This window comes from Modestobacter sp. VKM Ac-2986 (assembly GCF_026967795.1).
Classification (GTDB): domain Bacteria; phylum Actinomycetota; class Actinomycetes; order Mycobacteriales; family Geodermatophilaceae; genus Modestobacter.
Map to the genome: position 1 here is coordinate 114,673 of NZ_JAPVBH010000003.1, position 56,286 is coordinate 170,958.

Here is a 56,286-nt window from a genome sequence, read left to right on the forward strand (position 1 = left end):
CGACCTCGGCCAGGCCCTGGCCGGCGTCCATGCGCACGTGCAGCTCCTCGTGCGTGATGCCCAGCACCGCGTCGAGGACGTCCTCGACCGGCTGGTGGCCGCGGTGCAGGTCCAGGGCGGGGTCGCCGTAGGCGTCCTGGACCAGCGCGACGAGCTCCTCCTCGGTGGTCACGGAGGAGACGTCGACCGAGCCGCCGGGCCCGCCCGTGCCGCCACCGGGCCGGCCGCCGCCGAACTCGGAGGTCTCCGTGGTCGCCGTCGCGGAGTCGGCGGCGCTGCTGGAACTCGCGGCACTGCTGGTGGAACCGGCGGCGGCGGAGCTGTCGGTCGTCCCGCAGGCGGCGAGAGGGAGTGCGAGGGAGAAGGAGAGGGCGAGGGTGGCCACGGCCTTGCGGATCTTCACGGTGGTCCTGTCGGTCGGGGTCGCCGGGGCGACTCGATGTGTGGGGACCACCGTCCGGCCCGGACCTCGGTGGAGGGCCTGTGCTCCCTGTGCGCCGGCTGGGCATCGACTGGACGGCAAGGCACACCTGGTCCTCAGCGAGGGCACAGGGTGCGCGGCCACGGTCGTCCCCATGACGACCCGACGCAGCCGTGCCCTGGCCGGCTCCGCCCTCACCGCTGCCCTCGCCGGTCCGCTCACCCTGCTCACCGCCGGCGCGGCCCGGGCGCACAGCCTGCAGAGCAGCACGCTGGCCGTGCGGGTCGGCGAGGAGCAGGTCGAGGCCACCGTCTCCGTCGCCGCCGACACCCTGGACGGGGTGGTCGGGGAGGCCGCGACCGACGCCGACATGACCGCCTACCTCGCCGACCACCTCACCGTCACCGGCACCGACGGCACGGCGTGGGCCGAGACCTGGTCGGCCGTGACCCGCGAGACGGTGGAGGGGATCGACTCCTACAGCGTCGACGTCGTGCTGGACACCGGGGGTGCGGACCCCTCGTCGTTCACCCTCGCCCATGACGGTGTCATCGAGGCCGATGCCTCCCACGAGGCGGTGGTCGTGCTGACCGACGCGGCTGGTGACATCTCCACCCCGGGTGTGCTCACCGCCGCCGACGACACGCTCACCATCGGGGACACCGCCGCGACCGGGGCGGCCGACAGCGGCCTGCTGGACATGGTCGGGTACGGGCTGCACCACGTGCTCGAGGGCGCGGACCACCTGCTGTTCCTCCTCACCCTGCTGCTGGTCGCCCCGGTGGCCGCGGCCGGCGGCCGGTGGGTGCGCCGCGAGGGCCTGCGGCCCACGCTGAGCTCGGTGCTGGCGATGGTCACCGCCTTCACCGTCGGGCACTCGCTGACCCTGCTGGCCTCCGCGCTGGGCTGGGTCACCGCCCCCGGCACGCCGGTGGAGGTGCTCATCGCCGTCTCCGTCGGCGTCGCCGCCGTGCACGCGCTGCGCCCGCTGGCCCGCCGCGGCGAGGTGCTGGTGGCCGGTGGGTTCGGCCTGGTGCACGGGCTGGCGTTCGCCGGCACCCTCACCGACCTGGGCCTGGCCGGGACGACGTCGGTGCCGGCGCTGCTGGCGTTCAACGTGGGCGTCGAACTCGCCCAGCTGCTCACCGTCGCGCTGGTGTTCCCCTCCCTGTACCTGTTGTCCCGCACCCGCTGGTACCCGCGGGTGCGGGTCGCCGGTGCGGTGGTCGCCCTGGTCGCCGCGACCACCTGGGCGCTGGACCGGCTGGGTTGGCTGGCCGACCCGCTGGCCGGGGTGGAGGAGGCGCTGGTGGCCCACCCCTGGTGGGTCGTCCTCGGCATGGCCGTGCTCGCCCTGACCGCCCTGGCCGTGAGTGGTCGTGCGGTCGACCGGTCGGTCGGTGCTGACGCCGACCGCGCCGGCCGGCGCGTGGCGGCACTCCGGTGAGCCAGGCCGGCGTCCGGCGGGCCGTTGCCGCTCCGGGCGGCGCGGGGGTCCCGCAGCCAGGCCCGCTCGGGCCGGTGCTGGTCGTCATCGCCGGGCTGCCCGGCAGCGGCAAGACGACACTGCTGCGCCGGCTGCTCGAGCGGGCCGGCAACCTGCCTGCGTCCCCGACCGGACTGGACGCCGAGGAGGTCGCGGCCCGGCTGCGGGAGTCCGGCCTGACCGTTCCGTACCGGGTGCTGCGCCCGGTCGTGCACGTCGCCCACCGCTGGCGGGTGCTGCGCGTCCTCGCCGGGCCGGCGCCGGTGGTCCTGCTCAGCGATCCGTGGACCAGCGGGCCGTGGCGGCGGGCCGTGCTGGCTGCCGGGCGATGCGCCGGGCGGTCGGTACGACTGGTGGTGCTCGACGTGCCGGCGGAGACAGCCGTCGCAGGGCAGCGCGTTCGTGGGCGGACCATCCCGGCGCGGCGGATGCGCAGGCACACGGCCCGCTGGACGCGGGGGCTCACCGAGCTGCCAGCCGACGCCGTCCTGGTCAGCCGATCGCAGGCCGACCGGCTCACGCTGGACGCCGTGGTCGGCGGAGCACCGGCGGCCTGACGAGCCCCTGGCTCGCGCCACCGGTCCACGGCCGCGCGGTTGCGAGGGCGGTTCCCTCGACCACCGCCTCGTAGCGGCGGACGTCGGGAGACCCGCCGTCCAGGTCGGTGGGACACCGTTGCCAGAGGTGAGGTGGCCCGTGCGGACAGTCGGCAGGTGCTGGACGCGGCACCCGCCCCCGACCCACGACGCGGGAGTCGGGTGGTCGCAGCACCGCGACGCCGTCGTGCAGACCGCCGGTGGGACGTCCTGGACCCGGCTGTCGCGGCCGGTGGGCGGCGGCGACCTGACGGCCGAGCCTGCCGCTGCCGCTGCCGCGGTGGTCGGCCGCCAGCATCCGCAGGCAGCCGGCCACTCACCGGCGCAGCGGCTGGTCGTGGTCGTCGTGCGCGGGCGGCGTCGCCGAGAGCGCTGCGGTCTCGAGGTCGCTGCCCTCCTCGACGGTCTCGGGGCCGGGGCCGGTGAGGACGGCGTGGGGCAGTCGGACGGTGAACGTCGTCTCGCCCGGTCGGCTGGTCGCCGTGACGGTGCCGCCGTGCGCGGCGACGACGGCGTGCACGATGGCCAGACCCAGCCCGGTGGACCCCGCCACGCGGGAGCGGGAGGCGTCGCCGCGGGCGAAGCGCTCGAAGACGTGACCCAGCAGTCCCGGTGGGATGCCGGGACCGTCGTCCACCACCTGGAGCACCGCCTGCTCGTCGACGACGGACAGCCGCGCGGTCGCGGTGGTGCCGGGGGGAGTGTGCGTGCGGGTGTTGGCCAGCAGGTTGGCGATCACCTGGTGCAGCCGCGGCTCGTCACCGGGTACGACGACGGCGCCGTCGGGCAGGTCGAAGCGCCAGTGGTGCTGCGGTCCAGCGGCGTGTGCGTCGCTGACGGTGTCGACGAGCAGCGCCGTCAGGTCGACCTCACCGGCAGGGACGTCGCGGCCGGCGTCCAGGCGGGCCAGCAGGAGCAGGTCGTCCACCAGACCGGACATGCGGAGGGCCTCGGACTCCACCCGGCCGAGCGCGTGCCCGACCTCGGGTGGCACGTCGGTGTGCTTGCGGCGCACCAGCTCGGCGTACCCCCGGATCGAGGCCAGCGGGGTCCGCAGCTCGTGGCTGGCGTCGGCGACGAACTGGCGCACCTGCGTCTCCGATGACTGTCGGGCGGCCAGTGAGCTCTCCACGTGGTCCAGCATCCGGTTCAGCGCCGACCCGACCTGACCGACCTCGGTGTGCACGTCGGTGTCTGCCGGGGGGACGCGCTCGGCGAGCCGCACCTCGCCACTGGCCAGGGGCAGCTCGGCGACCCGGGTGGCCGTGGCGGCCACCCGCTGCAAGGGGCGGAGGGTGCGGCCGATGGTCAGCCAGCCGATCAGTCCAGCCACGGCCAGGCCGGCCAGCCCGGCTCCCAGCTCGACGGTGATCAGCCTGCCCAGGGCGGTGTCGGCCTCGGCCAGGGGGCGCCCGCTGACGAGGACGTCCCCGACCGGGCCCGTGGTCGCTGCCACGCGGTAGTCGCCGAGATCGGTGCCCAGGTCGACGGTGCGCGGCCGGCTGTCGCGGGGGACGGAGGTGACCAGCTCCACCTGGGCGTCGGTGAGCTCACGCAGCTGTCCCTGGTCGCCGATCACGCCGGCGACGGTGTCGCCGCTGGTCTCGATGCGGACGCCGAGCGTGCCCTCGCCCTGACCCGGCGCGTACAGGAAGTCCGGCCGGTCGTCGTCGTCCGGCGGTGGGCCAGGGTCCGTCGGTGTCCCCCACTCGGGGGGTGTCTGCCCGTCGAGGGGTGGTCGGTCCGCTCGCGAGGCGCGGTCGGCGGTCGCGGAGAGCTGGGCGTCCACCTGGCTGATCAGTTGCTGGCGTTGTGACGCCGTGGCCACGAAGCCCACGAGGACCAGGATCAGCGCGAGCGGGACGAGGAGGGCCAGCAACAGCTTCGTGCGGAGGGACACCCGTCTGCTCGGGCGCAGCAGGGGCATCAGGGTGCGGGCTTGATCACGTACCCGGCGCCGCGGAGGGTGTGGATCATCGGCGTGCGGCCGGCGTCGATCTTGCGGCGGAGGTAGGAGATGTAGAGCTCGACGATGTTGCCCTGGCCGCCGAAGTCGTACTGCCACACCCGGTCGAGGATCTGGGCCTTGGACAGCACGCGCTTGGGGTTGCGCATCAGGTAGCGCAGCAGCTCGAACTCGGTCGCGGTGAGCCGGATGTCGTCACCTCCGCGGGTGACCTCGTGGCTCTCCTCGTCCAGGGTCAGGTCGCCCACGACGAGGAGGCTGTCCGCGCTGACCGCGCGGTTGGTCCGCCGCAGCAGCCCGCGCAGGCGCGCCGCGACCTCCTCCAGGCTGAACGGCTTGGTGACGTAGTCGTCCCCGCCGGCGGTGAGGCCGGCGATCCGGTCCTCGACCGCATCGCGGGCGGTGAGGAACACGACCGGCACCAGGGGCGCGTCGGCGCGCATCCGGCGCAGCACCTCCAGGCCGTCCATGTCCGGCAGCATGACGTCCAGCACCACCGCGTCGGGACGGAACTCACGAGCGGTCGTGACCGCGGCGGCGCCGTCACCCGCGGTGCGCACCTCCCAGCCCTCGTACCGCAGGGCCATGGACAGCAGGTCCGACAGCATCGGCTCGTCGTCGACCACGAGCACTCGTACCGGGGTGCCATCGGCTCGGCGCAGCTCCTGCCGGGACGGGGCCGTGCTGGAGGACGTCATGGGAGGAGCCTGACGGGGGAGGGTGTGCCGCGTCCATGTGGATCCTGTGCGCGACCTGTGAACAGCTGAGGTGACCACCGCACGCCGTCGGGAGCGGGGACCTCGGCGCCGACCGGTGTCGCCCCTCGGCTCCTCGCCGGACGCGGGCCGCGACGGGCCGGTGGGTGCCCGGAGCGGTCACCGGAGGTCGTGCGCGCGGGCACGACGGAGCCGGGCGACCAGCACCCCGGCCGCGGTGGCCCCCAGGGCGTTGAGTGCCGCGTCCATCGGGGAGACCACTCGTCCCACCGGGAGTGCGTACTGCAGCAGCTCGATCCCGGCACCTGTGGCGAGCATGGTGGCCAGGAGCGGGCGGAACCGCCCCAGAGCGGGGTGGAGGACGACCAGCAGGACGGCGGGCACGACCAGCAGGACGAGGTTGCCCACCAGCTGCAGCAACGTGGCGCCGGAGTCGAGGCCGGTCGCGTACCAGCGCAGCTCGACGAGCGGCGAGCCCCACGCCCACCCCGTGCCCTCCGGGGACAGGGTGGCGACCGCCACGACGGCCAGGGCGGCCGCCAGCGACACCCGCAGGGCCGCGCGGGGGAGAGCCGGGCGGGTGCGCCCGGTCCCCGGGGCGACCGTCGCGAGGTCGGCGGGCGGGCGGGGCAGTGTTCCGGTGACCATGCCGTCACCCTGGTGCGACGTCCTGCCGCCTGCCTGTACCGCAGCTGCGACCCGGCTGTGCGGTCAGCCAGGGCGGGCCGGCGACGTGCCCTCCGATGGTCGGCCGTGGTGGGGGGTGCGGTGCAGCGCGACCAGGGACCTGCCGGGCCGCGACCCCGGGCATGAGGGCAGCCCCCGGGGTCGGCCTGGCCTGCGCTCCGGTCAGGGGATGATGCGGGCCGCGCGGTAGCGCTCGACGTAGCCGAAGAAGCTGTCCCGGCTGTCCCGGCTGTCGGTGAACCCGGCCTTGCGCGACTTGTTCATGTCGGTCAGCACCTCGATCTCCCGGCCCAGGTCGCTGTCGGTGTGCCACCACGAGGCGATCCGGCCCAGGTCGGGCTCGACCAGCCCGTGCTCGGCGGCGATCTCGGCCCAGACGGCCTCGGTGCCGGCCATGCTCTCGGCCAGCGGCCGGATCCGGCCGGAGTACCCCTCCCACTCCAGCCCGAAGTGCGCGGCGATCTGCGGCCACAGCCAGCGCCAGCGGAAGACGTCGCCGTTGGCGGTGTTGAACGCCTGGTCGTGCCCGGCCTCCGACGTCGCGGCCCAGATGATCTGGTCGGCGAGCAGGTCGGCGTCGGTCACGTCGGTGACGCCGTTCCACTGGGTCGCCGAGCCGGGGAAGACGAAGGGGCGTCCGGTCTCCTTGCAGATGGCCGCGTACGCCGAGAGCGTGAGCACCATGTTCATCGCGTTGCCGACGGCGAACCCGAAGACGGTGTGCGAGCGGTGCACGCTCCAGGTGAACCCCGCGCGGGCGGCGGCGGCGAACAGCTCGTCCTCCTGCGCGTAGTAGAAGTTCGGTGCGTCCAGCCGCGGCTCCTCCTCCCGGAACGGGGTGTCGCCCATCTGGCCCTGGGCGTAGGCCTCGAAGGGGCCGAGGTAGTGCTTGAGCCCGGTCATCAACGCCACGTGCCGGACCGACCCGGCCGGCTCCAGCGCGGCGAGCAGGTCGCGGACGGCGGCACCGTTGACGGCGATGTTCTCGGCCTCGGTGGCCTGCCGGGTCCAGGCGGTGATCGCGACCAGCTCCGGCGCCAGCCCGTCGAGGGCGGCGGTCAGCCCGGCGGGGTCCGCGAGGTCGGCCTGCACCGGGTGGATGCCGGGCCCGGGGGCGCGGCCGCTGCGGGACAGGCCGTGGACCTCCCAGCCGGCGGCGACCAGCCGGGCGCCCAGGTTCTGCCCGACGATGCCGGTGGCGCCGACGACCAGGGCCCTGCGTGGGGTGGGGGTGCTCATGTCCTGCTCCTCTTCTGCTCGTGCCGCTGTCGCGGCGGGGCACCCGGCCGGCGCTGCGGTCACGGCCGCGTGCTGGTGTGCCGCGCCGTCGGGTGCTCGTGATGCTCTCTCCTGCCCCCGGTCGCGTCCCGGTGACCGTGACCTCACGCACCTCGGGGCGCGGGCGGTGACGGCGGCGCGGAGGAGAGCGACGACGTCACCCCAGCGTCGGGTGACGGTCCCTCCCGTGACGCCGGGCGCCCGGTCGGGCCGTGTCCTCGGCGCACGGCCGGGGTCAGCTGGCGGAGCCCCGCCGGTAGGCGCCGTACCAGTGGTTCGCGGCCAGTTCCTGGGCCACGGCGTGGTCCGCGGCCGCCTCGCCGTCGACCAGCTGCTCCTGCAGGACCTGGAAGCCGCCACGGACGACGATGCCGGCCGCCCGGTCCACGTCGAGGTCCGCCGCCGTCCGGCCTGCGGCCTGCTCGGCGCGCAGCTGGTCCCGGACGACGTCGAGGAAGCGGTCGCGCTGCCCGTTCCACCAGGCGCGCAGCCCGGCGTCGTACGCGGCGGTCTCGACGATGGCGCTGAACAGCGCGCGCTGGGCGCGGTAGTGCGTCAGGTAGGCGAGGTAGGCCTGGGTCAGGCCTGCGACCCCGCCGTCGGGGCCCGTCGGTTCCCAGGCGCGGCCGTCGCTGTAGACGTCGGCGACCATGGCGGCCCCGAGCCGTTGGAGCAGGTCGGACTTGTCGCGGAAGTAGAGGTAGAAGGTCGACCGCGAGATGCCGGCCGCCCCGGCCAGCCGCTCCACGCCCAGCTCGGTGAAGGTCGACCCCTCCGCCAGCAGCTCGGCCACGCCCCGGGCGACCTTCTGCTCCACCTCGGCCCTGCGGTCGACCCCGCCGGAGGGCCGCCTCGTGGTCGATGCCATGCCGGGAGCCTAGGCGTCGGATGCCCCGGACCAGCGCTCGGGCAGCCTGTCGGACACTGTGTCCGACAACATGTTGGACACAGTGTCCGATCCACCTACCGTCGAGGGGAGCAGGCGCCTCCCCGGTGCCGCGACGACGGACGGAGACCCGCCATGTACGACGAACGCCCCACGGTGCTGCTGGTGCACGGTGCCTGGCACGGCCCGTGGGTCTGGGCGCGGCTGCAGCCGGCACTGGACGCCCTCGGCTGGCAGACCCGGACCGTGCAGCTGCCCAGCAGCTCGGGCACCGCGGACACGGCCGGCGTCGGCCCCGGTCTCGCCGAGGACACCGCGGCCGTCCGCCGGGCCCTCAGCTACATCGACGGGCCGGCCGTCGTCCTGGCCCACTCCTACGGCGGCATCCCGGTCAGCCAGGCCACCGCCGGCCGGACCGACGTGGCGCACCTGGTCTACCTGGCCGCCTACCAGCTCGACGTGGGGGAGAGCATGTTCTCCTTCCATGGCGTCCCGGTGCCCGCGTCCTCCGCGGGGCTGATGCCCCTCACCGGTGACCCGCGGGCGATGTTCTTCCAGGACGTGCCCGACGACCTGGCCGAGGAGTCCCTGGCCCGGCTGGGGCCGCAGTCGCTGCGCTCCTGCACCGACGCGCTCACCGCGGCCGGCTGGCACACCATCCCGGCCACGTACCTGGTCTGCGAGCGGGACGGCGCCCTGCCGGTCGAGCTGCAGGAGCAGCTGGCGCTGCGCAGCGGGACCGTCCGCCGGCTCCCCAGCGGCCACTCGCCCCACCTGTCCATGCCCGGCGAGCTGGCCGCCGTGCTCACCGAGGCCGTCCGCGCCGTCCCGGCCTGAGCAGGGGACGGGCGGCGGGCCGGCGGCGCCCACCAGGGCGAGACATCCGTGTCCGCACGGATGTCCGCACCCCTGCGGCTGACCAGCATGGAAGGGACTGCCCCCGCGGCGGTCTCGGCCGACCGCGCCCCCCAGCTGCGGGCGAGCCCCCCGTGCAGCGGAGTCCGCGCACCCGGAGAACAGGAGGACGACCATGACCTCGCACGCCCACCCTGAGGACCAGCCGCACCCGGGTCCCGACGCCGGGGACCAGCTGCCGGGCGGCACCGGTGCCACCGAGGCCGCCCCCGGTCTGCTCGACGGGCCTGCGGCCCGGGCCGAGCGGATCGAGGCGGTCGGGCTGCACGCCTTCGTCACCGGCCTCTCGGCGGAGGCCCGGCGGGGACTCGGCATGAGCGCGACCCGGCTCGGCGGCGCCGAGGTGCTCGCACTGGCCGACGACCCGACCCACTACTGGAGCAAGGCACTCGGCTTCGGGGTGACCGAGCCGGTCACCCCGGAGCTGATCACCGAGGTCGTGCGCTTCTACGAGCGCAGCGGCGCCCAGCAGGCCACGATCCAGATCGCTCCCGCGGCCCTGCCGGAGGACTGGCCGGCCATCGCCGGGGAGCTCGGGCTGGAGCAGCGGCCCAGCTGGGTGAAGCTGCAGCGCGACCTCGCCGCCGCCCCGGCCGGCCTCCCCGCGCCCACCGCCGGACTGCGCGTCGCGCCGGTGGCCGAGGCCGACCTCGCCGCCTGGGCCCGGGTGCTGTTCTCCGGTTTCGGCATGCCACCGGCCTACGACTCGATGGGCACCGGCGTGGACCCCACCGTCTGCCACCGCTGGGCGGCCTGGGACGGCGACCGGATCGTGGCCGGCGCGACCGTCGTCATCGACGGCGACGCCGCCGGGATGTTCGGGGCGGCCACCCTGCCCGGGGACCGCCGTCGGGGCGCCCAGTCCGCGCTGCTCGCCGCGCGGCTGTACGACGCGGCCGGGGCGGGTGTCCGCTGGGTCAGTGCCGAGACGGGCGCGGAGGCCGCCGGGCAGCGCAACCCCTCGCTGCACAACCTGCGGCGCGCGGGCCTGGTCGACCTGTACGAGCGGCCGAACTGGCTCTGGCGGGCGCGGTGACCGCCCGGCCGGCCGTCGCGCCGTCCCGCACGCGCGGTCAGCGGCCCGGGGCACGGCGGGCCGCCGGCACCGACGGCACGTCGACGCGGTGGCGGTGCAGACAGACGCGGTGGCGGTGCAGACCGTGACCTTCCAGATCGGCGCGCACACCTCCGGGGAGATCACCAGCGACCCCCGGACCGGCCGGCTGCCGTCCGCGCAGCAGCGCATGCGCGACACCATCGAGCAGGGGGTGGTGGCCGAGCAGGTGGGCCTGGACGTGTTCGGCGTGGGGGAGCGCCACCGCGGCGACTTCCTCACCTCCTCCCCGGCGGTGCTGCTGTCCGCCGTCGCCGCACGGACGTCGACCATCCGGCTGACCAGCGCGGTGACCGTGCTCGCCGCCCTGGACCCGGTCCGGCTGTTCCAGGACTTCGCCACGCTGGACCTGGTTTCCGGGGGCAGGGCCGAGATCATCGCCGGGACGGGCTCCCCGCAGGACTCCTTCCCGCTGTTCGGTCCGTACCTCGACGACCACGCGGCCCTGTTCGCCGAGGAGCTCGACCTGCTGCTGGCACTGCGGGAGGAGGACCCGATCACCTGGTGCGGCCGGTTCCGCACGCCGCTGCACGAGGCCGACGTCGCGCCCCGGCCGGTGCAGGACCTGTTGCCGGTCCACGTCGGTGTCGGCGTCACCCCGTCCGCCGGCGCCCGGGCCGGTCGGCTGGGTCCGCCGCTGGCCCAGGGGGTGCTGCTGGGCCGCGTCGACACCGGGCTGGGGGTCCTCGAGGCCTACCGCGCAGCGGCGGCAGAGGCCGGGCACGACCCGGCCGGTCTGCACACGACCGTCCTCGGGCACGGGTACCCCGCCTCCACCAGTCAGCAGACGCGCCAGGCGATGCACACGCACCTGGCGCACGGTCTGCAGGAGAACGGCCCGGTCCGAGGCGGGACCGGCGCGTCCGGCAGCGCGGTGGAGCGCTCCTGCCTAGACGTCCAGGCGTCGGCCGCCGGCGCGCTGGTCGTCGGCAGCCCGCAGCAGGTCATCGACGAGGTGATGGCCCAGCACGAGCTGTACGGACACGACCGCCTGCTGGTCCACCTGGGCCTGGGCGGCCTGCCGCAGCGGGAACACCTGGCGGCCATCGAGCTGTTGGGGGCCGAGGTCGCACCGGTGCTGAGCCCCGAGCTCTCCGTCGCAGGTGCCCTCGCCGGCTGACCCCGCAGGCGCGGAGCGCGCACGACCGGATCGAACCGACGTCAGGACGGACGAGACATGGGCGAGAGCCCGCAGACCGCGCACGTGCTCACCTTCCTGGGACCGGTGCGCGCCCGACTGCACGGCCGGGACGTGGCGCTCGGAAGCCCTCAGCAGCGGGCGGTCTGGTCCGCGCTGGTGCTCGGCGACCGGCTGATCACGGCCGCCGAGCTCATCGACGCGCTGTGGGGGGAGTCGCCGCCGCGGGGCGCGCAGGCCACCGTCCGGACCTACGTGTCGAGGCTGCGGGCTGCGCTGGCCGCCGCCGACCCGGCCGGGGAGGTGGCGCAGCTGACCACCGGCGACGGCGGCTACCAGGTCCGGGTGCCCGACGACGCCGTCGACGTGCGGCTGGCCGAGCTCGGGGTCTCCCGGGCACGGGAACTGGTGCACGGCGGGGACCGGGCCGCTGCCCGGTCGGTGCTGCGGGACGTGACCGGGCTGTGGGCCGGCAGCCCGCTCACCGGCGCCGTCGGCCCCTGGGTGGAGACCCACGAGCGGGTCCTCACCGCCCGGCGCGCCGAGCTGCTCGAGGAGCTGTGGGAGCTCGAGGCCGACCTGGACCCCGCCGGGGGAGTCGCCGCCGAGCTCACCGAAGGGGTGCGGGCGGAGCCGCTGCGCGAGCGCCGGCACGAGCTGCTCATGCTCGTGCAGTACCGCACCGGCCGGCGGGCAGCGGCCCTGGCCACCTACCGCGCCGCACGCGACCTGCTCGCCGACGAGCTGGGGATCGAGCCCGGGCCGGCGTTGGTGGCCCTGCACCAGCGGGTGCTGCGGGACGACCCTGCGCTACGGCCGCGCACCGCCGGCCCGGCTCGCGCCGTGCGGCCCGCCCAGCTGCCGCCACCGGCCGGTGCCCTGGTCGGCCGGGACGAGCTGGTCGCCGAGCTCGTGGCCGCGCTCACCGCCGGCAGCGGCTCCCCGCGGCTGGCGCTCACCGGCCTGGGCGGCACGGGCAGCAGCGCCGTCGCCGTGGAGGCCGCCCGCCGCGTGGCCGCGACCTACCCGGACGGCCAGCTCTACGTCGACCTCCGGGCCGCGGGCACCGGGACGGCGGAGGTCCTCGCCGGGCTGCTCCGGTCACTCGGCACCGCAGCAGCCGACGTGCCCGCCGACCCCGCCGAACGGCTCGCCGCCTGGCGCACCGCCTCCAGCACGCGCCGTCTGCTCGTGGTGCTCGACCACGTCGGCGACCCCGCCCAGCTGCAGGAGCTGGCCCCCGCCGGCCCGGCCAGCGCGCTGGTCGTCACCGCGGCCCGGCGGCTGCTCACGCCGTGCGGTCTGCGCTGGTGGACCGTCGGGCCGCTGACGCCCGAGTCCTCCCTGCGGCTGCTGGCCGAGCTGGCCGGGCACGACCGCGTGCGCGCCGAACGGGCGGTGTCCGCGGCGCTCGTCGCGGCCTGCTCCCACCAGCCGCTCGCCGTCGTAGTCGCCGCGGCCCGGCTGACCGACCGGCCGCACTGGACGGTCGCGCAGATCGCCGCGCAGCTCGACGAGGACCTGCGCGAGCCGGTGGTGATGGCCGCCGACTGCGCCGTGGTGGACGCCCCCCTCGCCCGGTCCCAGGCGCAGCTCCCGGCGGCGGTGGACGACGCCTTCTGCCTGCTCGCCGTCCCCGACTCCGACCACCTCGACGCCGCGGCCGCCGGCGCCCTCCTCGACCTCCCGCCCGCCCGGGCCCGCGCGGTCCTCGAGGCGCTCGTGGACGCCCACCTGCTGGTCGCCGAGGCCGGCGGCCGCTACCGGTTCCTGGGGCTGCTGCGGGCCTTCGCGCGTCGGCAGGCCCGGCCCCGGCACGGCACCCGCGCCGTCCAGGCGGCGCTGCGCCGGCTGGCCGACCACCTGGCCGAGCGGGAGCAGGTGCCCACCATCGTCAGCGGCCGCCGTCAGCCCGCGGACCCGGCGCTGGTCGCCGTCCTGGCGCAGCTGGAGGCCGGACGCCGGCCGGAGGGGGCGCGCACCAGCGCCTGATCGCCGGCGCCGGGTCGACACGGTGTGGACGTCGACGCCCGGTCGCGTCGACGGATCGTCCACGCCGGCCCGGTGGACTGCCGTCATGACGATGACCGACCGACCTCCCGCGCCCGACCCGCTCGCCCTCGCCGACCTGGCCGGGGCCGTGACCGGGGTGGTGCTCACCCCCGGCCAGCCCGGCTACGACGAGGAGCGCGCCCCCTTCAACCTCGCCCTCGAGTCCCACCCGGCCGTGGTGGTCGGGGCAGTGGACGCCGCCGACGTGCAGGCCGCGGTCCGCTTCGCCCGCGCCCACGACCTGCCGGTGGCCGTGATGACCACCGGCCACCAGGCGTCGGTACCCGTGGACGCCGCCGTCCTGGTCACCACCCGCCGGATGTCCGACGTCCGGGTCGACCCGCTGGCCGCGACTGTGACGGTCGGGGCGGGGGTCGTCTGGCAGCAGGTCGTGGACGCCACGACGGCCTACGGGCTGGCTCCGCTGAACGGCTCCTCACCGCTGGTGGGTGTCGTCGGCTACACCCTCGGTGGCGGGCTCAGCCCGATGCTGGGCCGGGCCTTCGGCTGGGCGGCCGACGCGCTGCGCTCGATGACCGTGGTCACCGCCGACGGCGAGCTGCACGAGGTCTCCGCCCACGCCCCGGACCCCCTGGACGCCGACCTCTTCTGGGGCCTGCCGGGCGCCAAGAGCAACCTGGGCATCGTCACCTCGATGACCTTCGGGCTGTTCCCGGTGACGCACCTGCACGCCGGCGGCCTGTTCTTCGCCGGAGCCGACCTCGCGGCGGTGCTGACCGCCTACGCCGCGCTGACCGCCGCCGCACCCGACGAGCTGACCACGTCGATCGCGCTGCTCCGGATGCCGCCGGTGCCCTTCGTCCCGGAGTTCCTGCGTGGCACGTTCATGGTGCACGTCCGGGTCTCACTGCTCGGGACGGCGGAGCAGGCCGGGGAGCTGCTGCGGCCGCTGCGCGCGGCGGCCCCCGCCCTCCTCGACACCGTGGCCGACATGCCCTACGCGGACTTCGCCAGCATCCACGCCGACCCGTCCTCGCCCGCCCCCTGGCGGGAGCACTCCGCGCTGCTCGGTCCGCTGACGCCCGGGGCGATCGACACCCTGGTCGAGGTCGCCGGGCCCGACGCCGACGTCCCGGTGCAGATGTTGCAGCTGCGGCACCTGGGCGGCGCGCTGGCCCGGGGGGAGGCCACGACCAACGCGGCCGCCCGCCGGCACGCCGAGTTCGTCCTCGACGCGATAGCCATCGGCCCGGTGGAGGTGACCGGCGGGGCCATGTCCTGGACCAGGGGGCTGGTCGACCGGCTGGCGGACGTCAGGGTGCCCGGCACGAACCTCAACTTCCTGGGCGCGGAGGACGCGAGCCCGGCGGAGGTGGCCGCGGCCCACGACCCCGCCGTCCTGGCCCGGCTCCGGCAGGTCAAGCGGGCCGTCGACCCGCACAACACGTTCCGGATCAACCACAACATCACCCCCGCGGAGGACCCCCGATGACCATCCCTGCACAGCCCACCGACCTGGCGGCCCTGGTCGACCACCACGACATCGTCGACACACTGCTCCGCTACACCGGCGGCCTGGACCTCGCCGACGCCGAGCTGATGACCTCCGCCCTCACCGAGGACGCCGTGGTCGACCTGACCCCGGCGACGACGAAGATCGGCCTGGACTTCCCGGTGCTCGCGCCGCGGGACACCGTCGTCGGGGCCCTCGTGGGCGCCGTCGGGCCGCTGGACACCAGCCACTCGGTGACCAACGCCCGCACCACGGTGGACGGCGACGAGGCCACCCTCATCGCCTACGCCCACGCGATGCACTTCCTGCCCGGCACCGGCCCGGACCACCGCCGAACCGAGCACGCCGAGATGATGAACCGGTACACCACCCAGCTCGTCCGCCAGGACGGCACCTGGCGCATCCGGCACCTGAGCATCGACAACCTCTGGTTCGACGGCGACCCGCAGATCCTGGTCTCCCAGGTCTGAGGACACCGGCGGTGCCCGGAGGAGGGCAGGACCCGGCGTCCTGCCCTCCTCCCGTCCGGTCGGCCGGCGGGTCCCTGCTCCTGACCGGTCAGCTGCCGGGCGGTGCCGGGTCCCCGGCCAGCAGGCCCAGCAGCCGGCCACGGGCCTCGCGGGCCCACCCGAGCTCACCCGCGGGGTCCAGGCGGTCGATCGCACGGACGGCCTCGGCCCACGCCGACCTCGCACCGAGCTCGTCCCCGGAGGCCGTGAGCGCGTGCCCGACCCCCGCGGTGGCCTCGACCAGGACGCGTGCGTCCTGGTCGGGGGCTAACCGGGCCACCTCGCGGTAGCGGGCGAGCGCCTCGGTGACCCGGCCCTGGGCGAGGGCGGCGTGCGCGAGCTTCACCTCGACGTCGAGCATCCACCGGTCGTCCCCGACGGCACGGAACAGCTCCCTGCTCCGGGACCACTCCTGCTCGGCACCCACGGCGTCGCCCGCCGACAGCAGCCGCGAGCCCGCGTCGACCCGGAACATGGCCTCCAGTTGCCGGTCGCCGAGCTCCTGGATGAGGGCGAGCGCCGCCGCGAGGTGTTCCCGCACCTCCGCGTCGCGGTGCTGGTCGAGCGGGCCGGCGACCTCGCTGAGGGTCTCGGCGAGCTGGGCGTGCGCCTCGGCCTCACCTCGACGGACCCCGGCCACCTGATAGGCGGCGATGGCGGACCGGAGGTGGTCCACGCTGAGCGTCCCGTCCCCGAGGCTGTCGTACGCGCTGGCGAGGCCGTGGTGGACGCGGCCCACCCACGACCGGTCGTCCGCACTCTCGGCGGCGGCGAGCGCCAGGTGCTGGCAGACGACGGCGTCGGCCGGGCGCCCCAGTCTGTCCTGCAGCGGCAGGAGCAGCGCGGCCAGCTGCAGCACGTCCTGGTCCAGTCCCGCCGCGGCGGCCTGCTGCACGACCGAGACCAGGCTCGCGGCCTCGGTCGCGAACCAGCCGACGACGGCGGCCGCGTCGGGGAAGACCTCGGGCGACACGCCGGCCGGGAGGGGAGGCAGGTCGAGCGGCACGCGCTGGGGGAAGTGGACCTGACGCGCGGCGGCCGTCGTGTGCAGGTGGTGCGCGGTGGTGCGCACGACGAACTCGGCGCGCTCCGGTCCGTCGGTCACCTCACCGGCGTAGGCCAGCAGCAGGTCGTGCATCCGCCAGCGGTCCGGGCGCGGCCGCGTGACCAGGGCCGAGTCCGCGAACTGCCGCAGCAGCCGGCCGACCGAGGTGCGGTCGAGGCCACTGGCACTCGCGACGGCGGCCGTGCCGGTGTCCCCGCCCGGCTGGACCGCCAGCGCCCGGAACACCAGCGCTGCGTCCGGTGCCAGCGCCCGGTAGGACGGGGCGAGCACGGCCCGCAGGTCACTGACCTGGTCGGTGGTCGCCATGGCGTCCAGGGGACCTGCGCCCAGCTCCTCGGCCAGGGCGGCGAGCGACATCGCCGGGGAGATGGCGGCGCGGGCGGCCACCACGGCCAGGGCCAGGGGCAGCCCCCCGGTCCGCTCGGCCAGCCGGTCGACGGCAGCCGGCTCGTCGTCGACCCGCCGGTCGCCCAGCCGCTGGCGGAGGAACCGCCGCGCGTCCGCGGGGTCGAGGACGGCGAGGGCGACCGGCCGCGCGCCGGCGGTCACGACGAGGCCGGTGAGTGGGTCCCGGCTGGTGACGACGACCAGCGTGCCCGGGTCACCGGGCAGCAGCGGGCGCACCTGCCCGGCGTCCCGGGCGTTGTCGAGCAGGACGAGCACCCGGCGTCCGTGCAGGAGGGTCCGGTACCGGGCCGCGCGGCCCGGGAGATCGGTCGGCACGTCCTGCGGAGGGACGCCCAGGGCCTCGAGGAAGCCGCGCAGCGCCTCGGCGGGGTCGACCGGCGGGTGCACGGGGTCGAAGCCGCGGAGGTCGACGTACAGCTGCCCGTCGGGGTGGTCGACGGCGCGCGACCGGGCGAAGTGCACGGCCAGCGTCGTCTTGCCCACGCCGCCCATCCCCGAGACGACGACCACCCCGGCGGCGGTACCGGTGTCGGACGCGGCCTCGCCCAGCCGGGCCAGGTCCTGCTCACGGCCGGTGACCCGGGCGACCTCGCCGGGCAGCTGGGCCGGCACCGCAGGCGCGCGGACGAGGGGTGCGGCCACCGGGGGCGTGCCGGTGAGCACCTGTTCCTGCAAGGCCTGCAGGGCCGGGCCGGGGTCGACGCCGAGTTCCTCGGCCAGGACGGTGCGGGCCTGGGCGTAGGCCGAGAGCGCCTCGGCCTGCCGGCCGAGGCGCCACAGGGCGAGGACCTGGAGTTCGCGCAGGCTCTCGCGGAGCGGCTGCTGGGCGATGAGGACGGTGAGCTCGCCGAGGGCCTCGGTCAGCTGCCCCAGCTCGATCCGCGCGGCGAGGAGCTCCTCGACGACGGAGTCGTGGAGCTGGGTGAGGCGTTCCCGCTGCGACTCGGCGTAGGGGCCGGGCAGCCCGGACAGCGGTGTGCCCCGCCAGGGCGCGAGCGCTGCGCGCAGGTGCTCCACCGCCGCCGCGGTGTCACCCCGCCGGAACGCCTCCGCTGCGTGGTCGCGTTGCGTCGTGACGGTGGTGAGGTCGAGGTCGTAGCCGGCGCGGTCCAGTCGGTAGCCACCACCGGTCGCGCTGAGCAGCGCACTCGCGGGCCCGAGCGCCCGGCGCAGCCGCGAGAGGTAGGTGCGCACCGTTCCGGCCGCGCTGACGGGCGGGTCCTCGCCCCAGAGCCCCGTGATCAGGGCCGGGAGCTCGACGTGCGCCACCTCGTGCATCGCCAGGGCGGCCAGCACGGCCTGCTGCTGGGGCGAGCCCAGCGCGAGCTCGGACCCGCCGGCCCGGGCCTCCAGCGGCCCCAGCACCGACAGCTGCAGCAGTGGCGCCTCCGGGACGGCGCTGAGCCGGCTGCCCGAGGACGTCGCCCGGCTGCTCGAGGACGTCCCCGGGTGGCTCGAGGACACGGCCCTCCCTCGGTCGTCGTCGGCGCGCGGCCGCCGGGGGAGAGCGCTCCGGCGTCCCGGGGCCGGTCCAGGACGTGTGCGGACCCGCCCCCGGGGAGGGGGAGGGCGGCACCGGCCCGGACCCTACGCGAACGGGACGCGGGGGACCGTGCCGAGTCCAGGCAGTTCACGGGCGCAGCGGGGGCCCGACGATCTGGATGCCGTGGTCGGCCGCGATGCGGGTCAGCTCGCCCGGGTCGGGTGGGCCGCCGGCGGGCGCACCGGTCGGCAGGCCGACCTCGGTGACGAAGCGGTCGAACCCGCCGGGGCGCCCTCGTCGTCCCCCAGGCCGAGGTCAGCACCCGCGACCGCGGACTCGAGTCCGCCGCCACGGTGATCGACACGGCCACGGGCCTGGGTGCGCTGGTCCGGCAGCTGGCCGTGTCGCTGCACGGGGAGCGGCACGCCCTGGACCAGCGGGCCTTCGACGCCTCGTGCGACGGGCTGCTGGACCTCGCCGCGCTCGCCGCCGCGGGTGCCGACCGTGCACCGGAGGCCCAGCGCGCCTCGGTGGCCGACGCCGTCCGCGGCTACGTCCGCGCCCACGCCCACGAGCCCGACCTCGACGTCCACGCCATCGCCCGCGCCCTGGGCTGGTCCTCCCGGCACGTCCAGGGGGTGCTGCAGGCGTCGGGCACCACGGCCCGGGACCTGATCCGCAGCCAGCGGCTGGAACTGGCCCGCACCCGGCTGGCCAGCCGGCGGTGGGCCGACGTGACCGTCGCCGACATCGCCGCGGCCAGCGGCTTCAGTACACACTCCGCCTTCTCCACGGCCTTCCGCGCGGAGTTCGGGACCACCCCCTCCGCCGTCCGCGGCCGGCACGGCCGTCCGGTCGACACCCCGGCGGCACCGCTGCCCGTGGTCGACAGGGACGCGCTGGGCTGAGGACAGCTCCCGCACAGGTGCACGCCGGACGGTCGTCGTACGGGCCGTGACCGACGGCCCCGGACGAGGAGTGCACATGCGCAGGAAGCTGATCGTCGCCACGACCGCAGGCGTGCTGGCCCTGGGGGGCGTGGCCGTCGCCGTCCCGGCGCTGGCCGACACCGGGACCAGCGGCCAGTCCGCCGTCGGACGCATCGCCGAGGCGCTGTCCGGCCTGGTGTCCGACGGGTCGCTGACCCAGGAGCAGGCCGACGAGGTCGCCACCACGCTGACCGAGGCGGGCATCGGGGGCCACGGGAGCCATGGCGGCCACGGTGGTCCCGGGGGCGGCCGGCCCGACCTCGGCGCGGCCGCCTCCGCGCTGGGCATGACCGAGGAGGAGCTGCGCACCGCCCTGGACGTCGAGGGCACCAGCCTGGCCGACGTCGCCGGGCAGCAGGGCGTCGCCGTCGACACGGTCGTCGACGCGCTGGTGGCCGCCGTGCAGGCCGACGTCGCCGAGCACGTCCAGGACGGCGACCTGACCCAGGCGCAGGCCGACGAGCGGCTCGCCGACCTGGAGGCCCGGGTGACCGAGCGCGTCGAGAGCGACAGCTGGGGCCCCGGCCGTGGTCGTGGGGGCCCTGACCGCGACGCCGACGGGACCACCGAGGACGACTGACCCGGGCCCTCACCGGCGCGACCGGTCACGTCGGCGACGTGGCCGGTCGCGCGGGGTGGCCGCACGTGCCGCCGGAGGAAATGCAGCGGTCACAGACCGCACCTAGCGTGCGGCCCATGAGACGCCCCCTCGTCGCCACCGCCGTCGCGATGGCCCTGACCGTCCCCCTCCTCGCCGCCCCGCCGGCCCTCGCCGACCGGTACGACCCCGGCAGCACCAGCGGCGGGGACCCCTACTTCCCGGCCGCCGGCAACGGCGGGTACGACGTGTCGCATTACGACCTCGGCCTGTCCTACGACCCGGCGACCGGCCGGCTGGACGGGACTGCGGTCATCAGCCTCACCGCGACCGCGGACCTGGACAGCTTCAGCCTCGACCTGCGCCGCCTGACCGCGACCTCCGTGCTGGTCGACGGCAAGCGCGCCACGTTCGAGCAGCTGCCCCCGGACGGGTCCGGGCTCGGTGGCGAGCTGGTCGTCCGGACCCGGCCCAAGCTGAAGGCCGGCAGCACCCACACGGTCACCGTCGTCTACGGGGGCGTCCCCGGCCGCCCGGTGGACAGCGGCGGCGAGCTGTACGGCTTCGTGAGCACCCCCGACGGGGCGCTGGTCGCCAGCGAGCCCGAGGGTGCCGCCACCTGGTTCCCGGTCAACGACGTGCCCACCGACAAGGCCACCTACGACTTCCGCATCACCGTGCCGGAGGGCAAGACGGCGATCGCCAACGGCGAGCCGGTCGGCACCCCGACGACCACCGGCGGGCGGACGACGTTCGTGTGGCGGGCGAGCGACCCGATGGCCAGCTACCTGGCGACGGCGTCCATCGGCGACTACACGACGACCACCTCGACCGGTCCGCACGGCCTGCCGATCATCGACTTCGTCGAGCGCGACCTCACCGCCGCCGCCCGCGCGCAGACGCTGGCGAGCCTGGCGCTCCAGCCCCGGATGATCACCTTCTTCGAGGGGATCTACGGCCCGTACCCCTTCACCTCCTACGGCTCGATCGTCGACGACGACGGCGTCGGCTACGCCCTGGAGACCCAGACCCGGCCGGTGTACTCCCGGACCGCGTCGGAGACCACGGTCGCCCACGAACTGGCCCACCAGTGGGTCGGCAACAGCGTGACCCTCGAGCAGTGGCGCGACATCTGGCTCAACGAGGGGTTCGCCACCTACTCGCAGTGGCTGTGGACCGAGTCCCGGGGCGGCGCGACCGTGCAGCAGCGGTTCGACACCGTCTACCGCACCGCCGCGACCAGCACGCTGTGGAGCGTCCCGCCGGGTGACCCGGGGGCCGCGGACCTCTTCGCCCGCTCGACCTACGACCGTGGCGCCGCCGCGCTGCAGGCGCTGCGGGTGGAGATCGGCGACCCGGCCTTCTTCGCCGTGCTCCGGGCGTGGACGACGGAGAACGCCGACGGCAACGTCACGACCGCCGACTTCGTCGCGCTGTCCGAGCGGATCAGCGGACAGCAGCTGGACGCGTTCTTCCAGGCCTGGATCTACGCGCCGGTCAAGCCCACCAGCTGGTGACCCGGTCGCCGGCCGTCGCACCGGGGACCCGGGACGACGGCCGGCGCGCATCGTCGGTCGCGCCCCCGACCACCGCCGTGCCAGCGGCGCTCGGGGGGACCGGTCCTCAGGACGGCCCCGCGGGGAGTGCGGCGAAGCTGCGCTGCACGTCGCGGTACCAGTGCAGCGACTGCCGGGGTCGCCGCCAGCGGGCCTTCATCGCCTCGCGGGCCGGCTGGTGCGTGGCGTCACCGGACTGCTCGGCCTCCGCCAGGTGCCGGTCCTGGGCCTGGATGACCTCGTCGGCGGTCTCGCCGCGGTGCTGGCGGTCGCACGGACCCCCGAGATCGCGGCACGTCATGGTCTTCACGGTCGGTTCCTCCTCCTGTGGTCGGCCGGCCGCCTCGAGCGACCCACCCGTGCCCCTCTGACGCGGGCCGCCCCGGGTGTGTGACCGGCGGTCGCCTCAGGCGGTGCCGGCGTGCCCGTCCCGGCGCACCACACCGGCCAGCACGTCCGGGTCGGCGCGGAAGGTGATCCGCTGGACCAGGCCGCCGGCGAGGGTGAAGTCGAACAGCACCATCGGCCGGCCGCGGGACCACCAGGCCGCGGCCGGCCGGTCGCCGACCAGCACGGGCAGCGCGGCGGTGGCGCTGCCGTCGAAGAAGGCGGCCACGTCCTCGCGGCCGCGGATCCGCGCCGGGGTGCCCAGCAGCACCGCGGCGTCGTCAGCCCCGACCTCGGCGTCCGGGGCGAGCAGGGCCAGCAGCCGGCCCAGGTCCCCGCCGCGGGCGGCCGCCATGAACGCGTCCACCACCGCCCGGTCGGCCGGGTGCCCCTCGGGCCCGTGGTCCCCGGCGTCGCGCTCGGCCGGGTCCGGCCGCCCGATCCGCCCGCGGGCCCGGGAGGCGAGCTTGCGCGCTGCGGCCGGCGTCGTGTCCAGGACGGCGGCGATCGTGGGGAAGTCGACGGCGAAGCTGTCGTGCAGCACGAACGCCACCCGCTCCCGGGGGGACAGGCGCTGGAGCACCACCTGCAGCGCGACGCCCACGGTGTCGGCGAGCGCGACCTCCTCGGCGGGGTCGGGCGCGGCCGCCCCGGTGAGGTCCTCCTGCGGCACCGGGGTGCGGGCGCGCAGCCGGTCCAGGCACAGCCGGGTGGTCACCGTGGTCAGCCAGGCCGGCAGGTCCTCGACCTCGGTGCCGGTGGTGTGCAGCCGCAGCCAGGCCTGCTGCACGACGTCCTCGGCCTCGGTCCGGTCGGCCAGCACCCTCGCGGCGATCCGCAGCAGCCGCGGGCGCTCCGCCTCGAACTCCTCGGTCGCCTCCACGGTGGTCCTCCCTCGTCCGCCCCGGTCCTCGTGCTGACGGCCGGCGCCCGCGGGGTGTGACCGGGACGCCGTTCCGCTGCCCTGGCGGCGCCGGGTGGACGACGGGGCGAGGATGAGCCCATGACTGCCCTCAGCGCGTTCGAGCACCGGCTCGTGGTGGTCTCCTCCTCCGGCGACCGCCAGGTCGTGACCAGCCTGCCCCGGGGGAAGGAGCGCGGGCACCAGTTGCACTGCGGCAGCTGCGATGGGGTCGTGGCCTTCGACCGCGTCCCGATGACCGCGCCGGCCCCCGTCGTGCGGTGCGGGTCGTGCCGGTCGCTGAGCGACCTCACGCAGGAGCACCCGGCGCAGTCCTGAGGCCGGGACGCACGGACCCCCGGACGTCGGCAGCCGGCGGGCGACGGCGTCCACGGGCCGAGGGTCGGTCACGGGTCGCGGTGTGGCCACGCGCCCGCCGGTCGGCCCGGTCGGGGAGGCCGGGTGGCGCGGGGTGTCGGTGCGGGGTGGTGCGGCGGTGGTCCCCGGTGCCGGGGACCACCGCCGCGGGGTCAGGCGACGATCTTGGTGGTCATCTCGGCCAGCCGGCGGCCCTGGTAGCGGGCGGCCTCCAGCTCCTCGGCGGACGCGGTGGCCGACTGGCCACCGGAGGCGGTGGAGGAGCCGTAGGGGTTGCCACCGGCGGCGAACAGCAGCGGGTCGGTGTAGCCGGGCGGCACGATGACGGCCCCGAAGTGGCTGAAGATGTTGAAGAAGGTCAGCAGCGTGGACTCGTTGCCGCCGTGCACGTTCTGCGCGCTGGTGAAGGCCGTGGCCCCCTTGTTCGCCAGCTTCCCGGTGAACCACAGCCCGCCCAGGGTGTCGATGAACTGCTTCATCTGGGCGGCGGGCGTGCCGAACCGGGTGGGGGAGCCCAGGGCGTAGCCGTCGGCCCACTCCATGTCGGCCGGGGTGGCCTCCTGCACCTCGCCGGCGGTGGCGTCGACGTGGGCCTGCCACAGCGGGTTGGACGCGATGGCCCCGGCGGGGGCGGTCTCGGGCACCCGGCGCAGCCGGACCTCCGCGCCGGTGGAGGCGGCGCCCTCGGCGACGGCGGCGGCGAGCTGGTGCACGTTGCCGGTGGACGAGTAGTAGATGACTGCGATCTTGGTGGGCACGCGCGTCTCCTCGAGGAGGTGGGGCAGGGGTGTCGCCGGACGGTTGGTCAACCGTTCAACCAACTCCGACGCTAGGCCCGGACCCCGCTCCCGGCAAGCGGGACCGGGCCGGGGAGGCCGCCACCGGCGCGCCGTCCCACCCGGCCTGCCGCGCGCCCCGGGCCGGGTGGGACGCCCCGGGGCGCGCGGGCACTAACCTGACCGGCGGTGGCGACGGCGAGGGTGGGGATCCGATGACGAGGGCGGACGGTCGGCCTGCCGACCTCCCGGGGCAGGCCGGGAACCCGGCGCGGACCCCGGTGAGCACCCCGGCGGTGGCGGACCGGGACGCCCTCAGCGACCGCGTCCTGACCCTGCCCAACCTGCTGTCGGTGGTCCGGCTGCTGGGTGTGCCGCTGTTCCTGTGGCTGCTGCTGGGCCCGCAGGCCGACGGGTGGGCGATCCTCGTCCTGGCGCTGTCGGGGGTCACCGACTGGGCCGACGGCGCGCTCGCCCGCGCGCTGGGCCAGTCCAGCCGGCTCGGTGCGCTGCTGGACCCGGCCGCCGACCGGCTCTACATCGTCGCCACGCTCGTCGCCTTCGTCCTCCGCGACGTCGTCCCGCTGTGGGTGGTGGTGGTGCTGCTGGGCCGCGAGCTCGTGCTCGGCATCACCCTGCTCGTGCTGCGCCGCGACGGCTGGCCGCCCCTGCAGGTGCACTACCTGGGCAAGGCGGCCACCTTCCTGCTGCTCTACGCCTTCCCGCTGCTGCTCCTGGCCGACGGCACCGGCACCGCTGCCGCGATCGCCCGGCCGATCGCCTACGCGCTCACCGTCTGGGGTGCGGCCCTCTACGTGCTGGCCGGGGCGTTCTACGTCGTCCAGGCCGCCGGCCTGCTCGCCGCCGGGCGCCGGGCGTCCGCGTGAGCGCTCCGGCACCGGGCCGGCAGCGGTCGCTGGGGGCCTCGCTGCTGGACCAGGTCCTCGCCGAGACGCTCGACCCCGCCTACGCCCAGGCCGCCGCCGCCCGCGCCGAGCGGGCCGCCGCACCCGGCACCGGTGCCGCCCGGCCGTCCTGGCTGCTGCGCCACCGCGGGCAGCTGCTGGTCGCCCTCACCCTGCTGCTGGCCGGCCTGCTCGCCTCGGTGACCTACCAGGAGGCAGCCGTCGGTGCCCAAGGCCGTGAGCAGACCCGGGAGGCCCTCCGCGACGACATCCGCGAGGAGTCGGAGGTGACCGACGACCTGGTCGCCGAGCTCGAGGCGCTCACCGCCGAGGTCGGCCGCACCCGCGACCAGGCGCTGGCCACCACCGGCACCGGCCAGCGCGCGCTGGCCCGGCTGACCGCCGTGGAGCAGGCCGCCGCCGTCCTGGCCGTCTCCGGCCCGGGCCTGCGGGTCACCCTGGACGACGCCCCGCCGCCGGCCGACAGCGACCCGGTCGGCGGCACCACCCCGCAGAACGCGGCCGGCCTGGTCCAGGACGCCGACGTGCAGCTGGCGGTCAACGGGCTGTGGGCCGCCGGCGCGGAGGCGATCAGCATCAACGGCCAGCGCATCGGCGCCACCACCGCCATCCGCCAGGCCGGGGGTGCGGTGCTGGTCAACTTCCGGCCGGTCGCCCCGCCCTACGACATCGAGGCGATCGGGGACTCCGAGGCCCTGCCCCGGGCCTTCCTCGCCAGCCCCGAGGCGGACACCCTGGCCCGGCTCACCCTCGACTACGGTGTCGTGTTCGACTTCGCCCGGGTCGGCGACCTGGACCTGCCCGCCGGGTCCAGCGCCGAGCTGCGGCACGCCCGCCCGCTGGACCCCGCCCTGGACCCGAGCACGGCCGCGCGCACCGACCCGACCACCGACGGAGGCTGACCTGTGATCCCGATCCTCGGACTCGCGGTCGGCGTGGTCCTGGGCCTGCTCCTGGACCCCAGCGTGCCGCTGTGGCTGCAGCCCTACCTGCCGATCGCGGTCGTCGCCGCCCTGGACGCCGTCTTCGGTGGTGTCCGGGCCCGCTTCGACCGCATCTTCGACGCCAAGGTCTTCGTCGTGTCCTTCGTGTCCAACGTGGTGGTCGCCGCGCTGATCGTCTTCCTCGGCGACCAGCTCGGCGTCGGTGCCCAGCTGTCGACCGCCGTCGTCGTGGTCCTGGGCATCCGCATCTTCGGCAACGCCGCGGCCATCCGCCGGCACCTGTTCCGGGCATGAGCGGGCCGCTGCCGACGGGGCCGCAGCCGGCCGGCGAGCCCGGGGCCGACCTGCCGTCCGCGCCGGTGCCCACCGCCGACGCCGTCCCGGCCCCGCCGGTCGAGGGCCCGCCGGCCGGACCGGGGGAGGGCCCGGCCCCCGCGCCCGGCCCGCCGGCCCGGCCGCGCCGCCGCCGCGACCCGCTGGCCGCCTCGCTGATCGGGGTGCTCACCCTGCTGCTCGGCTTCGCCTTCGCCGTCCAGGTCCGCAGCACCGACACCGACCAGCAGCTGGCCGGGGCACGCGAGGAGGACCTGGTCCGCATCCTCGACGACGTCACCGCACAGGAGGACCGGCTGCGGCAGGAGATCGCCGACCAGCGGGTGGCCCTGGACTCCCTCGGCGACTCCGACACCGTCGCCGCGGCCGCCCTGCAGGAGGCCCAGGAGCGCGCCGAGACCCTCGGCATCCTCAACGGCACCGTCGCCGCCCGCGGTCCCGGCCTCGAGCTCACCATCCGCGACCCGCTCGGCAGGGTCGACGTCGAGGTCCTGCTCAACGCCGTCCAGGAGCTGCGCGGCGCCGGCGCGGAGACCATGCAGATCGACGGCGTCCGGATCGGGGTCAGCAGCGCCGTCACCGGCACCGCCGGGCAGCTGGCCGTCGACGGCCAGCCGCTGGAGGCGCCCTACACGGTGCGCGTCATCGGCTCCCCGCAGGACATGGCGACCGCGCTGAACATCCCCGGCGGGGTCGCCACCCGGGTCAGCACGGCCGAGGGCAGCCTGGACGTCGTCCAGTCCACCGACGTCGTGGTGGACGCGTTGCGACCGCTGGACGAGCCTCAATACGCTGAACCCGCCGACTGACGAAGGACCTCGGTGCTCCCCACCTCACGCTCCGCGCGAGGCGGGACCCTGCACCGAGGCCGGACGACCGACTGCCACCCCTGACACCTGGAGACGCCGCACATGGCCACGCCCGACGATCGCCGTTACACCGACCAGCACGAGTGGGCGCTGGTCCAGGGCACCGGGGGTGCCGCGACGGTGGTCCGGGTCGGGATCACCGACCACGCCCAGGACGCCCTGGGCGACATCGTGTTCGTGCAGCTGCCCGCGGTCGGTGACGAGGTGGCGCCGGGAAACCCGATCGGTGAGGTCGAGTCGACCAAGTCCGTCTCCGACGTCTACTCCCCGGTGGCCGGGGTGGTCACCGCGGTCAACGACGCGCTCGCCGACGCCCCCGAGACGGTCAACAGCGACCCCTACGGCGCCGGCTGGCTGGTCGAGGTCGAGGTGTCCGGCGCGACCGGTGACCCGACCGCGGAGCTGCTGGACGCCGCCGCCTACCAGGCACTCGTCGACGCCACCTGATCTGCGCCGCGGGGCCCCGGGCGTGCTCCCCGGCGGCTCCGACGGCCAGTCGGGCACCCGCAGTCCCGGTGCGACCCCCGACGATCACTATCATCACCACGAGGGCCGGCCCGTGAGCGCAGCGGGACCCGCCGACCCTCACCCTGTACGTGTGGTCGACCCCCGGGTCGGCCAGCCAGAGACCCATGACCCCCGGCCCGACCGCGACCCCGCGGCGGCCGACCACGGCGGGCCACCCGGCCCGTCGTCCGCCGGCCGACCGCGGCCGTACCACCAGGCCCGCGGCGGTGCCGTCTGCACCGGAGGAGACCCACGTGCTCTGCACTCGATGTGGCCACCAGAACCCCGAGGGCAGCCGCTTCTGCGCCCAGTGCGGTTCGGCTCTGAGCCCCGAGCGGGTCGGCGAGTCGACCAGCATCATCCCCAAGGTCGGTGGCGAGGACTCCGGTGAGCAGGCCGAGGTGTCCGAGTCGACCGCCGACGCGCACGCCGGCGCCGTCGAGTCGCTGCCGCCGGGCTCGGCCCTGCTGGTGGTCAAGCGCGGCCCGAACGCCGGCAGCCGGTTCCTCCTCGACCAGGAGGTCACCACCGCCGGCCGGCACCCCGACAGCGACATCTTCCTCGACGACGTCACCGTCAGCCGCCGGCACGTGGAGTTCCACCGCGAGGGCGGCGGCTTCACCGTGCACGACGTGGGCAGCCTCAACGGCACCTACGTCAACCGCGAGCCCGTCGACGTGGCCTCCCTCGCCGGGGGCGACGAGGTGCAGATCGGCAAGTTCCGCCTGGTGTACCTGACCGGGCCGCGGACGGGCGAGCCGGCCGGCTCGTGACCGGGCGGGCGACGGCCGGGGCCGCGGGCACCGTGTCCCCGCCCACCGGGGCGCGCGACCAGACCGGGCCCGCGTCGTGACGTCGGTGCCCCAGCCCGGAGCCAGCGCGGACCGGGACACCGACACGACCCCGCGCTTCACCATCGGGGAGGTCCTCACCGCGCTGCGGGGGGACTTCCCCGACGTGACGATCAGCAAGATCCGGTACCTGGAGTCCGAGCAGCTGGTCCACCCGCAGCGGACGCCGTCGGGCTACCGGAAGTTCTCCCTGGCCGACGTGGCCCGGCTGCGGTACGTGCTGGCCGCCCAGCGCGACCAGTACCTGCCGCTGCGGGTCATCAAGGAGCAGCTCGACGCCCTGGACCGGGGCGTGGGCGACGCCGGCAGCGGTGCGGACGACGTCCCCGCCGCCGAGCTGCTGCCGGCCGAGGAGTTCGCCCGGGCCGCCGGGCTGACCGCCGGCCAGCTGGCCGACTGCGTCGAGTTCGGGTTCGTCGCCACCGACGCCGAGGGCCGGCACCGTGGCGCCGAGCTGCCCGTGGCGCGGGCCGTGGCCGGGCTGGCGCGGCACGGCATCGAACCGCGGCACCTGCGCGTCCACCGCACCGCCGTGGAGCGGGAGGCCGCGCTGCTCGAGCAGGTCGTCACCCCGGCGCTGCGGGCCCGCTCGGAGGAGGGCAGGAACCGCGCCGCCGAACAGCTGCAGGAACTGGCCCGGCTCTCGGCCCAGCTGCACTCGGCGCTGCTGGACGCGCGCCTGCGCAAGGTCCTCGGCGGTTGAGCGCTGGCGTACCGTTGCGCCGGTAGGGACAGCCGCGGACATCGAGCCCGGCGTCCGGCGTCGGATCGCTGCCCAGCGGGGCAGGACCGGCGGGGGAGGTCAGCGGAGGGGAGCCAGACGTGCAGGAGCTCAGAGTCGTCGGCGTCCGGGTGGAGCTGCCGGGCAACCAGCCCATCCTCCTGCTGAAGGAGACCCAGGGGGAGCGCTACCTCCCGATCTGGATCGGCGCGGTCGAGGCCGCCGCCATCGCCTACGAGCAGCAGGGCGTCCGGCCGGCGCGCCCGATGACCCACGACCTGCTCCGTGAGGTGGTGACCACCCTGGGCGCGAGCCTGGAGGCGGTCCACATCACCGAGATGCGGGACGGGATCTACATCGCCGAGCTGCGCTTCGACGACGAGCGCACCGTCAGCGCCCGCCCCTCGGACGCCGTCGCCCTCGCCGTGCGCACCGGCGCCCCGATCTACGGCGCCGAGTCCCTGCTCGACGAGGTGGGGATCGAGATCCCCGACGAGCAGGAGGACGAGGTGGAGAAGTTCCGCGAGTTCCTCGACAACATCAGCCCGGAGGACTTCGAGGCCGGCTCCGGCCCCGCCTGAGGAAGGACCCCCACCACTCGCACTCTCGTGGTGGGCTCTGGGGCGGGGCCTGACCGCCGCCCCACCGCTCGCACGCTGGTGGAGGCGGCGGGTCTGACCGCCGCCCTCCACCACGCACACGCTCGTGGCGGGCTCTGCGGCGGAGCCTGACGGCTGCCCTCCCGCGCTGGCTCGCGGTCAGCGCCCCCGACGGGGCCGGTGCGGCGGGTGGGACGAGGCCCGGAGTGGCCCCTGGAGGGGGCCCGGTGGGGGCTGGGCCCGCCCGGGGGCCGTGGGACGGGTGCCCGGGAGTCCCCCCGAAGGGGGTGAGTGGGCCGACACGCCACTCCCTCGGTTGACCGGTCCCCGGGCCCGGCCTACGGTCAGCGAATCACGTGCGTGGAACTCGACGAGCACCGTCGCGTGACCTCCCCGGCGCGAGCCGGGGACGGCCCAGGCGACAGTGCTGGGTGCGAGACCCTCGTCCCGGTCCTCCCGGGCCGCCGCGCGAGCGAGGACGAGAGCACAGCAGGGCCGCGCACGCGGCCGACGAGCGCCAGCGAGGAGTGCCCGTGAGCGACCACCACGACGGTTCGCAGGGTCAGCTGTTCAGCGACGCAGCGGTGGGTGCCCCCTCCTACGACGACATGGACACCGACGTCGTCGGCTACCGCGGCCCGACCGCCTGCTCGGCGGCCGGCATCACCTACCGCCAGCTGGACTACTGGGCCCGCACCGGCCTGGTCGCCCCCTCGGTGCGCACCGCCACCGGCTCGGGCACCCAGCGGCTGTACTCCTTCCGCGACATCCTCGTGCTCAAGGTCGTCAAGCGGCTGCTGGACACCGGCGTCTCCCTGCAGAACATCCGCAAGGCCGTCGACCACCTGCGCACCCGCGGGGTCAAGGAGCTCTCCCACATCACGCTGCTGTCCGACGGCGCCACGGTGTACGAGTGCACCTCCGCCGAGGAGGTCGTCGACCTGCTCGCCGGCGGGCAGGGCGTCTTCGGCATCGCCGTCTCCGGGGCGCTGCGCGAGCTGTCCGGGGAGCTCGCCGAGCTGCCCGCCGAGCGGCTCGACGGCAGCGGCCCGGTCAACGCCGACGACGAGCTCTCCGCCCGCCGACGCCGCCGCGCCGCCTCCGCCTGACGCAGGACCTCCCGCCCGAGCTCGTGAGGGGTGCGGAGGGCGACGCCCCCGGCTCGTGCGAAGGGCTCGTGGACCTCAGCGGCCGCGGGTGATGGGACCGATCCCATCGCCGTCCTGTGCCCCACCTCACGACCCCGTCGGGCCCTCCGGCGGGGTCGTTGCGCGCTGGTAGCGTCGGGCCAATGGTCGACCGTTCGTCCGATGAGGACGGAACCCCGCCCCGCTCCATCCCGCTGACCGGCGCGCTCCCGTCGCTGTCGGCCCTCTCGCCGCAGGGGGAGTTCGCGGCCCGGCACATCGGCCCGCGGCCCGCCGACACCGCCGCGATGCTCGAGGTGGTCGGCCACGCCTCGCTGGAGTCCCTCGCCGACGCCAGCGTCCCCGAGGGTGTGCGCGACCGCAGCCCGCTCGACCTCCCCGCCGCCGCCGACGAGGCCACCGTCCTGGCCCAGCTGCGCGAGCGCGCCGAGGCCAACGAGGTGTTCACCTCGATGATCGGCCTGGGCTACAACGGCACCCTGACGCCGAGCGTCATCCAGCGCACCATCCTGGAGAACCCGGCCTGGTACACCGCCTACACGCCCTACCAGCCCGAGATCAGCCAGGGCCGGCTCGAGGCGCTGATCAACTTCCAGACCATGGTCGCCGACCTCACCGGCCTCGACGTCGCCGGTGCCTCCATGCTCGACGAGGCCACCGCCGCGGCCGAGGCGATGACCCTGGTGCGCCGCGCCGGGCGGGCCAAGGTCGACGCCGTCTTCGTCGTCGACGCCGACACGCTGCCGCAGACCCTGGCCGTGCTGCGCACCCGGGCCGAGCCGCTGGGCATCGGCCTGCACGTGGCCGACCTGTCCGCCGGCTGGCCCACCGACCTGCCCGCGGCCGGGGCCTTCGGCGTCCTGCTGGCCTTCCCCGGCGCGAGTGGCGCCGTGCGCGACCACCGGGCGCTGGCCGAGGCCGCGCACGCCGCCGGTGCCTCCGTCGTCGTGGCCGCCGACCTGCTGGCGCTGACCCTGCTCGAGGCGCCGGGGGAGTGGGGCGCCGACGTCGCCTGCGGCACCACGCAGCGCTTCGGCGTCCCGATGGGCTACGGCGGTCCGCACGCCGGCTACCTCGCCGTCCGGCAGGGGCTGGCCCGCCAGCTGCCCGGCCGGCTCGTCGGGGTGTCGGTGGACGCCGACGGCGACGTCGCCTACCGGCTGGCGCTGCAGACCCGCGAGCAGCACATCCGCCGGGAGAAGGCCACCAGCAACATCTGCACCGCGCAGGTGCTGCTGGCCGTCATCGCCGGCGCCTACGCCGTCTACCACGGCCCCGAGGGCCTCACCGCGATCGCGGCCCGGGTGCACCGCAGTGCCCAGGCGCTGGCCGGCTGGCTGCGCGCGGGCGGCGTCGACCTGGTGCACGCGGACTACTTCGACACCCTCGCCGTCTCCGTGCCCGGCCGGGCCGCCGAGGTGGTCGCTGCGGCAGCGGAGCGCCGGGTGAACCTGCGCCTCGTCGACGCCGACACCGTCGCGGTCGCCTGCGACGAGACCACCACCCCCGCCGTCCTGGCGCTGGTGGCCGGGGCCTTCGGCGTCGAGGCCGACCTGTCGACCCTGGACGATGGCGGCGCGGACGCCCTGCCGGCGCAGCTGCGGCGGGCCACGCCGTTCCTCACGCACCCGGTCTTCGCCGACCACCGCTCGGAGACCGCGATGCTGCGGTACCTGCGGAAGCTCAGCGACAAGGACCTCGCGCTGGACCGCACGATGATCCCGCTGGGCTCCTGCACGATGAAGCTCAACGCCGCCACCGAGATGGCCGCGATCACCTGGCCGGAGTTCGCCGGGCTGCACCCCTTCGCCCCCGTCGAGCAGGCCCGCGGCTATCACCAGCTGATCACCGAGCTGTGCGAGGGCCTGGCCGAGATCACCGGCTACGCCGCGGTCAGCGTGCAGCCCAACGCCGGCTCGCAGGGTGAGTTCGCCGGGCTGATGGCCATCCGCGCCTACCACCACAGCCGGGGCGACCAGGCACGCGACGTCTGCCTGATCCCGTCCTCCGCGCACGGCACCAACGCCGCCAGCGCGGTCATGGCCGGCATGCGCGTGGTCGTCGTGGCCTGCGACGAGGCCGGCAACGTCGACCTGGCCGACCTGCGCGCCAAGGTCGACGCCCACGCCGAGCGGCTCGCCGCGATCATGATCACCTACCCCTCGACCCACGGGGTGTTCGAGGTCGAGGTGCAGGAGATCTGCGCCGCGGTGCACGACGCCGGCGGTCAGGTCTACGTCGACGGCGCCAACCTCAACGCCCTGGTCGGGCTCGCCCGCCCCGGCCGGTTCGGCTCCGACGTCAGCCACCTGAACCTGCACAAGACCTTCTGCATCCCGCACGGCGGCGGCGGTCCCGGCGTGGGCCCGATCGGCGTCCGCGAGCACCTGGTGCCCTTCCTGCCCAGCCACCCGCTGGTGGAGACCGGCGGTGCGGGTGCGGTGATCTCCGGCGCGCCCTTCGGCTCGGCCGGCATCCTGCCGATCTCCTGGGCCTACCTGCGGCTGATGGGCCCCGACGGGCTGCTGCGGGCCACCCAGCACGCGATCCTGGCGGCCAACTACGTCGCCGAGCGGCTGCGCCCGTACTACCCGGTGCTGTACGCCGGCGCCGACGGGCTGGTCGCCCACGAGTGCATCCTGGACATCCGGCCGCTGACCAAGGCCACCGGCGTCACCAACGACGACATCGCCAAGCGCCTCATCGACTTCGGCTTCCACGCCCCGACCATGAGCTTCCCGGTCGCCGGCACGCTGATGGTCGAGCCGACCGAGAGCGAGGACAAGGCGGAGATCGACCGGTTCGTCGAGGCGATGATCGCCATCCGCGGCGAGATCGACAGGGTCGGCAGCGGCGACTACGACGCCACCGACAACCCGCTGCGCAACGCCCCGCACACGCTGAAGATGCTCAGCGGCGCCTGGGACCGGCCGTACTCGCGGGAGACCGCGGTGTACCCGGTCCGCGGCCTCACCGGGCGGGGCTACCTCGCACCGGTGCGGCGGATCGACGGCGCCTACGGCGACCGCAACCTGGTCTGCTCCTGCCCCTCGCCGGAGGCGTTCGAGGAGCCGCACGAGGCGCAGCCCCCGGTGCCGAGGGAGCCCAGCCGGGCCGAGGGCGCCCCCGACGACCTCGGGACGACGGCCGACGTGGTGGGCGCCCAGGCCTGAGGGAGGCCCCCCCGGGGGGCGGGAGTGGGCGCTCCCGCCCCTGGGGAGTCAGGCGGCCCGGGGACGCGGGGTCCTGGTGCGTGCGCATGCGGTGACCCGCTCGCCGGCGACGTCGAGGACGGCGACCCGGTGGACGTGGTGCCCGACACCGGCCGGGTGGCGCCCAGCCGCTGGCGCGTCGCGCACACGGCGCGCCGACGGGGCTCGACGCCGCGGCTGCGGTGGGTGGAACATCCCTGCATGAGGACGTCGGTGCGGGGGTCGGTCTCGGGCGGGGTCGTGGCGGCGGGAGCGGCGGTGCTGCTGACCGCCTGCGGTGGTCAACCGGTGGGCGGGGCGGCCGGCCCGGTCCAGGTCAGCGAGGCCGCGGCCACCGGGACCGCGAGCCCGGCGACCGCGAGCGCGAGCCCGGCCACCGGGACCGCGGACGACCTCGCCGCCGGGCTGCTGCCGGCGTCGGCGTTCGGCCCGGACGCCGAGGTCGTCGCGCTCCCCGAGGACGCGCCGGGCTGGTGGTCCGGGCACGACGGCTGGGACCACGAGGGCTGGGACGGCCACGGCTGGGGCCACGGCGGTCGGGGTCACGGTGGCTGGGGTGAGGGCGGCTGGTGGGGCCACGGCGACGGAGCCGAGGACCTCCCGGAGGGGACGGGAGTCGAGCCGGCCGCGTGCGCCGACGTGCTGTCCGCCCTCCCGGAGCTCCCTGACGAGGAGCCGGAGGTGGCCGGTCAGGTCGCCACGACCGACCAGCTGCGCACGTTCCAGGTCCTCGCCGACGGGCCGGCGCTGGAGGGCCTGCAGCTGCCGGTCGACCAGCTGCTGGAGAACTGCGCGCAGGTGACCGTGACCGGTCCCTGGGGGATGACGGCGACCTTCTCCGTCACCGAGCTCGACGCCGCGGACCGCGGGGCGGCGACCACCGCGCTGTCGGTCGCGGTGACCTCCCCGGCCGGCTCGCGCTCGGGTCTGGTGGGCGTGGTCACCCAGGGCTCGCGCGCGATGGTGCTGGCGCAGACCAGCGAGGACGGCGCCGAGCCGGACGCGGGTGCGTTCACGGCGCTGCTGGACCAGGCCGCGGACGCCGCGTCCTTCGACTGACCCCGGCAGCCGCCCCGACGACGGCCCGGCACCCACCTGCCGCACAGGACGGCCGGCCCGCTCGAGCCCTGCTCCTGCTCGGGCCCGGGCCCCTGAGGGGGGCGGAAGTGGCCACTTCCGCCCCTCTCGGGCGTCAGGCGGGGGTGGGGCGGATGAAGGCGGCCGAGTCGTAGTAGGTGCGCACGCCGGTGACCTGCTCGCCGTCCACGTCGATGACGGTCACGCCGCTGTAGGTCAGCTCGGCGCCGTCGGTGAGGGTGCTGCGCGAGACCCACTCCAGCGACGAGCCGCTCTCCCCGTCGAGGGTGGAGGTGAACTCGGTGGTGATGGAGCCGAACACCGAGCGGTAGTCGTCCCAGAAGACACGGGCGCCGTCGGGCCCGGTCTCCTCCTGGTGCCGGTCCAGCTTGCGCAGGACCGCGCCGGGGGCGGTGAGCTCCACCATGGGGCCGGTGTCGGCGTGCTCGTCGAGGTGGTGCAGGGCGGCCATGAAACGGTCGCTGACAGCGCTCATCGGTTCTCCTCCAGGTGTCGGACCCTCTGCCCGTTGCCGGTGGCCTACCCGGTCGCGCGGCATCGACCCACCCATCGCGCACCGGCCCCTTCGCCGGGCCCCGCCGCGAGACGGAGGACCCCGTCCTCCTCACCCCTCGCGAGCTCGGGGCGAGCCTCGGGACGGGGCCGGGCGACGGGGTCCTCTCAGAGCTTGCGGAGCAGGACCCGACGCACGGAGTGGTCGGCGGACTTCTGCAGCACCAGCTTGGCCCGGGAGCGGGTCGGGGCGATGTTGCGGCGCAGGTTGGGCTCGTTGACGCCCCGCCAGATGCCCCGGGCGGTGGTGGTCGCCTCCTCGTCGGTGAGGTCGGCGAAGCGGTGGAAGTAGGCGCTGGTGTCCTGGAAGGCGGTGCGCCGCAGGGCCAGGAAGCGCTCGACGTACCAGCGGGAGATGTCGGCCTCGGTGGCGTCGACGTAGACGGAGAAGTCGAAGAAGTCCGACAGGAACACCTCCGGCACCCGTCCGTCGGCGCTGCCCCCGGCCTGCAGGACGTTGAGCCCCTCCAGCACGAGCACGTCGGGGCGGTCGACCACCTGCCGCTGCCCGGGCAGGACGTCGTAGGATTGGTGGGAGTACAGCGGGGCGCTGACCTCGGGCTTGCCGGACTTCACGTCGGCCAGGAAGCGCAGCAGGGCGCGGCGGTCGTAGCTCTCCGGGAAGCCCTTGCGCTCCAGCAGCCCACGGGACTCCAGTTCGGCGTTGGGCAGCAGGAACCCGTCGGTGGTGACCAGGTCGACCCGCGGGGTGTCGGGGGCGGCGGCCAGCAGCGCCTGCAGCAGCCGGGACGTGGTGCTCTTGCCGACCGCGACGCTGCCGGCCACCCCGATCACGAACGGCACCTTCTCGGTGCGGGCGCCCAGGAAGCGGGTCTGCTCGGCCCACAGCCGCCGGCTGGCGGTGACGTGCAGGTGCAGCAGCCGGGCCAGCGGCAGGTAGACCGTGGCCACCTCGTCGAGGTCGATGCGGTCCCCGAAGCTGGCCATCGCCCGGACGTCGGCGTTGCTCAGTGGCAGCTCGCCCCCCGCGGCCAGGGCCCGCCAGGACTCACGGTCGAACGCGGTGAAGGGCGAGACCTGCGCTCGCGTTCCGGCCGTCACGGCGTTCATGGTGCCGTCTGCCCGCGCGGGCCCCCCCGACCGGGTGGTCCCGGGGCGGCTGAGGGCCCGCCCGGGGAGCCGGGGCGTCTAGGGTCCAGGGCGTGTCGTCGCCCGGGCTGCTCGACCGGATCGAGCGTTACTCCGCTCTCGCACCGCTGGCGGAGGCCCAGGTGCACCGCATCGGTGCCCTCCAGGTCCCGATCGGCCCGCAGGAGTGGCCCTTCCCGGCCCGCCCGCTGCCCGGCCGCGAGGCCGACGTCACCCTGGCCGACGTGCAGGCCGCGGTCGCGATGCAGGAGGCCGCCGGGCTGCCGGCGTCCCTGGAGTGGCTGGGCGACCGCTGCCGCGGGCTGGCCGGCGTCGCCCGCTCGGCGGGGCTGGTCGTCGACGAGCTCCCGCTGCTGGTGGCCGACGACCCGCTGACGGTGCTGCTGCCCACCGGCGTCCGGCTCTACCTCGTCGGCGCCGACGACCCGAGGCTGGGGCTGTACCAGCGGCTGACCGCCCTCGCCTTCGCCCAGCCCCGCCCGGTCGCCGTCCCGGCCGGCGCGCCGTCGCCGTCCGGGGTGCCCGACGTGGCCGTGGACGACCCGGGACCCGAGCACGTGCCGGCGACGGAGGTGCTGCGCGAGCGGGTGGCCTCGGGCCGCACGGTGATGATGGTGGCCGTCGAGGACGGCCAGCCGGTCGCCATCGGCTCCCACCAGCCCGTCGACGTCGACGGCACCGAGATCAGCGAGGTCGTCGGGGTGGCCACCCTGCCCCGCTTCCGCGGCCGCGGCCTGGGCGCGGGGCTCACCTCGGCGCTGGTCGAGCACGCCCGGCAGACCGCGGACCTGGTGTTCCTCTCCGCCGGGGACGACGACGTCGCCCGGGTGTACGAGCGCGCCGGCTTCGCCCGGGTCGCCACCAGCTGTACCGCCGAGCGCCCGGCCGGCTGAGCGACCCGGCGGGGGAGGGGAGCCCCACCCCCGCCGGCGCGGGGTCAGTCGACCGAGAAGGTCGCCACGATCGTCGCCCGGGCCAGGGTGTGGCCGAACAGGTTGAAGCCCAGGTAGGCCGGGGTCGCCTCGGCCGGCACGCCGAGGTCGTCGGTGTCCAGGGCGTGCACGACCACGTAGTACCGGTGCGGGCCGTGCCCGGCCGGCGGGGCCGCGCCGACGAACCCGGCGAACCCGGCGTCGTTGCGCAGCTGGACGGCGCCCTCGGGCAGCCCGCCCTCGGACGCGCCGCTGGGCAGCTCGGTGACCGACACCGGGATGCCGGTCACCGCCCAGTGCCAGAAGCCGCTGGTGGTGGGGGCGTCGGGGTCGTAGACGGTGACGGCGAAGCCGCGCGTGCCCTCGGGGAACCCGGACCAGGACAGCTGCGGGGAGCGGTCCTCCCCGCCGGGGACGCCCATCGCACCGCTGGTGTGCGGCGCGGTGAGCACCGCACCGTCGCTGATGTCGGTGCTGGTGAGGTCGAAGGACGGCACCTGGGGCAGGAAGTCGTAGGGGTTGGGTGGGACGGGTCGACCGGCCATGCCGGGTCCTCCTCGGGTCAGGTGGCCCCCGGGCGGTGATCGCCGGGGAGCGGCTGCTGCCGACACTAGGCAGGTCGGCCGTGCCCCGCCCGGTCGCCCCCACCCGATCAGGCGGCAGGGCGGGCGCCCCGTGCCGGGGCGCCCGCCCGGGACGGCGACACGGTCACTCGGCGCACCTTGTCCGGTGTCAACCGTTATGCCCAACACCCGCGCCGCACGACCCACCCGCGGTCCCCGACCACGGGGGAAGGGTCGCCAACCGGACACAGACGCACCACACACCCGCCGCGGGGACGGCGGCGCCGGTGGGGACGACGGCGCGGCGGCCTCCGGCGGGCTGGACAGGTGCCGGTCGGGAGTGCGCCGTACCGTGACGCCCGTGCTGGGACTCCCCGAAGACATCCGGGCCTGCTTGTTCGACCTCGACGGGGTCCTGACCCAGACCGCGAAGGTGCACCAGGCTGCCTGGAAGCGCACCTTCGACGAGTTCCTCCAGGGTCGGGACCCGTCGGCGGCCGAGTTCAGCGGCGACGACTACAACACCTACGTCGACGGCAAGCCGCGCAAGGACGGCGTCCGCGACTTCCTGGCCAGCCGGGGCATCACCCTGCCCGAGGGCAGCGACGACGACCCGGCCGACGCCGCCACCGTGGCCGGTGTCTCGACCCGCAAGAACGTGCTGGTGCTGGCCGAGCTCGACGAGCACGGCGTCCAGGTCTACGAGGGCTCGATGCGCTACCTGCGGGCGGTCAAGGCCGCCGGCCTGGCCACCGCCGTGGTGACCGCCTCGGCCAACGGCGAGTCCGTCATCGCCGTCGCCGGTTTCGCCGACCTCATCGATGCCCGCGTCGACGGGCTGGTCGCCGCCGCCCAGGGGCTGCGCGGCAAGCCCGCGCCGGACCCCTTCCTCGCCGGTGCCCGGGCGCTGGGCATGGAGCCCGCGCAGTGCGCGGTGTTCGAGGACGCGCTGTCGGGGGTCGAGGCCGGCCGGGCCGGGGACTTCGGCTTCGTCGTCGGTGTCGACCGGGTGGGTCAGGCCGAGGGCCTGCGCGAGCGCGGCGCCGACGTCGTCGTCACCGACCTCGACCAGCTGCTGGAGGCCCAGCAGTGACCGCCGGGCGCGCGCACTTCGTCGTCGAGCCCTGGTCGGTCACCGCCATCGGGCTGGACCTGGCCTCCCTCGGCGTCAACGAGTCGGTGTTCGCCCTGGCCAACGGGCACATCGGCATGCGGGGCACCTTCGAGGAGGGGGAGCCCGTCGTCGTCCCGGGCACCTACCTCAACGGCTTCTTCGAGGAGCGGCCGCTGCCCTACGCCGAGGCCGGCTACGGCTTCCCCGAGCAGGGGCAGACGGTCGTCAACGCCACCGACGGCAAGATCATCCGGCTGCTGGTGGGCGACTCGCCCCTGGACCTGCAGTACGGCGACCTGATCGACCACCGCCGCACCCTGGACCTGCGCGACGGCGTGCTCCGGCGCACCACCGAGTGGCGCTCGCCCAGCGGCCGCCAGGTGCGGGTCACCAGCACCCGGCTGGTCTCCCTCACCCGCCGCTCCATCGCCGCCATCGAGTACACGGTCGAGTGCACCGACGACGCCGGTGACCTCTACATCGCCCTGCAGTCGGACCTGCTGGCCAACGAGGCCGTCTCCACCACCGAGAGCGACGACCCGCGGGCGGCCTCGGCCATGGACCGGCCGCTGGTCTCCGAGCTGCACGAGGGTTCCGGTCGGCACGCGGTGCTGGTGCACCAGACCCGCCGCAGCAAGCTGCGGATGGCCGCCGGGATGGACCACGAGGTGGAGATCCCGGACTCCGCGTCGGAGGAGCTCGAGGTGTCGCCGGACCTGGCGCGCTACCAGCTCGCCGCCCGGCTGCCGGCCGGCTCGAAGCTGCGGCTGGTCAAGTACCTGGCCTACGGCTGGTCCAGCCGGCGCTCCTCGGCCGCCATGCGCGACCAGGTGGAGGGCGCGCTGGCGACGGCGAAGCTGGCCGGCTGGGAGCGGCTGCTGCGCGAGCAGCGCGAGCTGCTGGACACCCACTGGGACGAGGCCGACGTCGAGATCGAGGGCGACGACGAGCTGCAGCAGGCCGTGCGGGTGGGCATGTTCCACGTCCTGCAGGCCGGGCTGCGCGCCGAGCGCCAGCCGATCCCGGCCAAGGGGCTCACCGGCGACGGCTACGACGGGCACACCTTCTGGGACACCGAGACCTACGTCCTCCCGGTGCTCACCTACACCGCCCCGCAGGCCGTGCGCGACGCGCTGCTGTGGCGGCACTCCATCCTCGACCAGGCCCGCGAGCGGGCCCGCGTCCTCGGCTTCGACGGCGCGGCCTTCCCGTGGCGCACCATCCGCGGGGAGGAGACCTCGGGGTACTGGCCGGCCGGGACGGCGGCGTTCCACATCAACGCCGACATCGCCGACGCCGTCGCCCGCTACACCGTGGCCACCCACGACGAGGTGTTCGACCGCGACTACGGCACCGAGCTGCTGGTGGAGACCGCCCGGCTGTGGAGCTCGCTGGGGCACTTCGACGGCGAGCAGAACTTCCGCATCGACGGCGTCACCGGGCCCGACGAGTACACCGCCGTGGTCGACAACAACGTCTACACCAACCTGATGGCGCAGCGGAACCTGCGGGAGGCCGTCGCCGCGGTGGGCCGCAACCCCGACACGGCCGTGCGGCTGCAGGTGGGGGACGACGAGGTCCAGCGGTGGTCCGCCGCGGCGGAGGCCATGCGGGTGCCGTTCAACAAGGCACTGGGCGTGCACGAGCAGTCCGAGGGGTTCACCCACCACGAGGAGTGGGACTTCGCCGGCACCCGGGCCGACCAGTACCCGTTGCTGCTGAACTTCCCCTACTTCGACATCTACCGGAAGCAGGTCCTCAAGCAGGCCGACCTGGTGATGGCGCTGCACCTGCGCGGCGACGCGTTCACCCTCGAGGAGAAGATCGCCGACTTCGCCTACTACGAGGCGCGCACCGTGCGGGACTCCTCGCTGTCGGCCGCGGTCCAGGCGGTCGTGGCTGCCGAGACCGGGCACCTGCAGTTGGCCCACGACTACTGGGGCGAGGCGGCGCTGACGGACCTGCAGAACCTGCACGGCAACAGCGGCCACGGCCTGCACATCGCCTCGCTGGCCGGCGGCTGGATGGTCGCCGTCGGCGGCTTCGGCGGGATGCGCGACCACGGCGGCAAGCTGGCCTTCGCCCCGCGGCTGCCCCCGCGGATCACCCGGCTCCGGTTCCGGATGGTCTTCCAGGGCCGCTGCCTGTCGGTCACGGTCACCCCGGAGCGGGCCACCTACCGGTTGGTCTACGGCGACGAGCCACTGGAGATCCACCACCACGGCCAGCAGGTGCTGGTCGCCCAGGACGGCGTCGACCTCCCGATCCCGGCGCCGCTGGACGTCGCCCCGGTGCACCAGCCGCCGAACGCCGCCCCCCGCCGCCGCAACCGCCCCACCAGCGACTGAGGGAGGACCCCCTCGCCCCCGTGCCACGCCCCACGCGGCACGGGGGCCGGGCCCTCGCAGGTCGGGGTGGGGCATCGAGATCCGCGATCTCGTGGCCACCGGCGCCGGGAGGCCACGAGTTCGCAGATCTCGCGGTCGGTGACGCACTGTCGGCGTCGTCCCGCGGCAGGTCGTGCGTGGGGGCCGGGTCCTCGTCCGTCGGCGTCCAGCGTCGAGATCTGCGCTCTCGTGGCCACCGGCGCCGGGAGGTCCCGAGTTCGCGGATCTCGCGGTCGAGCGGGCGGCGCCCGGGCGTGGCGGGCCGGGCGGCCAACAGTGCGTGAACGGTCGGTGCAGCGCGTGTGCGCTGGTCACGACGGTGCACCATCCGGGCATGACACAGCTCCCGCAGGTGCCGCTGAGCCGCCGGCGGTTCCTGGCAGCTGGAGCCGCCACCGGCGCGGCCGTCGTCCTCTCCGCCGCGGCCGGGGCGCCGCACGCACGCGCCGCCGGGCCGGGACCCCGGGTGTACGTGCTGGTCGTCGACGGCTGCCGGCCCGACGAGATCAGCCCGGTGCTCACCCCGCGGCTGGCCGCACTGCGCAGCGCCGGGACGACGTTCCCGCGGGCACGCTCGCTGCCGGTGATGGAGACGATCCCCAACCACACGATGATGATGACCGGGGTGCGCCCGGACCGGACCGGTGTGCCGAGCAACGCGGTGTTCGACCGGGCCGAGGGCGTCGTCCGTGACCTGGACCGGCCGAGCGACCTGCGCTTCCCGACCCTGCTCGAGCGGCTGCGGACCGGCGCCCGGACGACGGGCAGCGTGCTGAGCAAGGAGTACCTGTTCAGCGTCTTCGGCACCCGGGCCACCTACCGCTGGGAGCCCTTCCCGCTGCTGCCGGTCACCGACCACGCCCCCGACGCGGCCACCGTGGACGCCCTCCTCGCCATGGTCGACGGCCCAGACCCCGACTTCGTGTTCACGAACCTCGGTGACGTCGACCGTTTCGGTCACGCCGACGTCACCGGCACCACGGTGCAGGCCGCCCGCCGGCTGGCGCTGGTCTCCACCGACCTGCAGGTGGGCCGGTTCGTCGACCACCTGCGCGCCACCGGCCGCTGGGAGCGCAGCGTGCTGCTGGTCCTGGCCGACCACTCGATGGACTTCTCCTTGCCCACCTCGACGATCTCGGTGAACCGGGTGCTGGCGCCGCGGCCGGACCTGCAGGCGGCGATCACGATCGCCCAGAACGGCGGCGCCGACCTGCTGTACTGGACCGGGCCCGCCGCCCGCCGCAACGCCGGCCTGACCGAGGTGCGCCGGCTGGTGCAGGCCCACCCCGGGGTGCTGTCGGTGCACGTCCCCGGGTCGCTGCGGCTGGGTCCGGAGGCCGGGGACCTGCTGGCCTACGCCCGGCCCGGCTGGCGGTTCACCGACCCCGAGCCGACCTCCAACCCGATCCCGGGCAACCACGGGCACCCGGTGACCGAGCCGATCCCGTTCTTCCTCTCCGGTGGGCACCCGGCGCTGCGGCGGGGCGTGAGCAGCGGCGCCCAGGCGCGCACGGTCGACGTGGCACCGACGGTGGGGGCGGTGTTCGGGCTGGCCGCGCCGGCCGGCGGCTACGACGGCGCCCCGCGGCGCGAGGCGTTCGTGTCGTTGCCGCTGCGCTGACCCGGGTCAGCCGGTCAGCGGGGCGACCAGCCAGGACGTCCCGAGCACCAGCGCGCCGCCGTCCACCAGCAGGAACAGCCCCACCCACAGCAGCCCCGGCAGCCGGGTGAGCCGGGCCAGCTGGTCGGCGTCGGAGTCCCGGGCCGTGCCCCGCCGCCGGGAGCGCTGCAGCTCCAGCACGGTGCGCGGGGCGGCCAGCAGCAGGAACCAGGTGACGCCGTGGGCGAAGGCGGCCTGCCCCGGGGCCGGCATCCACCAGGTGGCGGCGAACACCAGCGCCGCGGTGACCAGCACCGACCACAGCCCGTACCAGTTGCGGATCTGCACCAGCAGCAGCGCGAGCAGCAGCAGCAGCGCCCACAGCAGGCCGACCGCGTACCCCGCGGCCAGCAGCGCGGCCGCCCCCAGCCCGAACAACCCCGGCCCGGTGTAGCCCGCCGCCGCGGTGAGCACCATCCCCGGGCCGGTGGGCCGCCCGGCCGACACGGTGACCCCCGAGGTGTCCGAGTGCAGCCGGATGCCCGACAGCCGGCGGCCGGTGACCAGCGCGGCCAGGCCGTGCGCGCCCTCGTGGGCGATCGTCACCGCGTGCCGGGAGGACCGCCACAGCGTCGGGGAGAGCACCAGCAGCGCAGCCAGCGCGGCGCTGAGCGCCAGCACCCACGCCGGCAGCGGGGGAGAGGTGGCGCTGACCCGGGTCCAGAACTCCTCGACGGCCGCCATGCCCCCGATCATGACCAGCCCGGCTGTGCACGAGCCCGGCGGCGCGCGGGGGGACCGGGTTCGACGTCCCACCCAGTGGACCGCGATGCTGTGCCCCATGGAGAGTGCTGCACCGGCACCCGCAGTACCGGAGACCCCGGAACTGCCGGTGACCGTCTCGTTCACGCGGCGCGCCGACCCGGCGCACGCGATGGAGATGACCGCCTGGATCCGGGCGGGGCTGACGATGGCCGAGGGCTTCCCCGGCTTCCTGGGGGGCGGCTGGGTCCGTCCCCGGCACGGCGCGGACGAGTGGCACATGCTGTGCCGGTTCGCCTCGCCGGCCACGCTCGCCACCTGGGAGGCGAGCTCCGAGCGCCGCTGGTGGCTCGGTTCGGCCCAGGGTCTGGCGGAGGTGACCCGCACCGAGCGGCGCACGGGCATCGAGGGCTGGTTCGACGCCCCGGTCGACGCCGCCACGGAACTGCCGCCCGCCCCGGCGCCGCCGCCGCGGTGGAAGCAGGCCGTCACCATCTGGCTGGTCTTCTTCCCGCTCAACCTGCTCGCCACGGTCACGCTCGGTGCGCTGCTGGCCGACGTGCACGTCGTGCTCCGGGTGGCAGCGATGACGTTGACCCTCACCCCGCTCATGACCTACCTGCTGCTGCCCTGGATGACCCGCCGTCTCGGCTGGTGGCTCCAGGGCCGCCGCTGGCGGGACCGCCGGCTCGCCTGACGCCCGCCGGGGGCCGCGCACGCGACGCGGCCCCCGGCGGAGCGGCCCACCCGTCGTACGACCGTTATCCCCAACAAGTGCGCCGCCGACCCGACAGGGAAGACCAGCAACGACAGGGGAGCGGCCCCGGTCCGCTCAGACCAGGTCGGCGTCGTGCACCAGCAGCGCGATCTGCACCCGGTTGGCCAGCTCGAGCTTCACCATCAGCCGGGACACGTGCGCCTTCACCGTCGCCACGCTCAGGTACAGCTCCGCGCCGATCTGCGCGTTGGACAGCCCGCGGCCCACCGCCAGCGCCACGTCGCGCTCCCGCTCGCTGAGCGTCGCCAGCCGGTCCCGCGCCCGCTGCTGCCGCGCCTCACCCGGCGCCACCGCCCCCGCCGCCGACACGTGCGCGATCAGCCGCCGGGTCACGGTCGGTGAGAGCATCGGCTCCCCGTCGGCCACCCGGCGCACCGCGTCCACGATCGCCGCCGGCGGGGTGTCCTTGAGCAGGAACCCGCTCGCACCGGCCCGCAGTGCCCGCAGCACCTGGTCGTCGGCGTCGAAGGTGGTCAGCACGATCACCGCCGGGGCGTCGGGCGCGCTCATCAGCGCCTCGGTGGCGGTCAGCCCGTCGGTGCGCGGCATCCGGATGTCCATCAGCACGACGTCGGGCCGGGTGCGCGCCACCGCCGCCGGCACCTCGGCACCGTCGGCCGCCTCGCCCACCAGCTCCAGGCCCGCGGCCCCACCGAGCACCATCCCCAGCGCCGAGCGCACCAGGGCGTCGTCGTCCACCACGAGGACCCGGACCGGCCCGCTCGTGCCGGTCCCGCTCACGCCGATCTCGCTCATGCCGGCCAGGGCAGCGTCGCGGTCAGCCGGAACTCCCCGTCCGCCGTCCAGCCGTGGGCGAGCCCGCCACCGGCCAGGGTGACCCGCTCCAGCAGCCCGACCAGGCCGGTCCCGGCCCCGGGCAGGGGGTCGGCGTGCACTCCGCCGGTGGGGGCGGGGTTGCGGACGTCGACGGTCAGCCCGGTGCCCGGGCCACCGGTCAGCGCGAGGGTGACCACCGTCCCGGGGGCGTGCTTGCGCACGTTGGTCAGCGCCTCCTGGACCACCCGGTAGGCGGTCCGGCCGGTCACCGAGGGGGCGGCACCGAGGTCGGCCACCCCGTACTCCGCCCGCACCCGCAGCCCCGCCTCCCGGCTCTCCTCGACCAGGGCCGGGACGTCGGCCAGCCCCGGCTGCGGTCGGGTCGCACCGGTCTCGTCGGGGGACTCCCGGAGCACCCCGATCACCTCGCGCAGGTCCTCCAGGGCCTGCCGGGCGCTGGCCCGCACCACCCCGGCGGCCGCGGCGACCTCGGCCGGCGGGGCGTCGGGCCGGAACTCCAGCGCGCCGGCGTGCATGCTCAGCAGCGACAGCCGGTGGGCCAGGACGTCGTGCATCTCCCGGGCGATCCGGGTGCGCTCGGTGTGCCGGGCCTGCTCGACCCGCAGCAGCTGCTCGCTCTCGGCCCGGACCGCGCGGTCCCGCAGCGACACCACCAGCTGGCGCCGGGCACCGACGAACATCCCCCAGGCGGCGACGGCGGCGGTGAGCAGCAGCCCGAAGGCCACCACCCAGCCGAAGGGGAGGTCCTCGGTGGGGCGCAGCAGCGCGAACACGCAGCCGGTCACCAGGTGCACCGCAGCCACGACCAGCACCGTGGGCAGCCGGCGGTGCACCGCCACGGTGAACAGGCCGATCGCGGCAGCAGCCGCGACCATCTCGGAGAAGCAGCCGACCACCGCCAGCAGCACCGCCACCTCGACCGGCCACCGCCGGCGCCACCACAGTGCCACGCAGGACAGGCCGCCCAGGACGACGTCGGCGAACACCAGCAGGGCGTGCGGTGGCTCGGGCTGGCTGAGCGTCACCCCCACCAGCACGGTGCCGCACAGGACGGCGATCAGGGAGCAGGCGACGTCGACGATCCAGTCCCGCACCGAACGGCGGGTCCCGGGCCGGACGCCCGGGAGGACCTGTGCCGGCATCAGCCAGGCCCGCTCGCTCGCCGGGACAGCCTGTTCCGGTGGGCTGGTGGTGGTCACCTCGCCGAGGTTACGGACGGCGGGAGGCCGCGGGTACCGACCGAAGTAGGGGGCCGGCGCGACCGGTGGCCCACCCGCCGGCGACCGAGGTGACCACGGCCGCCGCCTCCCGGGCGATGTGCGCGCCCCCGCCCGGCGGCCAGGCTCGTCGGCATGATCACCGTGGACCACCTCACCAAGCGCTACGGCGCCCGGACCGTCGTCTCGGACGTGTCCTTCTCCTGCCCGCCGGGCAGCGTGACCGGCTTCCTCGGCCCCAACGGCGCGGGCAAGTCCACCACCCTGCGGTCGCTGGTCGGGCTCACCGTCCCGACCAGCGGCACGGCCACCATCGCCGGCCGCGCCCACCGCGACCTGCCCAACGCCGGCCGGCAGGTCGGCGTCCTGCTCGACGCGGGCGCCCAGCACGCCGGCCGCACCGGCCGGGAGACGCTCACCCTCACCGCCCTGGTGCTCGGCGTCGGCGCCGAACGGGTCGACGAGGTGCTCGGGCAGGTCGGTCTGGCCGGGCGTCCGGCAGGCACCCGCGTGGGCAGCTACTCCCTCGGGATGCGCCAGCGGCTGGGCCTGGCGGCCGCACTGCTCGGGGACCCGGAGGTGCTGGTGCTCGACGAGCCGGCCAACGGCCTGGACCCCGAGGGCATCTGGTGGATGCGCGGGCTGCTCCGCGGCTTCGCCGACCGGGGCGGCACCGTGCTGCTCAGCTCCCACCAGCTGCGCGAGGTGGAGGCGGTGGCCGACCAGCTCGTCGTCATCGCCGGCGGCCGGGTCGTGGCGCAGGGCAGCAAGACCGAGCTGCTGGGCCGCCGCGGGACCGTCGTCCGGGGCCCGGACCGCGCCGTCCTGGCACGCGCCCTGCAGACGGCGGGCATCACCGTCGTACCCGGGGACGGCGACGCCCTGGTCGCCGACGCCGACCCGCTCGCCGTCGGGCAGGCGGCGGCCGCCGCCGGTGCGGTGCTCACCGAGCTCCGGCAGGCCGGCGGTGAGGGTCTGGAGGAGCTGTTCCGCTCGCTCACCGGGTCCGCTGACGCCGCGACGCAGCAGCAGCCGGCGGTGGCGGCATGAGCGCTGCGACCCTCGAGTCCGGCCCGCGCCGGCTGACCGGGCCGGTGACGGCCCCCTCCCTGCTCCGGCTGACCCGGGTGGAGCTGCGCAAGTCCTGCGACACCCGGGCCGGACGGTGGCTGCTGGCGGTGATCGCCCTGGCGGCTGTGGCGACGGTGGCGCTGGCCCTGTTCACCGGGCACGACCCGCTGAGCCTGTCCGACCACCTCGAGTTCGCCCAGCTGGCCACCAGTCTGCTGCTGCCGGTGCTGGGCATCCTGCTGGTGACCAGCGAGTGGTCGCAGCGGACGGCGATGACGACGTTCACGCTCGTGCCCCGGCGCTCCCGGGTGCTCACCGCCAAGGTCCTGGCCGCCTCCGTCCTCGCCCTGTTGGGGGTGGCCGCGACCCTGGTGACCTCCGCGGTGGCCGTCGTCCTCACCCCGGTGGTGACCGACGGCGCGCAGGACTGGTCGCTGGGTGCGGCCGAGCTCGGCCAGGTGGTGCTGCTGCAGCTGGTGTACGTGCTGTCGGGGGTGGCGTTCGGCATGCTGCTGCTCAGCTCGCCGCTGGCGATCGTCCTGTACTTCGTCCTGCCGACGGTGTTCACGATCCTGGTCAGCACGGTCGGAGCGCTGGACTGGGTGGCCGACTGGCTGGACCTCACGACGGCGAGCGCCCCGGTGTTCGACGGGGGACTGGACGCCCAGGGCTGGCTGCAGCTGGCCACCGCGACCGCCCTGTGGCTGGGGCTGCCGATGGCGCTGGGCTGGCTCCGGGTCCACCGGGCCGAGATCTCCTGACGCAACCGGCTCGACGGGGGTGGACCGGCACCAGTCGGTCCACCCCCGTCCCCGATCTTCGTTGGTCCGTTATCCCCAACTGCGCACCCGCTGCTCAAACTAAGGAAAGCCATCACCGACCAGGACGGGGGAGCAGCCCGAACGGGTCGGTCGACAGGTGCTCGGGGGTGCTCACCCGGACACCTGTCGGCATTCCGTCACAGCAGTGGAGACAGGTCCGGCACGACAGCGGCCGCCCTGTGCTGGGGGAGCTCGTCCCGTCCGCTCTGAGGCGGTCCGCGACCCCGTGGCGGGGGGAGGGGAGCGGTTCGGCCGTGGGGTTCGTACGGACGGCGGGCTCGCCTGACCTTCGGGGCTGCGCTCTGTGCGGGCCCACCGGCAGGCCGGTGGCGGAGCCGGCTCGAGAGACCGGCCGGACGAGTTCCCACCTCGGCCGGCCACGTCATCACCGCTGGCCCATCTGCCGATGACACGAGTGGAGCACCAGTCCCTGTACTCCCGTTATCCCTAACAAGTCGTCTAACACAGACAAGAAAAACAAAAGCCACACTTGACCGGCCAAGGCCCGGACCGGGTGCAGAGCAGGGGAGTGGAGCTGAGTCAGCTGGTGCGCTGCACGGCCCGGTCGTACAGCGCCGACCAGTCCGACAGCAGCTGGAGCAGCTCCAGAGGCGACTGCACCGTGAACTCGTGGCCCAGGGAGCCCAGGGCCATGGCCGGCCAGCTGAGGTCGTCAGCGGTCATCTCCAGGCGACAGCTCGTCGGTGAGACGGCGGAGACGGTGCCCCAGCGGCTGACGTGCGCGACCACCTCGGCGGCCGGTGCGGACACGAGCACCACCACCCGGTAGGGGTCGCGCCGGCCGTCCAGACCCGCCAGTACGAAGCTGGCGGCGTCGGCCGCGGGCAGCCGGCGGGGGGCGAAGTGCTGTCCGGTGTTCGTGGCGTCCGCCAGGCGGTCCAGCCGGAAGGTGCGCCAGTCCCCGCGGGCGAGGTCGTAGGCGACGAGGTACCACCGCTGCCCGACGGGCACGAGACGGTACGGCTCGACGTGCCGGTCGCTGGATACGCCGTCGGAGGCGACGTAGTGGAAGGTGAGCCGCTCGGCGTCCCGGCAGCACTGGGCGACGGTGGTGAGCGCCAGCGGGTCGACCGGCTCGGTGCCGGCCTCGCCCCAGGCGGCCGGGACGGTGACCGCCTGTAACGCCTCCACGCGTCGCCGCAGGCGCTGGGGCATGACCTGGACGACCTTCGTCAGTGCCCGCACCGACGCCTCGGCCATGCCGCTGACCGACGAGTGCGTCGCCGACCGGAGCCCCACGGCCAGGGCGACGGCCTCCTCGTCGTCGAGCACCAGCGGCGGCAGGGAGACCCCATGGGTGAGCTGGTAGCCGCCGTCGACGCCGCGACTGGCGTCCACGGGATAGCCGAGCTCCCGCAGTCGCTCGATGTCGCGCCGCAAGGTGCGACCCGAGACGCCCAGCCGGTCGGCCAGGTCGGCGCCGGGCCAGTACCGCTGGCTCTGCAGCAGGGACAGCAGCCGGAGCGTGCGCGAGCTGGTGTTGGCCACCGGCCCATCCTGCCCTGTCTTAGGACAGTAAATGACCACAATAGCCCCTAGCGTCATCGGTTCCACCGACGAGAGGGGCGCCCGCCATGACCGCCACCGACACGACCACCCACCCGAGCACCATCGGCCCACTGGACCGGGAGCGCGCCGACCTGCTGGAGAGCCTGGCTCGCCACCGCTCCTTCCTGCGCTACACCGTGCAGGGGCTGACCGACGAGCAGGCCAGGCTGCGGCCGACGGTCAGCGAGCTGTGCCTGGGCGGGATCGTGAAGCACGTGGCAGCGACCGAGGCTGCCTGGGCCGACTTCATGGTCCGCGGTGCGGCCGCCTTCCCGACCGTCGACTGGACCAGCCCCGAGATGGCCGAGAGCTGGGCCGACGAGCACCACCTGCTGCCCGAGGAGACCCTCGCCGGCGTCCTCCAGCACTACGCCGCCGTCGCCGCTCGCACCGACGAGCTGGTGCGCACCCTGCCCAGCCTGGACGCCGACCACCTGCTGCCGGAGGCCCCCTGGTTCACCCCTGGCGCTCGCCAGTCGGCGCGACGGACCCTGCTGCACCTGATCGCCGAGACCGCCCAGCACGCCGGCCACGCCGACGTCATCCGCGAGACCCTTGACGGCCAGAAGACGATGGGCTGACCGCACGGGCGGTGTCTCGTCCTCGGCGGGCGACCAGGACGACCCGTCGGACCTCCCGGATCCGACTGACCCGATGTCACGGAGTGTGACGAGTGGGCGGTGGTGCCGACCGAGGCGGTGAACCGAGTGCCGCGTGCCAGGGGGGTGCAGCCGAGCGCGGGGCCATGGTGGCGAACATGGCCCCGCGCTCGTGGGCTCGTCGATCTGACGGCGCCTGAGGGAGGCGGCCGGCTGAAATCTGTCGGTCGTCGGCACTAACGTCACGGACGTCGCACCGGCCCGTCCGAGCAGCAGGGGAGTCTCCGTGACCACGCTGACCGATCGTCCGAACACCGCCCTCGTCGTCATCGACGTCCAGCAGGGCGTGGTGACCGGCGCCCACGAGCGCGACGCCGTCGTCGCCAACATCGGCGCCCTGGTCGACCGGGCCCGGGACGCCGGCGTCCCGGTCGTGTGGGTCGCCCACTCCGATGACGAGATGCCGCAGGACAGTGACGACTGGCAGTACGTGTCCGAGCTCGTACGCCGGGAGTCCGAGCCGCTCGTGCACAAGTCCTACGGCGACTCCTTCGAGGGCACCGACCTCGAGGACGTCCTGGCCGCGGCTGGCGTGGGCCGGCTGGTGGTCGCCGGCGCCGAGTCCGACGCCTGCATCCGGTCGACCATCCACGGCGGCTTCACCCGGGGCTACGACGTGACGCTGGTCGGTGACGCGCACACCGCCGGGGACAAGACCGCGTGGGGCGCTCCGCCGGTCGACCAGGTCATCGCGCACACCAACCTGTACTGGCGCTTCCAGGCCGCACCCGGTCGGACGGCAGGAGTCGTCGAGACGACGGACGTGACGTTCACCGGGTGAGCCCGGGGAGTGCCCAGGAGCGGTCGCCCTCTCCGCTACTTGACATAATGTCGATTATCGGCGCATCGGTCAGAGCCCGAGAGGGGCGGTCGAGCGGGGTCCCGACCATGATCATCCGTAGCGCAGGTCGACATGCGCAGCAAGGCGCTCACCGACACCGATGCGGCGTCGGGTCGACGTACCTGACGGCCGAGCACCGGATGCCTCCGGGGTCCGTGTCGTCCGCGCGACATGACGTCGCGTCGTCATGTCGACCGTTCGGTAGGACGGACGCGACGACATGACGCCGGCGGCACCCACGGGTCGTCGCGAGGCGCATGTCCGTCGACCTGGACACCTCGACCGGCCCATCGAGAAGTTGATCATCGTGGTGTGCTCGGCGATCCAAGGCAAGGTCACTGTCCCGACCATCTGAGCCCTCGACCCGCCACGGACCACGTCTCAGCCGGTCCACCTACGTCACCGTGGTTACGTCACTCTGACGCAACGAGGTGTGATTCGGCGGTCTCAGGGAGCGCCGACGGCGAACCCTTCGTAGGGTCGGGTCATGAACATCCGACGCCCGGTGGCAGCCCTGTTCGTCGCGCTGGCTCTGGTCGGTGGACCGGCCACGATGACCGCCTGCAGTGCGGCCGGCGGTGGTACCGAGCGCAACGACGGCGACAGCAGTGACAACGAGACCGCGAACACCGGCGGCAGCGACCCCGGTGGCACCTCGCAGGGCAACGTGCCCCGCAACAACAACAGCGAGCCCGACGGCGAGAACGAGTCCGGCGACGACGAGGGCAACAGCGGCGGCGACAACAGCTCGGACGGCTGACGACTGCTGGCGGAGGGGCGACCCGGTCGCCCCTCCCCTGCACAGCACCCGCTGACCTGACTCAATGCGTCACGTGACGCATGAGGTCCCTCAGCCGGCGGCCTTGCCGTTGAGCCACAGCCGGTCGAGTCGGCCGGTCGAGCGCACCAGCTCGGACAGCGACTTCTCGAGCTCGGCCTTGGTCGGCTTCTCCGACAGCACGGTCTGCACGTCCTCGATGGCGCAGCGCAGCTGGTAGAGCCGGTCCTGCAGGCCGTCGAGCTCGGCCCGGGTCACCAGCACCACGTCGTCGGACAACCCGGCCTTCGCCGTGGCCGACCGCTGCTCGTAGGCCCGCTGCCGGCACGCCTGGCCGCAGTAGAGCCGTGGGCGCCCCACCGACTCCTGAGCGGGCAGGACGCTGCGACACCAGCCGCACCGGCGTTCCTCGCCCTTGGTGCGTCGGGTCCGTGAGGCCGGACGGGCGTCCACCTCGTGCTCTGCAGCCACGGCAGCGACGGTAGACGCCCGGTACGACAGGACGAGAGGGGACACGCCAGGGTGGCGGGCACGCGGGCAGCGGGCAGTCCTCGAGCACCCGATCCGCCCGGGTGAGCGGCCCGCACTAGCGTGGGGGGTGTGCCGGGCTCGCGTTACGCCTTCCTCGACGGCCCGACCCCGGTGGCGATGGCCCACCGCGGCGGGGCCATCGAGCACCTGGAGAACACGTTCCCGGCGTTCGAGGAGTGCGTCGCCCTCGGCTACCGGTACCTGGAGACCGACGTCCGGGTGACCTCCGACGGTGAGCTCGTCGTCTTCCACGACCCCACGTTGGACCGGGTCACCGACCGCACCGGCCGGGTCGAGTCGATGCCCTGGCGGGAGCTGCAGGCGGCGCTGATCGGGGGCCGGGAGCCGATCCTGCGGCTGGAGGACCTGTTCGGCGCCTGGCCGGACGTGCGGTTCAACCTCGACATCAAGGCCGCCGGGGTCCTGGCGCCGCTGGTGCGCACGGTGCGGCGGCTGGGGGTCGAGGACCGGATCTGCCTGGGCTCCTTCTCCGACGCCCGGATCGCCGCGGCCCGCCGGGTCTTCGGCCCCGGCGTGTGCACCTCGCTGGGTCCCAAGGGCGTGGCGGCGCTGCGGCTGTCCTCCTACTCCCCCCGGGCCGCCGGGCTGGTGCGCATCCAGGCCGGCTGCGCCCAGGTGCCGCTGGCCCTGGGCGGGCGGCCGCTGGTCGACGAGCGGTTCATCGCCGCCGCGCACGCCCGCAGCCTGCAGGTGCACGTCTGGACGGTCGACACCGAGGCCGAGGCCACCGAGATGCTCGACCTGGGCGTCGACGGGCTGATGACCGACCGGCCGGCGATGCTGCGCGACCTCCTGGTGTCCCGGGGTCAGTGGACCGGCGCGTGACCCGGACCTGGACGACGGAGGTGGCCGGGCGACTGGGCAGCTGGCACCCTGCCACCCCTCCCCTCCCGGCCGAACTCGCCGACCAGGTGGAGCCCGCCGACCCGGACTGGTTCGCCCGCGAACTGGCCGTCGCCGCGGCCCCGCCGTGGTCGGTGTGGCGGTTCGCGTTGAGCCGGCTGTCGTGGGTGCCGCTGGCGTTCGGCCGGCTGCAGCTCACCGGCGAGGTGCCCGCGGAGCTGCTGGACGGTCCGCTGCTGCTCGCGGTCAACCACATCGGCGACTTCGACCCCTTCGTGGTCGGTGTCGCCCTGCACCGGGCCGGGGTGCAGCCCCGGTTCCTGGTCAAGGGCGGGCTGATGGCCGTCCCGGTCGTCGGTGCGCTGCTGGAGCGCTGCGGCTGCATCCGGGTGGAACGGGGCACCGACCTGGCCGGGCACGCCGTCCGGGTGACCGAGGCGGCGCTGGCCGCCGGCGCGCACGTGGTCGCCTACCCCGAGGGGCGGATCGGGCTGACCGGCGACGGGTGGCCCGAACGTGGACGCACCGGGATGGCCCGGATGGCGCTGGCCGCCGGCATCCCGGTCGTCCCGGTCAGCCAGTGGGGCGCCCACGAGGTCATGCAGTACGGCCTCGGCCGGGGCAAGGTCACCACTCTGCTCACCGCGCTGTGGCGGCGGCCGACGCTGCAGGTGCACATCGGCCCACCGGTCGACGTCACCGACCTGCGGCCCGGCCGGCTGGGCGACGCCAACCGGGCCCGCACCCGGATCGACGCCGCGCTGACCCGGGGGCTGGCGCCGTTGCGGGCCGGTGAGCCCACCGACCGGATCGCCCACGCCGACCCCACGCGGCCCACGACCGCGCGGGCGGCCTTCCCTGGCGGCGTCGTCCCGCCCGAGATCCCGTGACGGCCCGGGGCGCCGTGACCGGCCGGTGCTGGACCGGGGTGCCGGTGCCTGACACGCTGCGCCGGTGAGCGCCGTCCCTCAGGTCGAGTCCGCCCCCCAGCCCGACCGTGCGCTGCGCCGCGAGCGCGCCGGCTGGTACTCCTACGACTGGGCCATGTCGGCCTTCAACACCACGGTCATCAGCGTCTTCCTGGCCCCGTACCTGACCTCGGTGGCCGAGGCGGCCGCCGACGACCAGGGCCGGATCCACCCGCTGGGCATCAGCATGCCCCCGGGCAGCCTCTTCGGGTACGTGGTGTCGCTGTCGGTGGTGCTGCAGGTGATCGTGCTGCCGCTGACCGGTGCGGTGGCCGACCGCTCGGGGCGCAAGCGGGAGCTGCTCGCCGCCTCCACCCTGGTCGGGTCGCTGGCCACGATGGCGCTGTTCTTCGTCTCCGGCAGCGGCTACCTGCTGGGCTCGGGCCTGTTCATCGTGGCCAACATCGCCTTCGGTGCGGCCACGGTCGTCTACTACTCGTGGCTGCCCGACCTCGCCAGCCCCGACGAGCGGGACGCCGTCTCCAGCCGGGGCTGGGCACTGGGCTACCTGGGCGGCGCGCTGCTGCTGGCCGCGAACCTGGCGCTGTACACGCAGTACGAGTCCTTCGGCCTCACCGAGTCCGACGCGGTGCGGATCTGCCTGGCGTCGGCCGGTGTGTGGTGGGCGGCCTTCGCCGTGGTCAGCGTGGCCCTGCTGCGCAACCGCACGCCGTCCGGGGACGTCGCGCCCTCCACGGGGGCTGCGTTCCGGGCCAGCCTCGGGCAGCTGCGCACCACCCTGCGCGACATGCGGCAGTACCGGCTCACGCTGTGGTTCCTGGGCGCGTACCTGCTGTTCAACGACGGGGTGCAGACCGTCATCACCGTCTCGGCGCAGTTCGGCGCCGAGCAGCTGGAGCTGTCCCAGACCACGCTGGTGTCGGCGATCCTGCTGGTCCAGGTGGTCGCCTTCGTCGGCGCCCGCGGCATGGGCCGGATCGCGGAGTCCGCCGGGGCCAAGCGCACCGTGCTGTGGTCGCTGCTGGTCTGGGTCGGCGTCCTGGTCGCCGCCTGCTTCCTCACCCCCGGCGCGGCGGTGCAGTTCTACCTGCTGGCCGTGGTCATCGGGTTCGTGCTCGGTGGCACCCAGGCGCTGTCCCGGTCGCTGTTCAGCCAGCTGATCCCGCCGGGCAAGGAGGCGGAGTACTTCGGCTTCTACACGATCTCCGACCGCGGGACGAGCTGGCTGGGCACGTTCCTGTTCGCCCTGACCTACCAGCTGACCGACTCCTACCGGTACGCGATCATCAGCCTCGTCGTGTTCTTCGTCGTGGGCGGCGTCCTGCTCGCCCGGCTGGACATGCGCCGCGCCATCGTCGAGGCCGGCAACACACCCCCGGAGCGTCTGTGACCCCCGTACCACCCGCCGCCGACCTCGCCGGC

The 56,286-nt window shown here is 75.1% G+C and carries 55 protein-coding genes (2 of these 55 cut by a window edge); 37 read left to right on the forward strand and 18 right to left on the reverse strand.

Annotated elements, in window-relative coordinates:
• Positions 1–403, reverse strand: partial view of a hypothetical protein gene (locus O2W14_RS08480; RefSeq protein ID WP_269175644.1) — the 5' portion only. Its footprint begins 206 nt before the window's first position; 403 of the gene's 609 nt are visible here — the first part of the coding sequence; it begins with the start codon at positions 401–403; the stop codon falls past the left edge of the window.
• Positions 404–575: 172 nt separating this feature from the next.
• On the opposite strand from O2W14_RS08480, the gene O2W14_RS08485 reads away from it, so the two are divergent.
• Together O2W14_RS08485 and O2W14_RS08490 are read left to right on the forward strand one after the other, a co-directional pair.
• Positions 576–1,868, forward strand: a complete 1,293-nt coding sequence (locus tag O2W14_RS08485) for a HupE/UreJ family protein (protein ID WP_269175645.1) — start codon at positions 576–578, stop codon at positions 1,866–1,868.
• A gap of 74 nt (positions 1,869–1,942) precedes the next feature.
• A complete protein-coding gene (locus O2W14_RS08490) occupies positions 1,943–2,464 on the forward strand; it encodes an AAA family ATPase (RefSeq protein WP_269175646.1) in 522 nt (173 codons plus the stop codon).
• Positions 2,465–2,819: 355 nt separating this feature from the next.
• Here O2W14_RS08490 and O2W14_RS08495 read toward each other — a convergent pair whose 3' ends face one another.
• The 5 genes from O2W14_RS08495 to O2W14_RS08515 form a co-directional block, all read right to left on the reverse strand.
• On the reverse strand, positions 2,820–4,403 hold the full coding sequence (locus tag O2W14_RS08495; protein ID WP_269175647.1) for a sensor histidine kinase: 1,584 nt from the start codon (positions 4,401–4,403) through the stop codon (positions 2,820–2,822).
• A gap of 26 nt (positions 4,404–4,429) precedes the next feature.
• Positions 4,430–5,167 carry a response regulator transcription factor gene (locus O2W14_RS08500; RefSeq protein WP_269175648.1) on the reverse strand — a complete coding sequence of 246 codons (738 nt, stop codon included), beginning with the start codon at positions 5,165–5,167 and terminating at the stop codon, positions 4,430–4,432.
• 177 nt (positions 5,168–5,344) lie between these two features.
• A complete protein-coding gene (locus O2W14_RS08505; RefSeq protein ID WP_269175649.1) occupies positions 5,345–5,833 on the reverse strand; it encodes a VanZ family protein in 489 nt (162 codons plus the stop codon).
• 201 nt (positions 5,834–6,034) lie between these two features.
• Positions 6,035–7,111, reverse strand: coding sequence for an SDR family oxidoreductase (locus tag O2W14_RS08510; protein ID WP_269175650.1), 1,077 nt, complete (start codon positions 7,109–7,111; stop codon positions 6,035–6,037).
• A 274-nt stretch (positions 7,112–7,385) separates the two neighbouring features.
• Positions 7,386–8,018 (reverse strand): TetR/AcrR family transcriptional regulator, encoded by a 633-nt coding sequence (locus tag O2W14_RS08515; protein WP_269175651.1) that lies wholly within the window; start codon positions 8,016–8,018, stop codon positions 7,386–7,388.
• Between the two features lie 153 nt (positions 8,019–8,171).
• Here O2W14_RS08515 and O2W14_RS08520 point away from each other — a divergent pair, with 153 nt between their 5' ends.
• From O2W14_RS08520 to O2W14_RS08545, 6 genes are all read left to right on the forward strand, one after another.
• Entirely contained in the window at positions 8,172–8,873 is a 702-nt protein-coding gene (locus tag O2W14_RS08520) for an alpha/beta fold hydrolase (RefSeq protein ID WP_269175652.1), read from the forward strand.
• Between the two features lie 193 nt (positions 8,874–9,066).
• A complete protein-coding gene (locus tag O2W14_RS08525; RefSeq protein ID WP_269175653.1) occupies positions 9,067–9,987 on the forward strand; it encodes a hypothetical protein in 921 nt (306 codons plus the stop codon).
• 109 nt (positions 9,988–10,096) lie between these two features.
• On the forward strand, positions 10,097–11,185 hold the full coding sequence (locus O2W14_RS08530; protein ID WP_269175654.1) for an LLM class flavin-dependent oxidoreductase: 1,089 nt from the start codon (positions 10,097–10,099) through the stop codon (positions 11,183–11,185).
• A gap of 57 nt (positions 11,186–11,242) precedes the next feature.
• A complete protein-coding gene (locus tag O2W14_RS08535) occupies positions 11,243–13,195 on the forward strand; it encodes an AfsR/SARP family transcriptional regulator (RefSeq protein ID WP_269175655.1) in 1,953 nt (650 codons plus the stop codon).
• Between the two features lie 91 nt (positions 13,196–13,286).
• Positions 13,287–14,708: an FAD-binding oxidoreductase gene (locus O2W14_RS08540; protein WP_269175656.1), complete on the forward strand. Its 1,422-nt coding sequence runs from the start codon at positions 13,287–13,289 to the stop codon at positions 14,706–14,708.
• Complete coding sequence (locus O2W14_RS08545) at positions 14,705–15,199, forward strand: nuclear transport factor 2 family protein (RefSeq protein ID WP_269175657.1); 495 nt, start codon at positions 14,705–14,707, stop codon at positions 15,197–15,199. Before O2W14_RS08540 ends, O2W14_RS08545 begins: the two co-directional genes overlap by 4 nt.
• Before the next feature lie 88 nt (positions 15,200–15,287).
• On the opposite strand, the gene O2W14_RS08550 is transcribed toward O2W14_RS08545, so the two are convergent.
• Positions 15,288–18,176 carry an AfsR/SARP family transcriptional regulator gene (locus O2W14_RS08550; RefSeq protein WP_269175658.1) on the reverse strand — a complete coding sequence of 963 codons (2,889 nt, stop codon included), beginning with the start codon at positions 18,174–18,176 and terminating at the stop codon, positions 15,288–15,290.
• A 372-nt stretch (positions 18,177–18,548) separates the two neighbouring features.
• Here O2W14_RS08550 and O2W14_RS08555 point away from each other — a divergent pair, with 372 nt between their 5' ends.
• The 3 genes from O2W14_RS08555 (at position 18,549) to O2W14_RS08565 (ending at position 21,299) form a co-directional block, all read left to right on the forward strand.
• Positions 18,549–19,103, forward strand: a complete 555-nt coding sequence (locus tag O2W14_RS08555) for a helix-turn-helix transcriptional regulator (RefSeq protein WP_269175659.1) — start codon at positions 18,549–18,551, stop codon at positions 19,101–19,103.
• Positions 19,104–19,179: 76 nt separating this feature from the next.
• Positions 19,180–19,764: a hypothetical protein gene (locus tag O2W14_RS08560; protein ID WP_269175660.1), complete on the forward strand. Its 585-nt coding sequence runs from the start codon at positions 19,180–19,182 to the stop codon at positions 19,762–19,764.
• A 116-nt stretch (positions 19,765–19,880) separates the two neighbouring features.
• Positions 19,881–21,299, forward strand: a complete 1,419-nt coding sequence (locus O2W14_RS08565) for a M1 family metallopeptidase (RefSeq protein WP_269175661.1) — start codon at positions 19,881–19,883, stop codon at positions 21,297–21,299.
• A 106-nt stretch (positions 21,300–21,405) separates the two neighbouring features.
• On the opposite strand, the gene O2W14_RS08570 is transcribed toward O2W14_RS08565, so the two are convergent.
• Together O2W14_RS08570 and O2W14_RS08575 are read right to left on the reverse strand one after the other, a co-directional pair.
• A complete protein-coding gene (locus O2W14_RS08570) occupies positions 21,406–21,639 on the reverse strand; it encodes a hypothetical protein (protein ID WP_269176167.1) in 234 nt (77 codons plus the stop codon).
• Positions 21,640–21,744: 105 nt separating this feature from the next.
• Complete coding sequence (locus O2W14_RS08575) at positions 21,745–22,608, reverse strand: sigma-70 family RNA polymerase sigma factor (RefSeq protein WP_269175662.1); 864 nt, start codon at positions 22,606–22,608, stop codon at positions 21,745–21,747.
• 120 nt (positions 22,609–22,728) lie between these two features.
• Between O2W14_RS08575 and O2W14_RS08580 the strand changes: the two genes are divergently transcribed.
• On the forward strand, positions 22,729–22,965 hold the full coding sequence (locus tag O2W14_RS08580) for a hypothetical protein (protein WP_269175663.1): 237 nt from the start codon (positions 22,729–22,731) through the stop codon (positions 22,963–22,965).
• Positions 22,966–23,156: 191 nt separating this feature from the next.
• Here O2W14_RS08580 and wrbA read toward each other — a convergent pair whose 3' ends face one another.
• Complete coding sequence (wrbA, locus tag O2W14_RS08585; protein WP_269175664.1) at positions 23,157–23,762, reverse strand: NAD(P)H:quinone oxidoreductase; 606 nt, start codon at positions 23,760–23,762, stop codon at positions 23,157–23,159.
• Between the two features lie 299 nt (positions 23,763–24,061).
• Between wrbA and O2W14_RS08590 the strand changes: the two genes are divergently transcribed.
• From O2W14_RS08590 to O2W14_RS08640, 11 genes are all read left to right on the forward strand, one after another.
• Positions 24,062–24,667 (forward strand): CDP-alcohol phosphatidyltransferase family protein, encoded by a 606-nt coding sequence (locus O2W14_RS08590; protein ID WP_269175665.1) that lies wholly within the window; start codon positions 24,062–24,064, stop codon positions 24,665–24,667.
• Positions 24,664–25,608 carry a DUF881 domain-containing protein gene (locus O2W14_RS08595; RefSeq protein WP_269175666.1) on the forward strand — a complete coding sequence of 315 codons (945 nt, stop codon included), beginning with the start codon at positions 24,664–24,666 and terminating at the stop codon, positions 25,606–25,608. The genes O2W14_RS08590 and O2W14_RS08595 overlap by 4 nt, the downstream gene beginning before the upstream one ends.
• A 3-nt stretch (positions 25,609–25,611) precedes the next feature.
• Entirely contained in the window at positions 25,612–25,944 is a 333-nt protein-coding gene (locus O2W14_RS08600; RefSeq protein WP_036332584.1) for a small basic family protein, read from the forward strand.
• Positions 25,941–26,792, forward strand: a complete 852-nt coding sequence (locus tag O2W14_RS08605; RefSeq protein WP_269175667.1) for a DUF881 domain-containing protein — start codon at positions 25,941–25,943, stop codon at positions 26,790–26,792. The genes O2W14_RS08600 and O2W14_RS08605 overlap by 4 nt, the downstream gene beginning before the upstream one ends.
• Before the next feature lie 102 nt (positions 26,793–26,894).
• A complete protein-coding gene (gene gcvH / locus O2W14_RS08610; protein WP_269175668.1) occupies positions 26,895–27,299 on the forward strand; it encodes a glycine cleavage system protein GcvH in 405 nt (134 codons plus the stop codon).
• A gap of 314 nt (positions 27,300–27,613) precedes the next feature.
• A complete protein-coding gene (gene odhI, locus O2W14_RS08615) occupies positions 27,614–28,132 on the forward strand; it encodes an oxoglutarate dehydrogenase inhibitor Odhl (protein WP_163611930.1) in 519 nt (172 codons plus the stop codon).
• An 85-nt stretch (positions 28,133–28,217) separates the two neighbouring features.
• Positions 28,218–28,913, forward strand: coding sequence for a transcriptional regulator FtsR (gene ftsR, locus O2W14_RS08620; protein WP_269175669.1), 696 nt, complete (start codon positions 28,218–28,220; stop codon positions 28,911–28,913).
• A gap of 119 nt (positions 28,914–29,032) precedes the next feature.
• Positions 29,033–29,512 (forward strand): bifunctional nuclease family protein, encoded by a 480-nt coding sequence (locus tag O2W14_RS08625; RefSeq protein ID WP_269175670.1) that lies wholly within the window; start codon positions 29,033–29,035, stop codon positions 29,510–29,512.
• Between the two features lie 551 nt (positions 29,513–30,063).
• Positions 30,064–30,639, forward strand: coding sequence for a MerR family transcriptional regulator (locus O2W14_RS08630; protein WP_442928832.1), 576 nt, complete (start codon positions 30,064–30,066; stop codon positions 30,637–30,639).
• Positions 30,640–30,821: 182 nt separating this feature from the next.
• The gene (gene gcvP / locus O2W14_RS08635; RefSeq protein WP_269175671.1) at positions 30,822–33,851 is read left to right on the forward strand and encodes an aminomethyl-transferring glycine dehydrogenase; all 3,030 of its coding nucleotides are present in this window, start codon (positions 30,822–30,824) and stop codon (positions 33,849–33,851) included.
• 240 nt (positions 33,852–34,091) lie between these two features.
• Positions 34,092–34,949: a hypothetical protein gene (locus tag O2W14_RS08640; protein ID WP_269175672.1), complete on the forward strand. Its 858-nt coding sequence runs from the start codon at positions 34,092–34,094 to the stop codon at positions 34,947–34,949.
• Between the two features lie 133 nt (positions 34,950–35,082).
• Here the strand turns inward: O2W14_RS08640 and O2W14_RS08645 are convergent, their stop codons facing one another.
• A complete protein-coding gene (locus tag O2W14_RS08645) occupies positions 35,083–35,463 on the reverse strand; it encodes a nuclear transport factor 2 family protein (protein WP_269175673.1) in 381 nt (126 codons plus the stop codon).
• A 185-nt stretch (positions 35,464–35,648) separates the two neighbouring features.
• Positions 35,649–36,611, reverse strand: a complete 963-nt coding sequence (coaA, locus tag O2W14_RS08650; RefSeq protein WP_269175674.1) for a type I pantothenate kinase — start codon at positions 36,609–36,611, stop codon at positions 35,649–35,651.
• A gap of 92 nt (positions 36,612–36,703) precedes the next feature.
• On the opposite strand from coaA, the gene O2W14_RS08655 reads away from it, so the two are divergent.
• Complete coding sequence (locus tag O2W14_RS08655; RefSeq protein WP_269175675.1) at positions 36,704–37,543, forward strand: GNAT family N-acetyltransferase; 840 nt, start codon at positions 36,704–36,706, stop codon at positions 37,541–37,543.
• Between the two features lie 44 nt (positions 37,544–37,587).
• Here the strand turns inward: O2W14_RS08655 and O2W14_RS08660 are convergent, their stop codons facing one another.
• Complete coding sequence (locus O2W14_RS08660) at positions 37,588–38,127, reverse strand: YbhB/YbcL family Raf kinase inhibitor-like protein (protein ID WP_269175676.1); 540 nt, start codon at positions 38,125–38,127, stop codon at positions 37,588–37,590.
• A gap of 379 nt (positions 38,128–38,506) precedes the next feature.
• Between O2W14_RS08660 and O2W14_RS08665 the strand changes: the two genes are divergently transcribed.
• The 3 genes from O2W14_RS08665 (at position 38,507) to O2W14_RS08675 (ending at position 43,267) form a co-directional block, all read left to right on the forward strand.
• Complete coding sequence (locus O2W14_RS08665; RefSeq protein WP_269175677.1) at positions 38,507–39,238, forward strand: HAD family hydrolase; 732 nt, start codon at positions 38,507–38,509, stop codon at positions 39,236–39,238.
• The gene (locus O2W14_RS08670) at positions 39,235–41,607 is read left to right on the forward strand and encodes a glycoside hydrolase family 65 protein (protein WP_269175678.1); all 2,373 of its coding nucleotides are present in this window, start codon (positions 39,235–39,237) and stop codon (positions 41,605–41,607) included. The genes O2W14_RS08665 and O2W14_RS08670 overlap by 4 nt, the downstream gene beginning before the upstream one ends.
• A 373-nt stretch (positions 41,608–41,980) precedes the next feature.
• Positions 41,981–43,267 carry an alkaline phosphatase family protein gene (locus tag O2W14_RS08675; RefSeq protein ID WP_269175679.1) on the forward strand — a complete coding sequence of 429 codons (1,287 nt, stop codon included), beginning with the start codon at positions 41,981–41,983 and terminating at the stop codon, positions 43,265–43,267.
• 6 nt (positions 43,268–43,273) lie between these two features.
• On the opposite strand, the gene O2W14_RS08680 is transcribed toward O2W14_RS08675, so the two are convergent.
• Positions 43,274–43,990 carry a M50 family metallopeptidase gene (locus O2W14_RS08680; RefSeq protein WP_269175680.1) on the reverse strand — a complete coding sequence of 239 codons (717 nt, stop codon included), beginning with the start codon at positions 43,988–43,990 and terminating at the stop codon, positions 43,274–43,276.
• 148 nt (positions 43,991–44,138) lie between these two features.
• Between O2W14_RS08680 and O2W14_RS08685 the strand changes: the two genes are divergently transcribed.
• Positions 44,139–44,705 carry an antibiotic biosynthesis monooxygenase gene (locus tag O2W14_RS08685; protein WP_269175681.1) on the forward strand — a complete coding sequence of 189 codons (567 nt, stop codon included), beginning with the start codon at positions 44,139–44,141 and terminating at the stop codon, positions 44,703–44,705.
• A 135-nt stretch (positions 44,706–44,840) separates the two neighbouring features.
• Here the strand turns inward: O2W14_RS08685 and O2W14_RS08690 are convergent, their stop codons facing one another.
• Both O2W14_RS08690 and O2W14_RS08695 read right to left on the reverse strand, forming a co-directional pair.
• On the reverse strand, positions 44,841–45,542 hold the full coding sequence (locus O2W14_RS08690) for a response regulator transcription factor (protein ID WP_269175682.1): 702 nt from the start codon (positions 45,540–45,542) through the stop codon (positions 44,841–44,843).
• Positions 45,539–46,783, reverse strand: a complete 1,245-nt coding sequence (locus tag O2W14_RS08695) for a sensor histidine kinase (protein WP_269175683.1) — start codon at positions 46,781–46,783, stop codon at positions 45,539–45,541. Before O2W14_RS08695 ends, O2W14_RS08690 begins: the two co-directional genes overlap by 4 nt.
• A 153-nt stretch (positions 46,784–46,936) precedes the next feature.
• Between O2W14_RS08695 and O2W14_RS08700 the strand changes: the two genes are divergently transcribed.
• Both O2W14_RS08700 and O2W14_RS08705 read left to right on the forward strand, forming a co-directional pair.
• Positions 46,937–47,851, forward strand: a complete 915-nt coding sequence (locus tag O2W14_RS08700) for an ABC transporter ATP-binding protein (RefSeq protein ID WP_269175684.1) — start codon at positions 46,937–46,939, stop codon at positions 47,849–47,851.
• The gene (locus tag O2W14_RS08705; RefSeq protein WP_269175685.1) at positions 47,848–48,633 is read left to right on the forward strand and encodes a hypothetical protein; all 786 of its coding nucleotides are present in this window, start codon (positions 47,848–47,850) and stop codon (positions 48,631–48,633) included. The genes O2W14_RS08700 and O2W14_RS08705 overlap by 4 nt, the downstream gene beginning before the upstream one ends.
• A 600-nt stretch (positions 48,634–49,233) precedes the next feature.
• On the opposite strand, the gene O2W14_RS08710 is transcribed toward O2W14_RS08705, so the two are convergent.
• Positions 49,234–50,202, reverse strand: a complete 969-nt coding sequence (locus tag O2W14_RS08710) for a helix-turn-helix transcriptional regulator (protein ID WP_269175686.1) — start codon at positions 50,200–50,202, stop codon at positions 49,234–49,236.
• 86 nt (positions 50,203–50,288) lie between these two features.
• On the opposite strand from O2W14_RS08710, the gene O2W14_RS08715 reads away from it, so the two are divergent.
• The 3 genes from O2W14_RS08715 (at position 50,289) to O2W14_RS08725 (ending at position 52,522) form a co-directional block, all read left to right on the forward strand.
• A complete protein-coding gene (locus O2W14_RS08715) occupies positions 50,289–50,843 on the forward strand; it encodes a DinB family protein (protein WP_269175687.1) in 555 nt (184 codons plus the stop codon).
• A 304-nt stretch (positions 50,844–51,147) separates the two neighbouring features.
• Positions 51,148–51,702, forward strand: a complete 555-nt coding sequence (locus tag O2W14_RS08720; protein ID WP_269175688.1) for an isochorismatase family protein — start codon at positions 51,148–51,150, stop codon at positions 51,700–51,702.
• Positions 51,703–52,249: 547 nt separating this feature from the next.
• Positions 52,250–52,522 carry a hypothetical protein gene (locus O2W14_RS08725; protein ID WP_269175689.1) on the forward strand — a complete coding sequence of 91 codons (273 nt, stop codon included), beginning with the start codon at positions 52,250–52,252 and terminating at the stop codon, positions 52,520–52,522.
• 90 nt (positions 52,523–52,612) lie between these two features.
• On the opposite strand, the gene O2W14_RS08730 is transcribed toward O2W14_RS08725, so the two are convergent.
• Positions 52,613–52,900, reverse strand: a complete 288-nt coding sequence (locus O2W14_RS08730) for a hypothetical protein (RefSeq protein ID WP_269175690.1) — start codon at positions 52,898–52,900, stop codon at positions 52,613–52,615.
• A 240-nt stretch (positions 52,901–53,140) separates the two neighbouring features.
• Here O2W14_RS08730 and O2W14_RS08735 point away from each other — a divergent pair, with 240 nt between their 5' ends.
• From O2W14_RS08735 to O2W14_RS08750, 4 genes are all read left to right on the forward strand, one after another.
• A complete protein-coding gene (locus tag O2W14_RS08735; RefSeq protein ID WP_269175691.1) occupies positions 53,141–53,917 on the forward strand; it encodes a glycerophosphodiester phosphodiesterase in 777 nt (258 codons plus the stop codon).
• Positions 53,914–54,825: a lysophospholipid acyltransferase family protein gene (locus O2W14_RS08740; RefSeq protein WP_269175692.1), complete on the forward strand. Its 912-nt coding sequence runs from the start codon at positions 53,914–53,916 to the stop codon at positions 54,823–54,825. The genes O2W14_RS08735 and O2W14_RS08740 overlap by 4 nt, the downstream gene beginning before the upstream one ends.
• A 64-nt stretch (positions 54,826–54,889) precedes the next feature.
• The gene (locus tag O2W14_RS08745; RefSeq protein ID WP_269175693.1) at positions 54,890–56,254 is read left to right on the forward strand and encodes an MFS transporter; all 1,365 of its coding nucleotides are present in this window, start codon (positions 54,890–54,892) and stop codon (positions 56,252–56,254) included.
• Positions 56,251–56,286, forward strand: partial view of a thymidine kinase gene (locus O2W14_RS08750; RefSeq protein ID WP_269175694.1) — the 5' portion only. The gene runs 708 nt beyond the window's last position; only the first 36 of its 744 coding nucleotides appear in the window; it begins with the start codon at positions 56,251–56,253; its stop codon lies beyond the right edge, outside the window. The genes O2W14_RS08745 and O2W14_RS08750 overlap by 4 nt, the downstream gene beginning before the upstream one ends.

What these genes read in the sequence shown, in the direction of transcription:
- O2W14_RS08505 (WP_269175649.1), bottom strand. Translation starts at nt 5,833, where the DNA reads ATGGTCACCGGAACACTGCCCCGCCCGCCCGCCGACCTCGCGACGGTC.
- O2W14_RS08690 (WP_269175682.1), bottom strand. Translation starts at nt 45,542, where the DNA reads ATGAGCGAGATCGGCGTGAGCGGGACCGGCACGAGCGGGCCGGTCCGG.
- O2W14_RS08540 (WP_269175656.1), top strand. Translation starts at nt 13,287, where the DNA reads ATGACCGACCGACCTCCCGCGCCCGACCCGCTCGCCCTCGCCGACCTG.
- O2W14_RS08680 (WP_269175680.1), bottom strand. Translation starts at nt 43,990, where the DNA reads ATGGCGGCCGTCGAGGAGTTCTGGACCCGGGTCAGCGCCACCTCTCCC.
- O2W14_RS08500 (WP_269175648.1), bottom strand. Translation starts at nt 5,167, where the DNA reads ATGACGTCCTCCAGCACGGCCCCGTCCCGGCAGGAGCTGCGCCGAGCC.
- O2W14_RS08565 (WP_269175661.1), top strand. Translation starts at nt 19,881, where the DNA reads ATGAGACGCCCCCTCGTCGCCACCGCCGTCGCGATGGCCCTGACCGTC.
- O2W14_RS08640 (WP_269175672.1), top strand. Translation starts at nt 34,092, where the DNA reads ATGAGGACGTCGGTGCGGGGGTCGGTCTCGGGCGGGGTCGTGGCGGCG.
- O2W14_RS08515 (WP_269175651.1), bottom strand. Translation starts at nt 8,018, where the DNA reads ATGGCATCGACCACGAGGCGGCCCTCCGGCGGGGTCGACCGCAGGGCC.
- O2W14_RS08645 (WP_269175673.1), bottom strand. Translation starts at nt 35,463, where the DNA reads ATGAGCGCTGTCAGCGACCGTTTCATGGCCGCCCTGCACCACCTCGAC.
- O2W14_RS08675 (WP_269175679.1), top strand. Translation starts at nt 41,981, where the DNA reads ATGACACAGCTCCCGCAGGTGCCGCTGAGCCGCCGGCGGTTCCTGGCA.
- O2W14_RS08485 (WP_269175645.1), top strand. Translation starts at nt 576, where the DNA reads ATGACGACCCGACGCAGCCGTGCCCTGGCCGGCTCCGCCCTCACCGCT.
- O2W14_RS08560 (WP_269175660.1), top strand. Translation starts at nt 19,180, where the DNA reads ATGCGCAGGAAGCTGATCGTCGCCACGACCGCAGGCGTGCTGGCCCTG.
- O2W14_RS08705 (WP_269175685.1), top strand. Translation starts at nt 47,848, where the DNA reads ATGAGCGCTGCGACCCTCGAGTCCGGCCCGCGCCGGCTGACCGGGCCG.
- gcvH (WP_269175668.1), top strand. Translation starts at nt 26,895, where the DNA reads ATGGCCACGCCCGACGATCGCCGTTACACCGACCAGCACGAGTGGGCG.
- O2W14_RS08545 (WP_269175657.1), top strand. Translation starts at nt 14,705, where the DNA reads ATGACCATCCCTGCACAGCCCACCGACCTGGCGGCCCTGGTCGACCAC.
- O2W14_RS08660 (WP_269175676.1), bottom strand. Translation starts at nt 38,127, where the DNA reads ATGGCCGGTCGACCCGTCCCACCCAACCCCTACGACTTCCTGCCCCAG.
- O2W14_RS08520 (WP_269175652.1), top strand. Translation starts at nt 8,172, where the DNA reads ATGTACGACGAACGCCCCACGGTGCTGCTGGTGCACGGTGCCTGGCAC.
- O2W14_RS08605 (WP_269175667.1), top strand. Translation starts at nt 25,941, where the DNA reads ATGAGCGGGCCGCTGCCGACGGGGCCGCAGCCGGCCGGCGAGCCCGGG.
- O2W14_RS08580 (WP_269175663.1), top strand. Translation starts at nt 22,729, where the DNA reads ATGACTGCCCTCAGCGCGTTCGAGCACCGGCTCGTGGTGGTCTCCTCC.
- gcvP (WP_269175671.1), top strand. Translation starts at nt 30,822, where the DNA reads ATGGTCGACCGTTCGTCCGATGAGGACGGAACCCCGCCCCGCTCCATC.
- O2W14_RS08535 (WP_269175655.1), top strand. Translation starts at nt 11,243, where the DNA reads ATGGGCGAGAGCCCGCAGACCGCGCACGTGCTCACCTTCCTGGGACCG.
- coaA (WP_269175674.1), bottom strand. Translation starts at nt 36,611, where the DNA reads ATGAACGCCGTGACGGCCGGAACGCGAGCGCAGGTCTCGCCCTTCACC.
- O2W14_RS08725 (WP_269175689.1), top strand. Translation starts at nt 52,250, where the DNA reads ATGAACATCCGACGCCCGGTGGCAGCCCTGTTCGTCGCGCTGGCTCTG.
- O2W14_RS08510 (WP_269175650.1), bottom strand. Translation starts at nt 7,111, where the DNA reads ATGAGCACCCCCACCCCACGCAGGGCCCTGGTCGTCGGCGCCACCGGC.
- O2W14_RS08570 (WP_269176167.1), bottom strand. Translation starts at nt 21,639, where the DNA reads ATGACGTGCCGCGATCTCGGGGGTCCGTGCGACCGCCAGCACCGCGGC.
- O2W14_RS08715 (WP_269175687.1), top strand. Translation starts at nt 50,289, where the DNA reads ATGACCGCCACCGACACGACCACCCACCCGAGCACCATCGGCCCACTG.
- O2W14_RS08525 (WP_269175653.1), top strand. Translation starts at nt 9,067, where the DNA reads ATGACCTCGCACGCCCACCCTGAGGACCAGCCGCACCCGGGTCCCGAC.
- O2W14_RS08700 (WP_269175684.1), top strand. Translation starts at nt 46,937, where the DNA reads ATGATCACCGTGGACCACCTCACCAAGCGCTACGGCGCCCGGACCGTC.